58 protein-coding genes and 3 tRNA genes (2 of these 61 only partly in view) are annotated in these 55,542 nt (G+C 62.6%); 43 read left to right on the top strand and 18 right to left on the bottom strand.

What is annotated here, in order from left to right; all coding sequences use genetic code 11:
* Positions 1–322 carry the 5' portion of a hypothetical protein gene (locus ACO06J_RS07055; RefSeq protein ID WP_421759998.1) on the bottom strand. Its footprint begins 164 nt before the window's first position, so the window shows 322 of its 486 coding nt (coding positions 1–322); it begins with the start codon at positions 320–322; its stop codon lies beyond the left edge, outside the window.
* 245 nt (positions 323–567) lie between these two features.
* Here ACO06J_RS07055 and ACO06J_RS07050 point away from each other — a divergent pair, with 245 nt between their 5' ends.
* Together ACO06J_RS07050 and ACO06J_RS07045 are read left to right on the top strand one after the other, a co-directional pair.
* A complete protein-coding gene (locus ACO06J_RS07050; protein ID WP_421759997.1) occupies positions 568–1,071 on the top strand; it encodes a DUF1993 domain-containing protein in 504 nt (167 codons plus the stop codon).
* Between the two features lie 133 nt (positions 1,072–1,204).
* Positions 1,205–3,133 (top strand): alpha-amylase family protein, encoded by a 1,929-nt coding sequence (locus tag ACO06J_RS07045; protein WP_421759996.1) that lies wholly within the window; start codon positions 1,205–1,207, stop codon positions 3,131–3,133.
* 4 nt (positions 3,134–3,137) lie between these two features.
* Here ACO06J_RS07045 and ACO06J_RS07040 read toward each other — a convergent pair whose 3' ends face one another.
* Complete coding sequence (locus ACO06J_RS07040; protein WP_421759995.1) at positions 3,138–3,791, bottom strand: sulfite oxidase-like oxidoreductase; 654 nt, start codon at positions 3,789–3,791, stop codon at positions 3,138–3,140.
* Between the two features lie 149 nt (positions 3,792–3,940).
* Between ACO06J_RS07040 and ACO06J_RS07035 the strand changes: the two genes are divergently transcribed.
* Positions 3,941–4,564, top strand: coding sequence for a DUF2076 domain-containing protein (locus tag ACO06J_RS07035; RefSeq protein ID WP_421759994.1), 624 nt, complete (start codon positions 3,941–3,943; stop codon positions 4,562–4,564).
* Positions 4,565–4,570: 6 nt separating this feature from the next.
* Here the strand turns inward: ACO06J_RS07035 and ACO06J_RS07030 are convergent, their stop codons facing one another.
* Complete coding sequence (locus tag ACO06J_RS07030; protein WP_421759993.1) at positions 4,571–5,074, bottom strand: cell wall hydrolase; 504 nt, start codon at positions 5,072–5,074, stop codon at positions 4,571–4,573.
* Between the two features lie 96 nt (positions 5,075–5,170).
* Positions 5,171–5,500 carry a hypothetical protein gene (locus ACO06J_RS07025; RefSeq protein WP_421759992.1) on the bottom strand — a complete coding sequence of 110 codons (330 nt, stop codon included), beginning with the start codon at positions 5,498–5,500 and terminating at the stop codon, positions 5,171–5,173.
* 172 nt (positions 5,501–5,672) lie between these two features.
* Between ACO06J_RS07025 and ACO06J_RS07020 the strand changes: the two genes are divergently transcribed.
* Positions 5,673–5,981, top strand: coding sequence for a hypothetical protein (locus ACO06J_RS07020; protein ID WP_421759991.1), 309 nt, complete (start codon positions 5,673–5,675; stop codon positions 5,979–5,981).
* Here the strand turns inward: ACO06J_RS07020 and ACO06J_RS07015 are convergent, their stop codons facing one another.
* Positions 5,982–6,617: a 5'-methylthioadenosine/S-adenosylhomocysteine nucleosidase gene (locus tag ACO06J_RS07015; protein WP_421759990.1), complete on the bottom strand. Its 636-nt coding sequence runs from the start codon at positions 6,615–6,617 to the stop codon at positions 5,982–5,984.
* A 120-nt stretch (positions 6,618–6,737) separates the two neighbouring features.
* On the opposite strand from ACO06J_RS07015, the gene ACO06J_RS07010 reads away from it, so the two are divergent.
* The 7 genes from ACO06J_RS07010 to ACO06J_RS06980 all read left to right on the top strand — a co-directional run bounded on the left by ACO06J_RS07010 (position 6,738) and on the right by ACO06J_RS06980 (position 15,679).
* On the top strand, positions 6,738–8,039 hold the full coding sequence (locus tag ACO06J_RS07010; RefSeq protein WP_421759989.1) for an acetylornithine deacetylase/succinyl-diaminopimelate desuccinylase family protein: 1,302 nt from the start codon (positions 6,738–6,740) through the stop codon (positions 8,037–8,039).
* A gap of 141 nt (positions 8,040–8,180) precedes the next feature.
* Entirely contained in the window at positions 8,181–9,671 is a 1,491-nt protein-coding gene (locus tag ACO06J_RS07005; protein WP_421759988.1) for an ABC transporter substrate-binding protein, read from the top strand.
* 196 nt (positions 9,672–9,867) lie between these two features.
* Positions 9,868–10,815: an ABC transporter permease gene (locus ACO06J_RS07000; RefSeq protein ID WP_421759987.1), complete on the top strand. Its 948-nt coding sequence runs from the start codon at positions 9,868–9,870 to the stop codon at positions 10,813–10,815.
* Positions 10,812–11,678 (top strand): ABC transporter permease, encoded by an 867-nt coding sequence (locus ACO06J_RS06995; RefSeq protein WP_421759986.1) that lies wholly within the window; start codon positions 10,812–10,814, stop codon positions 11,676–11,678. Before ACO06J_RS07000 ends, ACO06J_RS06995 begins: the two co-directional genes overlap by 4 nt.
* Positions 11,678–13,300 (top strand): ABC transporter ATP-binding protein, encoded by a 1,623-nt coding sequence (locus ACO06J_RS06990; protein ID WP_421759985.1) that lies wholly within the window; start codon positions 11,678–11,680, stop codon positions 13,298–13,300. Before ACO06J_RS06995 ends, ACO06J_RS06990 begins: the two co-directional genes overlap by 1 nt.
* A gap of 33 nt (positions 13,301–13,333) precedes the next feature.
* Complete coding sequence (locus ACO06J_RS06985) at positions 13,334–14,788, top strand: aldehyde dehydrogenase family protein (protein WP_421759984.1); 1,455 nt, start codon at positions 13,334–13,336, stop codon at positions 14,786–14,788.
* A 150-nt stretch (positions 14,789–14,938) separates the two neighbouring features.
* Positions 14,939–15,679: an SDR family oxidoreductase gene (locus ACO06J_RS06980; protein ID WP_421759983.1), complete on the top strand. Its 741-nt coding sequence runs from the start codon at positions 14,939–14,941 to the stop codon at positions 15,677–15,679.
* Here ACO06J_RS06980 and ACO06J_RS06975 read toward each other — a convergent pair.
* Positions 15,676–16,452, bottom strand: a complete 777-nt coding sequence (locus ACO06J_RS06975; protein WP_421759982.1) for an alpha/beta fold hydrolase — start codon at positions 16,450–16,452, stop codon at positions 15,676–15,678. The two genes, ACO06J_RS06980 and ACO06J_RS06975, sit on opposite strands and share 4 nt — an antisense overlap.
* A gap of 122 nt (positions 16,453–16,574) precedes the next feature.
* Between ACO06J_RS06975 and ACO06J_RS06970 the strand changes: the two genes are divergently transcribed.
* Positions 16,575–17,870, top strand: a complete 1,296-nt coding sequence (locus tag ACO06J_RS06970) for a tetratricopeptide repeat protein (RefSeq protein ID WP_421759981.1) — start codon at positions 16,575–16,577, stop codon at positions 17,868–17,870.
* 19 nt (positions 17,871–17,889) lie between these two features.
* On the top strand, positions 17,890–18,891 hold the full coding sequence (locus tag ACO06J_RS06965; protein WP_421759980.1) for a P1 family peptidase: 1,002 nt from the start codon (positions 17,890–17,892) through the stop codon (positions 18,889–18,891).
* Here ACO06J_RS06965 and ACO06J_RS06960 read toward each other — a convergent pair.
* Complete coding sequence (locus tag ACO06J_RS06960) at positions 18,888–19,358, bottom strand: L-2-amino-thiazoline-4-carboxylic acid hydrolase (RefSeq protein ID WP_421759979.1); 471 nt, start codon at positions 19,356–19,358, stop codon at positions 18,888–18,890. The two genes, ACO06J_RS06965 and ACO06J_RS06960, sit on opposite strands and share 4 nt — an antisense overlap.
* A 152-nt stretch (positions 19,359–19,510) precedes the next feature.
* Between ACO06J_RS06960 and ACO06J_RS06955 the strand changes: the two genes are divergently transcribed.
* From ACO06J_RS06955 to ACO06J_RS06940, 4 genes are all read left to right on the top strand, one after another.
* Positions 19,511–19,972, top strand: a complete 462-nt coding sequence (locus tag ACO06J_RS06955) for a YaiI/YqxD family protein (RefSeq protein ID WP_421759978.1) — start codon at positions 19,511–19,513, stop codon at positions 19,970–19,972.
* Between the two features lie 106 nt (positions 19,973–20,078).
* On the top strand, positions 20,079–20,366 hold the full coding sequence (locus ACO06J_RS06950) for a hypothetical protein (RefSeq protein ID WP_421759977.1): 288 nt from the start codon (positions 20,079–20,081) through the stop codon (positions 20,364–20,366).
* 62 nt (positions 20,367–20,428) lie between these two features.
* Entirely contained in the window at positions 20,429–21,676 is a 1,248-nt protein-coding gene (locus ACO06J_RS06945) for an NAD(P)/FAD-dependent oxidoreductase (RefSeq protein WP_421759976.1), read from the top strand.
* A 64-nt stretch (positions 21,677–21,740) separates the two neighbouring features.
* Positions 21,741–22,409: a spermidine synthase gene (locus tag ACO06J_RS06940; RefSeq protein WP_421759975.1), complete on the top strand. Its 669-nt coding sequence runs from the start codon at positions 21,741–21,743 to the stop codon at positions 22,407–22,409.
* A gap of 100 nt (positions 22,410–22,509) precedes the next feature.
* Here the strand turns inward: ACO06J_RS06940 and glnA are convergent, their stop codons facing one another.
* Positions 22,510–23,919 carry a type I glutamate--ammonia ligase gene (gene glnA, locus ACO06J_RS06935; RefSeq protein ID WP_421759974.1) on the bottom strand — a complete coding sequence of 470 codons (1,410 nt, stop codon included), beginning with the start codon at positions 23,917–23,919 and terminating at the stop codon, positions 22,510–22,512.
* A gap of 63 nt (positions 23,920–23,982) precedes the next feature.
* Positions 23,983–24,321, bottom strand: a complete 339-nt coding sequence (locus ACO06J_RS06930) for a P-II family nitrogen regulator (RefSeq protein ID WP_046136017.1) — start codon at positions 24,319–24,321, stop codon at positions 23,983–23,985.
* A gap of 371 nt (positions 24,322–24,692) precedes the next feature.
* Here ACO06J_RS06930 and ACO06J_RS06925 point away from each other — a divergent pair.
* The 5 genes from ACO06J_RS06925 (at position 24,693) to ACO06J_RS06905 (ending at position 29,502) form a co-directional block, all read left to right on the top strand.
* Positions 24,693–24,777, top strand: a tRNA-Leu gene (locus tag ACO06J_RS06925).
* A 61-nt stretch (positions 24,778–24,838) separates the two neighbouring features.
* Complete coding sequence (gene tig, locus ACO06J_RS06920) at positions 24,839–26,218, top strand: trigger factor (protein WP_421759973.1); 1,380 nt, start codon at positions 24,839–24,841, stop codon at positions 26,216–26,218.
* Positions 26,219–26,316: 98 nt separating this feature from the next.
* On the top strand, positions 26,317–26,688 hold the full coding sequence (locus ACO06J_RS06915; protein ID WP_421759972.1) for a hypothetical protein: 372 nt from the start codon (positions 26,317–26,319) through the stop codon (positions 26,686–26,688).
* Positions 26,685–28,160: an NAD(P)H-hydrate dehydratase gene (locus ACO06J_RS06910; protein WP_421759971.1), complete on the top strand. Its 1,476-nt coding sequence runs from the start codon at positions 26,685–26,687 to the stop codon at positions 28,158–28,160. The genes ACO06J_RS06915 and ACO06J_RS06910 overlap by 4 nt, the downstream gene beginning before the upstream one ends.
* 94 nt (positions 28,161–28,254) lie before the next feature.
* Positions 28,255–29,502 carry an acyltransferase family protein gene (locus tag ACO06J_RS06905; RefSeq protein WP_421759970.1) on the top strand — a complete coding sequence of 416 codons (1,248 nt, stop codon included), beginning with the start codon at positions 28,255–28,257 and terminating at the stop codon, positions 29,500–29,502.
* Here the strand turns inward: ACO06J_RS06905 and ACO06J_RS06900 are convergent.
* Positions 29,471–29,920 carry a hypothetical protein gene (locus tag ACO06J_RS06900; protein WP_421759969.1) on the bottom strand — a complete coding sequence of 150 codons (450 nt, stop codon included), beginning with the start codon at positions 29,918–29,920 and terminating at the stop codon, positions 29,471–29,473. The two genes, ACO06J_RS06905 and ACO06J_RS06900, sit on opposite strands and share 32 nt — an antisense overlap.
* On the bottom strand, positions 29,914–31,149 hold the full coding sequence (locus tag ACO06J_RS06895) for a cytochrome P450 (protein ID WP_421759968.1): 1,236 nt from the start codon (positions 31,147–31,149) through the stop codon (positions 29,914–29,916). The genes ACO06J_RS06900 and ACO06J_RS06895 overlap by 7 nt, the downstream gene beginning before the upstream one ends.
* A gap of 152 nt (positions 31,150–31,301) precedes the next feature.
* Between ACO06J_RS06895 and ACO06J_RS06890 the strand changes: the two genes are divergently transcribed.
* The 8 genes from ACO06J_RS06890 to ACO06J_RS06855 all read left to right on the top strand — a co-directional run bounded on the left by ACO06J_RS06890 (position 31,302) and on the right by ACO06J_RS06855 (position 37,729).
* Positions 31,302–31,532 carry a hypothetical protein gene (locus tag ACO06J_RS06890; RefSeq protein ID WP_421759967.1) on the top strand — a complete coding sequence of 77 codons (231 nt, stop codon included), beginning with the start codon at positions 31,302–31,304 and terminating at the stop codon, positions 31,530–31,532.
* Between the two features lie 52 nt (positions 31,533–31,584).
* A complete protein-coding gene (relB, locus tag ACO06J_RS06885) occupies positions 31,585–31,815 on the top strand; it encodes a type II toxin-antitoxin system RelB family antitoxin (protein ID WP_421759966.1) in 231 nt (76 codons plus the stop codon).
* Positions 31,799–32,068 carry a type II toxin-antitoxin system RelE family toxin gene (locus tag ACO06J_RS06880; RefSeq protein WP_421759965.1) on the top strand — a complete coding sequence of 90 codons (270 nt, stop codon included), beginning with the start codon at positions 31,799–31,801 and terminating at the stop codon, positions 32,066–32,068. Before relB ends, ACO06J_RS06880 begins: the two co-directional genes overlap by 17 nt.
* Positions 32,069–32,236: 168 nt before the next feature.
* Positions 32,237–32,860, top strand: coding sequence for an ATP-dependent Clp protease proteolytic subunit (locus ACO06J_RS06875; RefSeq protein ID WP_421759964.1), 624 nt, complete (start codon positions 32,237–32,239; stop codon positions 32,858–32,860).
* A 170-nt stretch (positions 32,861–33,030) separates the two neighbouring features.
* Entirely contained in the window at positions 33,031–34,311 is a 1,281-nt protein-coding gene (gene clpX / locus ACO06J_RS06870; protein ID WP_421759963.1) for an ATP-dependent Clp protease ATP-binding subunit ClpX, read from the top strand.
* 71 nt (positions 34,312–34,382) lie between these two features.
* On the top strand, positions 34,383–35,363 hold the full coding sequence (locus tag ACO06J_RS06865; RefSeq protein ID WP_421759962.1) for a small ribosomal subunit Rsm22 family protein: 981 nt from the start codon (positions 34,383–34,385) through the stop codon (positions 35,361–35,363).
* A 75-nt stretch (positions 35,364–35,438) separates the two neighbouring features.
* Complete coding sequence (gene cysK / locus ACO06J_RS06860; RefSeq protein ID WP_421759961.1) at positions 35,439–36,473, top strand: cysteine synthase A; 1,035 nt, start codon at positions 35,439–35,441, stop codon at positions 36,471–36,473.
* A gap of 50 nt (positions 36,474–36,523) precedes the next feature.
* Positions 36,524–37,729 (top strand): ubiquitin-like protein, encoded by a 1,206-nt coding sequence (locus ACO06J_RS06855; RefSeq protein ID WP_421759960.1) that lies wholly within the window; start codon positions 36,524–36,526, stop codon positions 37,727–37,729.
* A 26-nt stretch (positions 37,730–37,755) separates the two neighbouring features.
* On the opposite strand, the gene ACO06J_RS06850 is transcribed toward ACO06J_RS06855, so the two are convergent.
* Positions 37,756–38,844 carry a citrate synthase/methylcitrate synthase gene (locus tag ACO06J_RS06850; RefSeq protein ID WP_421759959.1) on the bottom strand — a complete coding sequence of 363 codons (1,089 nt, stop codon included), beginning with the start codon at positions 38,842–38,844 and terminating at the stop codon, positions 37,756–37,758.
* A gap of 89 nt (positions 38,845–38,933) precedes the next feature.
* Here ACO06J_RS06850 and ACO06J_RS06845 point away from each other — a divergent pair, with 89 nt between their 5' ends.
* Positions 38,934–40,070: a citrate synthase gene (locus ACO06J_RS06845; protein WP_421759958.1), complete on the top strand. Its 1,137-nt coding sequence runs from the start codon at positions 38,934–38,936 to the stop codon at positions 40,068–40,070.
* On the opposite strand, the gene ACO06J_RS06840 is transcribed toward ACO06J_RS06845, so the two are convergent.
* A complete protein-coding gene (locus ACO06J_RS06840; RefSeq protein WP_421759957.1) occupies positions 40,057–40,731 on the bottom strand; it encodes a DUF2306 domain-containing protein in 675 nt (224 codons plus the stop codon). The genes ACO06J_RS06845 and ACO06J_RS06840 overlap by 14 nt on opposite strands.
* Positions 40,728–41,675: a hypothetical protein gene (locus ACO06J_RS06835; RefSeq protein WP_421759956.1), complete on the bottom strand. Its 948-nt coding sequence runs from the start codon at positions 41,673–41,675 to the stop codon at positions 40,728–40,730. Before ACO06J_RS06835 ends, ACO06J_RS06840 begins: the two co-directional genes overlap by 4 nt.
* 269 nt (positions 41,676–41,944) lie before the next feature.
* Here ACO06J_RS06835 and lon point away from each other — a divergent pair, with 269 nt between their 5' ends.
* Positions 41,945–44,380, top strand: coding sequence for an endopeptidase La (gene lon, locus ACO06J_RS06830; RefSeq protein ID WP_421759955.1), 2,436 nt, complete (start codon positions 41,945–41,947; stop codon positions 44,378–44,380).
* 152 nt (positions 44,381–44,532) lie between these two features.
* Entirely contained in the window at positions 44,533–45,696 is a 1,164-nt protein-coding gene (locus ACO06J_RS06825) for an alpha-D-ribose 1-methylphosphonate 5-triphosphate diphosphatase (protein WP_421759954.1), read from the top strand.
* Between the two features lie 97 nt (positions 45,697–45,793).
* On the opposite strand, the gene ACO06J_RS06820 is transcribed toward ACO06J_RS06825, so the two are convergent.
* Positions 45,794–46,444, bottom strand: coding sequence for a TetR/AcrR family transcriptional regulator C-terminal domain-containing protein (locus ACO06J_RS06820; protein ID WP_421759953.1), 651 nt, complete (start codon positions 46,442–46,444; stop codon positions 45,794–45,796).
* Positions 46,445–46,529: 85 nt separating this feature from the next.
* Here ACO06J_RS06820 and tet (ACO06J_RS06815) point away from each other — a divergent pair, with 85 nt between their 5' ends.
* From tet (ACO06J_RS06815) to ACO06J_RS06790, 6 genes are all read left to right on the top strand, one after another.
* Positions 46,530–47,714, top strand: a complete 1,185-nt coding sequence (gene tet / locus ACO06J_RS06815; RefSeq protein ID WP_421759952.1) for a Tet(A)/Tet(B)/Tet(C) family tetracycline efflux MFS transporter — start codon at positions 46,530–46,532, stop codon at positions 47,712–47,714.
* Positions 47,715–47,872: 158 nt separating this feature from the next.
* On the top strand, positions 47,873–49,081 hold the full coding sequence (gene tet / locus ACO06J_RS06810) for a Tet(A)/Tet(B)/Tet(C) family tetracycline efflux MFS transporter (RefSeq protein WP_421759951.1): 1,209 nt from the start codon (positions 47,873–47,875) through the stop codon (positions 49,079–49,081).
* 145 nt (positions 49,082–49,226) lie between these two features.
* Complete coding sequence (locus ACO06J_RS06805; protein ID WP_421759950.1) at positions 49,227–49,502, top strand: HU family DNA-binding protein; 276 nt, start codon at positions 49,227–49,229, stop codon at positions 49,500–49,502.
* A 167-nt stretch (positions 49,503–49,669) separates the two neighbouring features.
* A tRNA-Val gene (locus tag ACO06J_RS06800) sits at positions 49,670–49,744 on the top strand.
* 254 nt (positions 49,745–49,998) lie between these two features.
* Positions 49,999–50,075: transfer RNA gene (locus ACO06J_RS06795), tRNA-Asp, on the top strand.
* 100 nt (positions 50,076–50,175) lie between these two features.
* On the top strand, positions 50,176–50,496 hold the full coding sequence (locus ACO06J_RS06790; RefSeq protein WP_421762460.1) for a L,D-transpeptidase: 321 nt from the start codon (positions 50,176–50,178) through the stop codon (positions 50,494–50,496).
* A gap of 11 nt (positions 50,497–50,507) precedes the next feature.
* Here the strand turns inward: ACO06J_RS06790 and ACO06J_RS06785 are convergent, their stop codons facing one another.
* The 3 genes from ACO06J_RS06785 to ACO06J_RS06775 are packed head-to-tail and all read right to left on the bottom strand — an operon-like array spanning position 50,508 to position 53,087.
* Complete coding sequence (locus tag ACO06J_RS06785; protein WP_421759949.1) at positions 50,508–50,846, bottom strand: lipid-A-disaccharide synthase N-terminal domain-containing protein; 339 nt, start codon at positions 50,844–50,846, stop codon at positions 50,508–50,510.
* A complete protein-coding gene (locus tag ACO06J_RS06780; RefSeq protein ID WP_421759948.1) occupies positions 50,843–51,607 on the bottom strand; it encodes a glycosyltransferase family 2 protein in 765 nt (254 codons plus the stop codon). Before ACO06J_RS06780 ends, ACO06J_RS06785 begins: the two co-directional genes overlap by 4 nt.
* 37 nt (positions 51,608–51,644) lie before the next feature.
* Positions 51,645–53,087 (bottom strand): ArnT family glycosyltransferase, encoded by a 1,443-nt coding sequence (locus tag ACO06J_RS06775; RefSeq protein ID WP_421759947.1) that lies wholly within the window; start codon positions 53,085–53,087, stop codon positions 51,645–51,647.
* 378 nt (positions 53,088–53,465) lie between these two features.
* On the opposite strand from ACO06J_RS06775, the gene ACO06J_RS06770 reads away from it, so the two are divergent.
* The 4 genes from ACO06J_RS06770 to ACO06J_RS06755 all read left to right on the top strand — a co-directional run.
* Positions 53,466–53,981: an outer membrane protein gene (locus ACO06J_RS06770; protein WP_421759946.1), complete on the top strand. Its 516-nt coding sequence runs from the start codon at positions 53,466–53,468 to the stop codon at positions 53,979–53,981.
* 265 nt (positions 53,982–54,246) lie between these two features.
* On the top strand, positions 54,247–54,774 hold the full coding sequence (locus tag ACO06J_RS06765; RefSeq protein WP_421759945.1) for an outer membrane protein: 528 nt from the start codon (positions 54,247–54,249) through the stop codon (positions 54,772–54,774).
* Between the two features lie 280 nt (positions 54,775–55,054).
* Positions 55,055–55,420 carry an NADH-quinone oxidoreductase subunit A gene (locus ACO06J_RS06760; protein ID WP_421759944.1) on the top strand — a complete coding sequence of 122 codons (366 nt, stop codon included), beginning with the start codon at positions 55,055–55,057 and terminating at the stop codon, positions 55,418–55,420.
* Positions 55,411–55,542, top strand: partial view of a NuoB/complex I 20 kDa subunit family protein gene (locus ACO06J_RS06755; RefSeq protein ID WP_421759943.1) — the start only. It continues 450 nt past the right edge of the window; 132 of the gene's 582 nt are visible here — the first part of the coding sequence; the start codon lies at positions 55,411–55,413; its stop codon lies off the right edge, out of view. The genes ACO06J_RS06760 and ACO06J_RS06755 overlap by 10 nt, the downstream gene beginning before the upstream one ends.

The following is a 55,542-nucleotide window of genomic DNA, read 5'->3' as shown; positions in this document are numbered from 1 at the left end:
AGTCCTTGCCCTTGTTGCAGTCTGCCCGCCGCAGTTTGATCGAAACGTCGCGCCCGCTTACCGACCAGTTCAGCCTGCCGTCGCACTTCAGTCCGTCGCGGCCACGCACTTTGTATGTGCTATCTGCCTTGAGACAAAAGCTCATTCGGTAGGGGCCATAAAGGTCCTGAGCGATGGAATAACATCCCCTTACGATGGCGCCCTCCGGCTTCCCGGGCACCACAACGCGGGCCTCCGGCATTTCAGCGAAGGCTGAAGAGACCGCAAAGGCAACAAACAACAGCGCCACCAGACAGCGCTTTCCGAATTCCACAAACCGCATCTGACTTTCCTCCCGCAGTATTCAGCAATCTCGGACCGATATTGGGCCGGTCACAGTGAAACGCCAGAACCACTTCTGGTCAACTGCGCCGGCCGCCCCGCCATCCCCATCAATTCGGATAGACAATAGACTGCGGCAAGCCAGCGCGCTTTATGCGCCGCGGTAGGGCGTCGACAACCTGTGACGCAGGCTCTATATCGTCGCCTGCCGATGGGTCGTTTGGGCCCGGAGTCAGAGGGAAATCGATGTCACTGTCCATGTATGCGCTCACCGTCCCGGTGTTCACGCGTTATCTCACCAATCTCGACGCAGTGCTGGCCAAGGCCGAGGCGAATGCCGCCGAACGCAAGATCAAGCCGGAGGTGCTTCCTGCATCGCGGCTGGCGCCCGATATGCTGCCGCTGAGCTTCCAGGTGCAGTCGACGACCGACCGCATGAAGCTGCTGCTGGCCCGCCTGAGCGGTCGCGAGGCGCCGGCCTGGGAAGACACTGAAACGACGATCGAGCAACTGCGCGCCCGTGTGAAGAAGGCGCTGGACTACGTGGCGACCTTCACGCCGGCCGAACTCGATGGCAGCGAAACCAAGACTCTGAGTTTGCGCCAGCGCGGCCAGGAAGTTCAGGTTCCGGCGTTCAGCCACACATTCGAGAACGCCGTTCCCCAGATTTTCTTCCACCTCACGGCCGCCTACGCGATCCTGCGTCACAACGGCGTGCCGATCGGCAAGGGCGACTTTACCGGCGCCTGATCCGGATCACGTCTTTTTTGCGGGGCGCCTGCGGCGATTGCCGCGGGCGCCCTGTGACGTTTTAGTCGCCGGCTAGGGCACTGGCGGCAATAGCATCCCGTGCTAGAGTTTGGACATGCCGGGGAGGGTATCGATGCAGACACTGCTGGAGAGCGCACTCGATGTTGCGCTGGGCGAGCTTGGCGGCGCCTCGAAATCGGATCGCAATACCTTTGATCTGAGGTTCCGCCGCAGTTTTGCCGACCTATATGCGCCTTTGCAGGTGCTCTACGGCCATCTTCCTGAATTTGAGGCGGTGATGCTGGCGCTCGCTCGGCGCCTTGCTGCGGCCTGGGCCAACCGCGGCGACGCACTGAAGCTGAACGACCTGAGGCGCGACCTCGAGCCGGACTGGTTCCTGCGCCCCGACATGGTCGGGTATGTGTTCTACCTCGATCGCTTCAATGCCGACCTAAAGGGCGTGCTCGACAAACTCGACTACCTCGAAGACCTCGGCGTCACCTACGTTCACTTTATGCCCTGCCTGATGCCGCGCCCCGGCGACAGTGACGGCGGCTATTCGGTGATGGACTACCGCCAGATTGACCCACGCTTTGGCACCATGGCGGATATGGAAACCGTAACGGCAGCGTTACGCGAACGCGGCATCAGCGTTTGCATCGACCTGGTGCTGAACCACACGGCCAAGGAGCATGAGTGGGCAAAGAAGGCCCGCGCAGGCGATCGGAAGCATCAGGCCTTCTACTGGATGTTCGACGACCGCACGCAGCCCGACATCTATGAGCGGAGCCTGCTGGAAATCTTCCCCGAACACGCGCCGGGCAACTTTACCTGGTACGAAGATGCCCAAAAGTGGGTGTGGACGACGTTCAACGAGCACCAGTGGGATCTCAACTGGTCTAACCCGGAGGTGATGCTCGAGATCATCGACATAATGCTGTTTCTCGCCAATCAGGGCGTTGAGGCGGTGCGGCTCGATGCGGTGGCCTTCATGTGGAAGCGGCCGGGCACGCAGTGTCAGAACGAGCCGGAAGTGCACCAGATCCTCCATGCGCTCCGCGCAGCGAGCCGCATTGCGGCGCCAGCGCTGATCCACAAGGAAGAGGCGATCGTCTCCCCCAAGCAGCTGATCCCCTATCTCGGAGTCGGCGAGCACACCGGCAAGGAAGGCAATCTCGCCTACCACAACTCGTTGATGGTGCAGTTCTGGTCAGCGCTCGCCACGCGGAGCACATCCCTGATGACCAGGGTGATGGGCACGCACTTTCCCTCGCGCTTCGTCAACGCAACCTGGGGCACGTACCTGCGCTGCCATGACGATATCGGCTGGGCCATCACCGACGAGGATGCCGGCGCGCTCGGCATGGACGGCAGCCGGCACCGTAGCTTTCTCGCCGACTTCTACGAAGGCCACTTTCCCGGCAGTTTTGCGCGGGGCGGGGCGTTCCAATCGAACCCTGCAACCGGCGACCGGCGCACCAATGGTTCCTGCGCATCGCTGTGCGGGCTGGAGACGGCGCTTGAGGCCGGAGACGCCAACGCTGTCTCCAATGCCATCCAGCGCATACTGATGGGGCACGCGCTGATCGCCAGCTTCGGCGGGGTGCCGTTGCTCTACATGGGCGACGAACTCGGGATGACGAACGACCAGAGCTACCTTGCCGACCCGCATCTAAGCCACGACAGCCGCTGGATGCACCGGCCGAAGATGGACTGGGAGCGGGCCCAACACCGGCATGACCAGACCACGGTCGAAGGCCAAATCTACTCGGGCATCAGCCGAATCCTGGCGCGGCGCAAGGCCACTCTGCAGCTGCATGCGGACAATCCGACCGAGATCCTCGATGCTGGCATCGACGGCGTCTTCGCCTTCCGCCGCGTCAGCCCAACGGGAAACCTGGTGGGCCTGTTCAACTTCACCGAGAACTGGCTGCCTGTGAGCCGCGCGTGGGTCGCGGCAAACGGGGTGGCGGAATTCTGGGACCACCTCAGCGAGGCTAAGGTGGAGACGCCGGGCGACGTGGTGGCACTGCCGCCCTATGCGCGGGCGTGGATGAGCTGAAGCCTCAGCTGTAGCGCTCTTCGGTCCATGGATCGGCGTGGTTATGGTAGCCGCGCACTTCCCAGAAGCCACGATGGTCCTTGTCGACGAACTCGATCCGCCGCAACCATTTCGGGCTTTTCCAGAAATAGAGGTGCGGCACCACGAGGCGCACCGGGCCGCCGTGGTCGAGCGTCAATGGCTCGCCCTCCCAGCTGTGGACGATCATCGCGTCGGCACTGGCGAAGTCCTCGAGCGCCATATTGGTGGTGTAGCCATCGTTGGAGGTGAACAGGACGAACCTGGCTTCGGGTTTCACCCCGACCACATCCATCAACTGGTGGGTGGTCACGCCATCCCAGCGGTTGTCGTAACGCGACCAACTGGTGACGCAGTGGATGTCCGTCACCTTGCGCGTTTGCGGCTGCGCCATCAGGTCGGTGAAGGACCAGGCCTGAGGGTTGTCCACCAGCCCGGCGATATCCATCCGCCAGACTTCCTTGGGCACTTTGGGGGTCTGCCCCAGATCGAGCACCGGCCAGTTTTTCACCAGGTGCTGGCCCGGCGGCAGGCGCGCGTCCTCGGGTCGCGACTGCTGGCCGGTGAGGAACTTGCCTAGCTCCGCCCAGCGCGACTTGGTCTTGGTGAGCTTGGAATCTTCTGGGATATCGTCGGACATGCTGACCTCTTTCGCTTTGCCCTGAGCTTGTCTCCGCCATCGCCCAAGTCAATGCACAAATCCGCATGGTCCGATTTTCCCAGCGCTTGGCATTGTTAGGCACCCGGCTGGTCCCCATCTCTGTCCTAGCCAAACGATGGAGGCCGAACATGCTGAGCCCTGAAGATCGCAATGCCATTGAAGGTCTGTTTTCCCGCCTCGCCGAGGCGGAGCGCCGCGCTCCGCAGAGGGATGCCGAAGCTGAGGCGCTGATCAATCGCGAGCTGGTCCGCCAACCAGCAGCGCCGTACTACCTCGCGCAGACCGTGGTGGTGCAGCAGCAGGCGCTGGAGCAGGCGGAGCAGCGGATTGCCAAGCTTGAGCGGCAGCTGGCCGAGCGCGAACGTGGCGGCATGTTTGGGGGCCTGTTCGACGACGGCCGCGGTCGTCAGAACCGCTATGATGACCGGCAGGTGCAGGCCAACACGCAGCGCAATCGCGGCCCGTGGGATCGCGACGAATCCTACGGACGTGGGCAGGGCGGCGGCGGCTTCCTCGCCGGTGCCGCGCAGACGGCGCTCGGCGTTGCCGGTGGCGTGATGCTGGGCAACATGATCGGCTCGATGTTCGGCGCTGGGGCGGCTCATGCCGCGACACCTGACAACAGCCAGTCCGACAACAGCTCCGATGCGGGGCAGGACAACCAGCAGGATTCGCAACAGGACAGCGACTTTGGCCAGGGCGATGCCGGCTTTGGCGGCGATGACGGCTTCGATATCGGCGGTGACTTCTAGCCGGGCCTAGTTGAGAAAAGCCAAAGCCGCGAATGGGTTGTTGGTGAACGTTCCGGCCTTGCGCTTCTCGTAAAACGAGTTCCCGCCCGCCTCGAGCACGTAGTACATGTTGTCGTAGGGGAACTTGTACCCGGCCGTGTGGAAGTGCTTGACGTTCTTGCTGAGCGACGGATGCCGGGCGCCGCGCAATACGTGATCGGCGACGCTGTAAGCGAGCGCCGCTGACCGCTTCTCAGTCATCTTTTTCCACATTACGCCCGGTGCGAACTGGTTTTGCTGGCCCACCACTCCGCAGACGCTGTGGGGATATTTTGGGTCAGCGAGGCGGTTCATCACCACCGTGCCGACGGCAAGCATGCCTTCTTCGCTGGAGCGGTTGGATTCAAAGTACATCGCCCGCGCCAGGCAATCGCGCGAGGAGAGGTTCCCGAAGCCGGAAAAGATCGAGCAGCCGCCTAAAAGCGTTGCCATCAGGGACGCTGCGAGGAGCAGCCTGAGGGAATTCGTCACCGGTGACTCCAGAACACAAAACAACTAGGGAGCCGGGCCGACGCTGCCCGATCTCCCTAAAATAGCGGTTCCAGAGTTAAGAAGGCGTTTGCGATATCAGCGGCGTCGAGACTTGCCGCTGCTCATGATCAGGGTGGCGAGGCAGGCGAGGCCCGCCACGGCGACGACGGCGGGAAACGGGTCCTTGCCAACTGCGCGGCCGGCCTTGCTTGCCTGGCGGCCGAGCACCCGCGCTGCCACGGCGCCTCCATGCCAGGCGGTGTCGGCGAGGCCATGTGCGAGATGGCTCACATCGCGCCCGGCGCCCGAAGCAAGGTGGCGCATGTTGCTTGAAATGTGGGCGACTTCACGCGAGAGGCTGGCGAGCTGCCCGTTCAGCTGATGCTGGTAGGTGCTGATGTCGAAAGGGGAATGGCGGCGGGACATTTGAGCGCTCCGTGTCTTTTCAGCAGCCTAACGGTCGGGCGAGGCGCGAAGTTCCCCGAGCTTGGCAAAACAGAGTGCGACAATCGGGTGCCCCAAAAACTTTGGGGCCACACTTTCATTCCGCACTTTCAGCCCCCATGTCGGTCCGAGCAACAACGGGAGGCGATGACGCATGGCGGAAAAGGAACAGGCACGGCTCAACAGGCAGTTTGACCGCATCGGGCGCGCCGTGCCGGCCTCGAGCGGTTTTCTCGAATGGGCCAGGCGTCCGTCGTCGCGGCTGCTCCGCATTCCGCTTGGCATCCTGCTCGTCCTGGGCGGGATCTTCAGCTTCCTGCCGGTCCTCGGCGTCTGGATGCTTCCGCTTGGGCTGTTCCTCTTGGCACTCGACCTGCCCTTCCTCCAGGGCCCGCTGAACCGCGTGACGCTGTGGGCGCAGCGCAAGTGGACGAACTGGCGCCGCAAACGCCGCGACAAATAGCTATTCGAGCGTCCCCGCGGATACCGCTGCTTCGAGCAGATCAACGGCGTGGGCGAGTTTTTCGTCGATGATGTGGAGGTACTGCGTCCAATCCTCGATCTGGCGCAGATCTTCGTCGCCATCCGAAATGCCGCGCAGCGCGATCAGCGGCAGTTGGAAGCGCTGGCAGGCGCGCAGCACCGCATAGGTCTCCATATCTACCATTTCGGCGCCAGCGCTTCGATAGGCCTTGCCTGAGACGATGTTGGCCCCGGTCGAAAGCGTCGCCTTCTCGATCCCCGGAACGAACGGGCCGAGCGGCAGCACGGCAGGAAGATGGAGGAACGGCGTCACTCCGGGCTCGAAGCCAAGCGGCGAGGCGTCCATGTCGCGATAGCGCACGGAGGTGGCCTGGTAGATGCCCGTCTGCTCCAGCACCGCTGACCCTGCCGATCCTAGCGAGACAACGATGGCAGGCATCTGCGCCGCCGCAGACAGCTGACTCAGCCGCTGCGTCACCGCGATGGCGGCTTCCACCGGCCCGACGCCCGTCATCAGCGGAGTGATGCGAGACCTGAGATGCGGGCCATACTCATTGGCGACTGCCATGACATAGAGAATCTCGGGAGCGCCGGGGGTGCGGTTTGCGAAGGGCATGGTGATCCGGGATTTGGGTCGGCCGGCGAGGGGTAAGCGGAAGCGGCTGCGTTCGCAAGTCGCAGGATGACCAACCAGTGGCGCATTGACAGGACCTTTCAAGGACCACAGGCTGAGGGGATGACCACCTCCGACCTACATGCCCGGCTCTGTGCCGAAATTGACGCGCGCCGCGATGACCTGATCGCGCTGACCCAGGATTTGATCCGCATTCCCACGGTCAATCCGCCCGGAAACAACTATCGCGAGATCTGCGAGTACCTCGCCAAGCGCTTGAGCAAATCCGGTTATGCCGTTGAACTGATTCGCGCCGAGGGCATGATTGGCGACAGCGACAAGTACCCGCGCTGGAACATCGTCGCCCGCCGCGAGGGCGGTCGGCCGGGCGAGACCGTCCACTTCAACTCGCATCACGACGTGGTGGAGACCGGCAGCGGCTGGACCTTTGATCCCTTTGGCGGCAAGCTCAAAGACGGCAAGATCTATGGCCGCGGCACCTGCGACATGAAGGGCGGCCTTGCGGCCTCAATCATCGCCGCCGAGGTCTTCGGCGACCTCGTGCGGGAGTTTGCCGGCGCAATTGAAATCTCGGGCACGGCGGACGAGGAAACCGGCGGCTTCGGCGGCGTCGCGTACCTCGCGGGCAAGGGCTACTTCTCGCCCGAGCGGGTGCAGCACGTCATCATCCCCGAGCCGCTCAACAAGGACCGTATCTGCCTCGGTCACCGCGGCGTCTGGTGGGCCGAGATCGAAACGCACGGGCGCATCGCCCATGGCTCAATGCCGTTCCTCGGCGACAGCGCCATCCGCCATATGGCGGCGCTTCTGCGCGAGTTTGAGGACACGCTCTACCCTGCGTTGGCGAACAAGCATACGGCGATGCCCGTGGTGCCGCCCGGCGCGCGCCAATCGACCATGAACATCAACTCGATCCATGGCGGACAACCGGAGCCCGAAGATGGGTTTACCGGCTTTCCCGCGCCGGTCGTGGCGCACTCGGCCCGCATCATCATCGACCGGCGGTACCTGATCGAGGAGAGCCCGGTGGCGGTGCGGCAGGAGGTGATCGACCTGCTCGAAAAGCTGAAGCGCGAGCGGGCAGGGTTCTCCTACGAGATCAAGGACCTCTGGACCATCTCGCCGACCATGACAGAAAAGGACGCGCCGATCGTGCGTTCGGTCGCCAAAGCGATCCACGAAGTCCTCGGGTTGGCGCCCGAATATGTGGTTTCGCCCGGCACTTACGACCAGAAACACATCGACCGCATCGGGCTGTTGAAGAACTGTATCGCCTATGGGCCGGGCATCCTCGATCTCGCACACCAGCCCGACGAGTATGTCGGGGTGGATGACATGTTGGACTCGGCAAAGGTGATGGCGCTGACGCTATCCGACCTGCTCGGGCCAGATCGCGCGGAGTGAGCTTTGGCACTGGAACGCGATTCTACCAAAGCGCCTCGAATGGCGAAAAACACGTCACGCAACCGGTTCACCTTGCGGCAGAACCGTCCTAGGATGACTGCAAGGCCGTAGGGAATGCGGCCGCCAACAGAAGGGTATATCATGCGCAAATCACTGGTTGTGCTGGCACTTGCCGGCGCTCTGGCTATGACCACCGCCTTGACGCCGGCGTTCGCGCAGGCGCGCACCGATGTGAAGGTTGGCCTTGTGCTCGAGCCACCAAGCCTTGATCCCACGGCCGAGGCCGCCGCGGCGACCGATGAGGTTGTGTACGCCAACATCTTCGAGGGCCTGACCCGTATCCTGTCGGACGGCAGTGTCGTTCCCGACCTCGCCAAGTCCTGGGACATTTCCGAGGACGGGCTGACCTATACGTTCCATCTGGTCGAAGGCGCCAAGTTCCACGACGGCACCGACTTTAGCGCCGATGACGTCAAGTTCTCGCTCGACCGCATCAATGCCGAAGGCTCGCTGAACGCCCAGAAGGCGCTCTACACGTCGATCGCTTCGGTGGAAGTGGTTGACCCGGCGACCGTCAAGGTGACGCTGAAGCAGCCCGACGGCAACTTGATCTACAACCTCGCCTGGGGCGATGCGGTGATCGTTGCGCCCGAGAGCGCCGACAACAATAAGACCAACCCGATCGGTACTGGCCCGTTCGTGTTCAAGGATCGTGTCGAGGGTGATCACATCACCATCGAAAAGAACCAGAGCTACTGGGGCACCCCGGCCAAGCTCGAAAGCGCCACCTTCCGCTTCATCGGCGACCCGACAGCTGCCTACGCAGCGCTGCAGGCCGGCGACGTCGACAGCTTCCCGAACTACCCCGCGCCCGAGACCGTGTCGCAGTTCGCCAGCGACCCGCGCTTCCATGTCGTGGTGGGCTCGACCGAAGGCGAGACCGTGCTTTCGATGAACAACGCCAAGCCGCCGCTGGACAACGTCAAGGTGCGTGAGGCGATTGCCCATGCGATCGACCGCAAGGCGATCATCGATGGCGCCATGTTCGGCTACGGCCAGCCGATCGGCACCTTCTTCCCGCCGTCCAATAAGGACTATGTGGACCTGACCGCGCAGTCGAACTACGACCCCGAAAAGTCGAAGGCTCTGCTGGCTGAAGCCGGGATCACTGACCTGACGCTGAGCCTCAAGCTCCCGCCGGTGGATGGCTATGCCCGAAAGGGCGGTGAAATCATCGCGCAGCAGCTGGCCGCCGTTGGCATCAAGACAGAAGTCACCAACGTCGAGTGGGCGCAGTGGCTGAGCGAAGTGTTCACCGACAAGAACTACGACCTCTCGATCGTCTCGCACACCGAGCCCAACGATATCGGGATCTTTGCGCGGCCGGACTACTACTTCCAGTACAAGAACGCTGATTTCGACAAGATCATCGCGGATCTCGCGGTGGCTTCTGATCCGGCAAAGCGCTCCGAACTGCTGAAGGCCGCGCAGAAGAACCTCGCGGACAATTATGCCGCTGGCTTCCTGTTCGAGCTCGCCAAGGTTGGCGTCGAAAACGCCAAGCTCAAGGGCATGTGGGAAAACGCGCCGACCCAGGCGACCGACCTCACCGCCGTCTACTGGGAACAGTAAGGTTCAGGAGGCGGGCGCAAGCCCGCCTCCAACTTGTTATCTTGACCACCACACGTCCACCATTCATCGCTGTCATCCCTGCGAAAGCAGGGACCCACGTCTCCGCCGGCGCAGGTATGGAGTTGGGTCCCTGCTTTCGCAGGGATGACATCGGGTGTTGGTTGGTAAGCGCGTGCCGAACAGGGGCGGGGATCTGATGCCCAGCTTCATTCTCGGACGCATCCTATCGCTGGTGCTCAGCCTGATCGCGGCGAGTATTGTCATCTTCCTAGTGCTTGAAGTCGTGCCTGGAGACCCGGCGCAGTTCATGCTGGGGCTGAATGCGACGCCCGAGGCGGCCGACGCGTTGCGCAAGTCGCTCGGCATCGATGGTCCGCTGCTGCAGCGCTATTTCACCTGGGTATTTGGCCTGCTGCACGGCGATTTCGGCATCAGCTACACCTACAAGGTGCCAGTGGCACAACTGATCGGTGACCGCATCTGGATCTCGCTTCCGCTCGCCATTTACGCGCTGGCGCTATCGACACTGATCGCCTTTCCGGCCGGTATAATCGCCGCCGTGCGCCGCAACTCGGCAGCCGACGTCGGCATCATGGGCGCAACGCAACTCGGCGTCGCCATCCCTAATTTCTGGTTCGCCATGCTCCTGGTGCTGGTCTTTGCGATCACGCTGCACTGGTTCACGGCCGGCGGCTTTCCGGGCTGGCAGGACCCGTTCCAGGCCATGAAGGCATTGACACTACCGGCGATTGCCCTCGCTCTGCCGCAAGCATCGATCCTCGCGCGAGTCATGCGCTCGTCGCTGCTTGATACACTCGACGAGGACTATATCCGCTCGGCTCGCGCCAAGGGCCTGAGCCGGGGCCAGACGCTCTGGCGGCATGCGCTGCGCAATGCGCTGATCCCGGTGCTGACCATCATCGGGCTGCAGTTTTCCTTTCTGCTGGCGGGCGCCATCATCATCGAGAACGTATTCTTCCTCCCGGGCCTCGGCCGTCTGGTATTCCAGGGAATCACCTCGCGCGACCTGATCGTCGTCAAATCGGTGGTGATGCTGCTGGTGTTTGCGGTGATCCTCGTCACCTTCCTCGTCGACATCACCTACGCGATCGTCGACCCCAGGCTGCGGCGGGTGGCGCGATGACGACCATTGCCGCACCGGCTCGTACTGACAGCCTGTTCAGGGCCGCGCTGCGCTCGCCCAACCTGTTGATTGGCGGGACCATCACGCTGATCTTCGTGACGCTCGCACTGCTCTCTTTCGTCTGGACGCCTTACGACTTCGTCGCCCAGAACATCCCCAACAAGCTCAAGCCCCCAACCGCAGAGCATTGGCTGGGGACCGACCATTTCGGCCGCGACGTGTTCTCGATGCTGATGGTCGGCGCCCGCACGTCGATTGCGGTCGCGTTCATCGCGGTCACCGTCGCCATGGTGATCGGCGTGCCGCTCGGACTGTTCGCGGCCGCCAAGCGCGGCACGGTGATCGACGACATCGTCATGCGCGGCAACGACCTGATCTTTGCCTTCCCGGCGCTGCTGATCGCCATCCTGATCACGGCGGTGTTCGGCCCCGGGGCCGTCAACGCCATCATCGCGGTCGGTCTGTTCAACATGCCGGTGTTCGCACGTCTCGCGCGGGCCGGGGCGTTGAGCCTGTGGCAGCGCGAATTCATCCTCGCGGCCCGTGTTGCCGGAAAAGGGCCGGCCAGGATCTCGCTAGAGCACATCCTCCCCAACATCCTCAACACCCTGGTGGTGCAGGCCACCATCCAGTTCGCGCTTGGCATCCTTGCCGAAGCCGCACTGGCCTATGTCGGGTTGGGCGTGCAGCCACCGACGCCGAGCTGGGGCAAGATGCTGGCCGACAGCCAGACGCTGATCGCCATCGCCCCGCACGTGGCGCTCGCTCCTGGCCTCACCATCGTGCTGATGGTTCTGGGCGTGAACTTGCTGGGCGACGGGCTGCGTGACCTGTTCGACCCACGCCTGCGGCGGGTGCGCTGATGGCTCTGCTCGAGGTCAAGGATCTGGTGCTGACGATCGGCGCGACCGAGATTCTGAAAGATATCGACCTGTCCGTCGATGCTGGCGAAATTCTCGGTGTGATCGGCGAGTCCGGTTCGGGCAAGTCGATGACTGCGCTGTCGATCATGCAGCTTCTGCCCACCGGCTCGGCGACCCGTGGTTCGATCCGTCTCGACGGCACTGAGGTGTTGAACCTTCCCGACGCCGAGATGCGGAAGATCCGCGGCGGTATTGCGGGCATGGTGTTCCAGGAGCCGATGACGGCGCTGAACCCGGTCAAGACCATCGGCGAGCAGGTGGCGGAAACTGCCCTGGTGCACGGCCGCATGTCTCGGCGCGAGGCCATGGACATTGCGCGGCAGACACTGGAGCGCGTCGAACTCCCGGCCGACCGTTTTCCGCTCGATCGCTTCCCGCACGAGTTGAGCGGCGGGCAGCGCCAGCGTGTGGTGATCGCCATGGCCATCGCCATGCGGCCCAAGCTGCTGATTGCCGATGAGCCGACGACGGCGCTCGACGTGACGACGCAGGCGCAGATCTTGAAGCTCTTGAGAAAACTCGTCGATGAAGACGGCATGGGGCTGATCTTCATCACCCATGACCTCGGTGTCGTCGCGGGGCTCGCGGACAAGGTTGCAATCATGCGCCACGGCGAGGTGGTGGAAGCAGGGCCGACGGTGTCCCTCTTCCGCAATCTCCAACATCCCTATTCGCGAGCGTTGTTCGAGGCCTCGTCGCATGTGCCGCCGCGCGTACCGCCTGCGGTCAGTGGCGGGACGCCGGTGCTGGCGGTCGACAAGGTGATCCGCGAGTACCCGCTGCCACGGCGGGGGCTGTTTGGCCCCAAGCGGGCCAACCGCGCCGTCAACGGCGTCAGCCTCCGCATCGAGCGCGGCGAAAATGTCGGGCTGGTGGGAGAGAGCGGCTGCGGGAAATCCACGCTTGCCCGCGCGATCATGGCTCTGGAGCCGGTACAGGGCGGCAGCATCGTCATTGGCGGCGAGCCGATCGATCCGCGCAACGGCGCCAGCTTTGCAACACGGCGGCATCTGCAGGTGGTCTTCCAGGACCCCTATGGCAGCTTCAACCCGCGCCACCGCGTTGACCGGCTGGTGACCGAGCCGTTCCACCTCCTCGGCGCTGCGGCACCTCAGGGAGCGGAGCGTGACAAGCGTATCGCACGGGCACTCGAAGAAGTGGGACTAACCTCTGCCGATGCGAACAAGTACATCCACGAGTTCTCAGGCGGCCAGCGCCAGCGTGTCGCCATTGCGCGGGCGCTGATCATCGAGCCGAGCCTGATTATTCTCGATGAGGCAGTGTCAGCGCTTGATGTGTCGATCCGGGCTCAAATCCTCGACCTGCTATCCGACCTCTCGGACCGTCTGCAGCTTTCCTACCTGTTCATCTCGCATGACCTGTCGGTGGTGCGGTCGATCACCGACCGGGTGCTGGTGATGCGGCGCGGCGAGATCGTCGAGTCGGGGCCGACGGAAGAGGTATTCCGCAATCCGCAGCACGCCTATACCAAGGAACTGATTGCGGCGACGCCAAACCTCGAACGGGCCCTCGCGGCGCGCGAAGCCGGGCTGGCCGACTAGGAGCGTGGTTGCCCACGCGTGAAAGTATCGACCATGACTGACCTCAACCTCTTCTTCGACCCCAAAAAGTGCTTCATCGGCGGGCGCTGGGTGACGCCGTTGAGCGGCGCCTACCTGCCGATCGAGAATCCCTCGACTGGCCAAATGATCGGCGAGATTGCGCGCGGGTCAGCGGCCGATATAGATGCGGCGGTTGCAGCGGCGCAAGCCGCACTGGCGGGGGAATGGGGGCGAACGCCTGCTGCAGAGCGCGGGCGCATCCTTACGCGCATCGGCCGGAAGGTGCTGGAGCGGGTCGATGACCTCGCGCGCATCGAGGCCATGGATGTGGGCAAACCGCTGAAGCAGGCGCGAGCCGATGCGCTGGCGCTGGCCCGCTACCTCGAATTCTATGGCGGCGCCTGCGACAAGATCCACGGCGAGACCATCCCCTATCTCGAGGGCTACACGGTCTACACGCTACGCGAGCCGCACGGGGTGACCGCGCACATCATCCCCTGGAACTACCCCATGCAGATCATCGGCCGCTCGGTGACGGGCGCGCTGGCCATGGGGAACGCCGCGGTACTGAAGCCTGCAGAGGAGGCCTGCCTCACCGCTATCGCCTTTGCAAAGATCGCCGAAGAGGCAGGGCTGCCGTCCGGGGCGCTGAATGTCGTACCAGGGCTGGGGGAAGAAGCTGGCGCCGCGCTGACTGCTCACCCCGGCGTCAACCACATCTCGTTTACAGGCTCTGTCGGTGTCGGGCGCATGATCCAGCATGCCGCGGCGGAAAACGTCGTGCCGGTGACGCTGGAGCTGGGTGGCAAGTCACCGCAGCTGGTGTTTGCGGATGCCGATCTCGACCGTGCGCTGCCGTTCCTCGTCAATGCCGGCATCCAGAATGCCGGGCAGACCTGCTCGGCCAGTTCGCGCATCCTGGTGCAGCGCTCTATCCATGACGAACTGCTCGCGCGCATGACCGAACGCTATAAGGCGCTGAAGGTCGGCCCGGCACTGTCCGATCTCGATCTGGGGCCGCTCGTCTCCGAGCGACAGAAAGAGATCGTTGGCGAGTTCCTCAGCGATTTGGGCGGAGCCGAGATTGCCGGGCAGGGGACCATTGTCGGCGAAGCGCCGGGCGGCGGGCACTATCTGGCGCCGTCGCTGCTGTCTGGCGTGTCCCCAGACAACCGGCTGGCGCAGGACGAAATCTTCGGGCCGGTGCAGGTGGTGATCCCGTTCGAGGATGAGGCGGAGGCCGTGGCCATCGCCAATGGCACCGACTACGGCCTCGTTGCAGGCGTCTGGACTCGCGATGGCGGACGACAGATGCGCATGGCCAAAGCGATCAAGACCGGTCAGGTCTTCCTCAACAACTATGGCGCCGGCGGCGGCGTCGAGCTGCCCTTCGGCGGTGTCGGCAAATCCGGCCACGGCCGCGAAAAGGGCTTTGAGGCGCTCTATGGGTTTTCAGTGTTGAAGACCGTGGCGGCGTGGCACGGGTAGAACGGTGACCACAAACCCCTCACCCGTCTCGGCCGTTGGCCGATCCACCCTCTCCCCGACGGGGAGAGGAATCCCGGCCGCGAGGTCGGCGTACTATTCTTCTCCCCGTCGGGGAGAAGGTGGCGCGAAGCGCCGGATGAGGGGTTACTCATGAGACTATCAGGCAAGACGGCCATCGTGACCGGCGGGGCATCGGGGTTTGGCGCAGGGATTGTGCGGAAATTCGCGGCCGAGGGCGCGCGGGTGCTCATCGCCGATATCAACCTCGAGGGTGCCGAGGCGCTGGCACGCGAACTGGGGCAGAAGGCCGGCCGCGTCGACGTCAGCAAGGATGCGAGCGTCAATGAGATGGCCGCCGCAGCCATCATGGCGTTCGGCAAGGTCGATATCCTCGTCAACAATGCCGGCGTCTCCCACATGCCCGCACCGCTCGATGAAATCTCCGAAGCCGATTTCGACAGGGTGTTCAACGTGAACATGAAGTCGGTCTACCTCACCGCCCGGCACCTGGTGCCGCACTTCAAGGCGCGCCGCACCGGTGTGATCCTCAACATCGCCTCGACGGCGGCCGTGAGCCCCCGTCCGCGGCTGAGCTGGTACAATGCCAGTAAGGGCTGGATGGTGACGGCAACCAAGTCGATGGCCGTCGAACTCGCCCCGCTCGGCATCCGCGTCAACGCCATCAACCCGGTGGCGGGTGAAACGCCGCTGCTGAAGACGTTCATGGGCGAGGACACACCCGAAATCCGCGCCAAGTTCCTCGCGACCATTCCGCTTGGGCGGTTTTCGACACCTGAGGACATGGGTAATGCTGCCTGCTTCCTCTGTTCCGATGAGGCCTCAATGATCACCGGCGTCGCGATGGAGGTTGACGGCGGGCGAGTGATTTAGCTGAGGAACGCGGTGATTGCGTCCGCCACAGCCCGCGGCTGCTCCCAGTGGATGGAGTGGGCCGCGTTGGGTATGACCACCAGCCGATGGCCGGGGATTTCGGCATGTCCGGCCGCCACGGCCGACGGCGGCGCGAGCAGGTCGCCGTCGCCGGTGATGGCTAGAACCGGGCACTTGATGGTTGCGAGGTTCGCTTGCATGGGCCGGTTCATTGCTGCGACCTGACGTGCGAAATCGCCGGGTGATTGCCGATACGGGTAGGCGGTGGAGGCCTCGGCGGCTGCCGCAACATTGGCCGGATCGGCAAAGAACGGCGGGGAGAATAACCAAGGATAGAGCAGCCGGAAGAAATCCTGAGGCGGCACGGTGAAGTAGAGCCGTGACAGGTCCTGGAACAGCGCCTTGCTGCGGGCATCGATGAGACCTGAGCCCATGGTCACGAGCCGCTTGACCTTGTCGGGGTGGAGCGCTGCGAGCCAGAGCCCGAGAAAGCCGCCGAGCGAGTGGCCAACCACATCCACGGCGCCAAGGCCGAGATGGTCTATCAGCGCGGCGCAATCCTCGACCATGTCAGCATGCGTCAATGGCCCCTCGACCTTGGTCCGGCCCGAGCCGCGGTTATCGATGAGAATCAGCCTCCGGCCCTGAAGCAGAGGCAGCAGCGGCCCCCAACTCGCGCCGTCACTGGCCGTTCCGGCGATCAGCAGCAAAGGCGGTCCGTCGCCCAAAATCTCGAAATGAACGCTGGCACCGTGATGATCGAACTGCGGCATATCGGACCCTGAAATGGATTTGCTCGCCTGCCGCGTGGACAGCCGCGCCGGGCGGCTTATAGTCGATGGCATTGGCAAGACGGTATATTTCAACCATGGCACAGGACGCGCTCGGAAATGAAGTGAGCAGCGCTTCGAGCGCGACGCTTCAGGGGATAGACGACTTCGTCACCGGTTTTCTCAGCTACGAGAAAAAGGCCAGCAACGTTATTGCGGCTGCGGACGCCGATCCGGAATCAGTAGCAGCCAATGTCTACGCCGGGTTCATCTGGATGTTCCTGGAGGCGGAGAGCGCCGGGCAGATGGCGGCCCGCTATCTGGCGCGAGCCAATTCCGCGGCCTCAGCCGCCAATGCCCGCGAGCGTATGCTGATGGCGCAGCTCGAACGATGGATCGCCGGTGATGTCCCGGCCGTACAGGCGATCGGCGACGAGATCATCACGCAGTTTCCGCGCGACCTTGCTTCAATGAAGCTCCACCAGTATTTCAGCTTCAATCGCGGCGATGCGAAGAGCATGTTGCGGGTCGCCAAAGCGGTCGAGTCCGAGAATGCGGACAATCCCCACCTCCACGGCATGCTGGCCTTCGCCTACGAGCAGTCGCACGATCTGGGCGCTGCCGAGGGCGCGGCGCGCCAAGCGCTCAAGCTCAAGACCAAGGAGCCGTGGGCCCAACACGCCCTGGCGCATGTCATGCTGGGGACCGGACGGGTGGCCGAGGGCGTCGCGTTCCTCGGCGAGGCGCAGAAGACCTGGGTCGACCTCAACTCGTTCATGTACACCCACAACTGGTGGCACAAGGCGCTTTTCCATATCAGCCAGGGCGACAACCAGGCGGTGTTCGATGCCTATGACCAGCACGTCTGGGGGATCGAACCCGACTATTCGCAGGACCAAGTTGGCGCCGTGTCACTGCTCGCCCGCATGGAAGTGGCGGGGATGGATGTCGGCAATCGCTGGGAGGACGTAGCGCGGCATATGCAGGTGCGCGCCCGCGACACCGTGCAGCCGTTCCTGACGCTCCAATACCTTTATGGCCTCGCCCGCGCCGAACGGGCCGAGGCGGTCCAGCTGATGCAGGCAGTCGAAGAGAAGGCCGCGTCATCGACTGCCTTTGATCGCGTGGTCTGGCAGGAGGTGGCGTTGCCGGGTGCGCGGGGCGTTTTGGCGCATGCGCGTGCCGACTATGCGAACGCGGCAAAGTATCTGAGCGTCGCCAACCCCCGCATGACCGAAATCGGCGGCAGCCACGCGCAGCGCGACCTGTTCGGCCAGTTGCTGCTTGATGCCCACCTCAAGCTCGGCAATTGGCAGATCGCCCAGCAGATGCTGGAGATGCGCCGAACCTGGGATCCCGATGGGGTGCCGGTGAACAAGGCACTGGTGCTGGTCAACGAACGGCTGCACACACCCGCCTGACAACAACAAGGAGAGCCGGATGCAACCCGGACCGCGCAATCTTATCACCGATGTCGAAGGCCTCTTTGTCGGCAATGCGGAAGATCATCACATCAAGACCGGCACCACCGTGCTGGTCGCCGACCGTCCGTTCCGGGCGTCCGTGGATGTGATGGGCGGCTCGCCCGGGGCGCGGGAGACGGACCTCTTGGCGCCGGACAAACTGGTGGAAGATATCGATGCGCTGGTGCTCTCGGGCGGCTCCGCCTTCGGGCTCGATGCCGCCTCGGGCGTTGCCGATGAACTGAGAAAACGCGGACGTGGCTTCCGCATCGAGCATGTCACCGTGCCGATCGTACCAGGCGCGATTGTCTTCGACCTGCTCAACCAGGGCGACAAGAACTGGGATGAAAACCCCTATCGCGGGCTTGGCCTGCAGGCGCTTCAGAATGCCGGTCCCGAGTTTGCCCTCGGCACCGCCGGAGCAGGTGTCGGAGCACTGACCGCCAACCTGAAGGGCGGGCTCGGCTCCGCCTCATTGGTTGTCGGCGGTTATACGGTCGGCGCTCTGGTCGTCGCCAACCCCACCGGCAGCGTTACCATGGGGGACACCGAGCACTTCTGGGCGGCGCCCTTCGAGGTCGGCGACGAGTATGGCGCGCGAGGCCCGCTCACTCGCGCGATGGCATTTGGCGAAACCGCACGCTCCAAGCGGGACTGGGTGGGCGCGATCACCAACACCACGATCGCTATTGTTGCGACGGACGCTGACCTCACCAAGAGCCAGCTGAAGCGCCTCGCCGTCGCCGCTCAGGACGGCATGGCGCGCGCAACGAGCCCGGCGCACACTCAGGTCGATGGCGATCTGATCTTTTCGGTCTCGACAGGCAGCAAGCCCATCGTCGATCCGGTGCTGAACATTCTGCAATTGGGACACGCGGCCGCAGTGTGCCTAAGCCGCGCCATGGCCCGCGCGATTTACCTCGCTACCCCGGCGCCCAACGACATGCTGCCAACCTGGCAGGAGAAATGGGGACGTTAAGACTTGCCCGCGTCCTCAGCCTTGGCCTTCACGTGGTAGCAGAAATCACACTGCCCATCGCCGTTCATGCAGGTCTTGCTGCGCTCGAGCCGTAGCCCGAGTTCATCGGCCATGGCGAAATCGCCATTGCAAATCAGCAACTCGCCGAGGTCGCGCGCGCCAATCTGCTCCATGAACTCGGCATAGTCGCAGTGCGTCACCTGGGTGCGCAGCAGCGTGTCGGTCTGCTCCAGCGTCTCGAACTCATAGCGCACCCCCTTGCCGAACCCCGCGAACTCGGCAGCGAGAGTGGGGATATCGAGCAGCGAGCCGCGTTGGGCGACAATGGCACGATTGGCCGTGTCGAGCGCCTCGCGCACCAACTGATGCGCTCGGGCTTTTCCCAGTTCCGCTTCCATAGCCCGCACTAGCGGGATCTGCGCCTGGACGGCTGCGGTGATGCGCTGGAAGGGGGTCTGATCGGCCATGATCGCTCCTTGTGTAACGCATTCTGCCAACAAAGTTTTGCTGTTGGAAGCCGCTGCCGCACGCAGACACAAGATGCATCGTCGCACTTGCGGTTGGCGGGGGCAGGGACTATTCCGCTCCCAATTGCTGCCGCGCCGGATGGAGCTCGTTTTTGGCTGATCCCCAGGTCCTCGTCGACGCTGATGCCTGCCCGGTCAAGGACGAGGTGCTGCGCGTAGCCGGCCGGCATGGGCTGGTGGTGACCTTTGTCGCCAATTTCGGCTTGCGACCGTCACGGGACCCGATGATCCGCACCGTAATGGTGCCGCAAGGCGCAGACGTCGCGGATGACTGGATCGTGGAGCACGCCAACGCGGGCGATCTGGTGATCACGTCCGACATCCCGCTGGCAGGACGCGCCCTTAAGAAGGGTGCCCATGTGTTGGGACCGACTGGAAAGCCGTTCACTGAGCACTCGATCGGCATGGCGCTCGCCATGCGGGAACTGAACCAGCACCTGCGAGAGACCGGCGAAAGCAATGGCTACAACGCCAGCTATTCATCCAAGGACCGCGCCAACTTCCTCCACGAGTTCGACGCGCTGATTCATCGCACCAAGCGCGGCGGCGCTTAGCTGGCCTTTCCCATGCAACGCCGGGTTGTTCACGAGTACGTGTGCAGTCAGTAGCCGTTAATCGACATCATCGAAGTTGCTGCGCTGGGATGAGCGGAGGTCCGCAGTGCAGATCGTCAACGGCTACGTGTGTGCGACGAGTTGCGATGTCGCTGCGGCCAAGACCGGTCATGATCCCAAGAATCCGCACGATGATCCGGTGAAGGCAGCGGCCCTTGCCGAGCAAAAGGCCCTCGCCAGCGGCAAGCCGGTAGAGGCATCGGCAACCGCCTCTTCTGACGTTTCAGCGTTCTCAGAGGATAGCGTACTCTTTGGCGGCAGCCTCGGCGGGCGCAACCCCGTGGGAAATTCTGCGCCCGCGACAACAAATTCTCTGATTGACCTGTTGGTCTAGCTTCGCGCCAGCGCTGCGCACGTCTAAAGTGGTGGCCCAATTGATTTCAGGACCTGACCATATTGCAGGCGGATAGCATCGTTTTAGGCGCCGGAATTGTCGGCGTGAGTGTTGCGGTGCATCTCCAGATGCGCGGGCGTTCGGTTCTACTGTTGGACCGCCGCGGGGCTGGCGAGGAGACCTCGTTCGGCAATGCCGGCCTGATCCAGAGCGAAGGCGTCATGCCGCACGGCTTCCCACAGGGGCTCGGCGCACTCCTCAGGTATGCCCGTAACGACCGCATCGACATGCACTACCATCTGACAGCGCTGCCACGGATCGCTCCGTTCCTCGCGCGTTACTGGTGGCATTCCCGACTTGATGCTTATCGCTCCATAGGCAGGGCTTATGCCCCCCTGATCGCGACATCGATCGACGAACACGCGGACCTGATCCGGCGCGCCGGCGCCGAGGCGCTCATCGAGAAAGCCGGCTGGTACCGGGCCTTCCGCACCGATGCGGAACTGGAGGCGGCCACGGCGGAAGCCGAGTGGGTGCAGCGCGAGTTTGGTGTTCGCCATGCGCGGCTGGACCGCACCGAGATGATCGGGCGCGAACCGGGCCTTGCCCCGGTGTTTGCTGGCGCGCTGCACTGGACCGACCCGTGGAGCATCCGTGATCCCGGAGCCCTGGTGGTCGCCTACCGCCGGCTGTTCGAGTCGCTGGGTGGCACCGTGATCACCGGCGACGCGATGCAGCTCTCTGCGGGCACGACGGGCTGGCGACTGCCTGTGTCAGGCGGCACGCTTGAGGCACGCGAGGCTGTGATTGCGCTCGGTCCCTGGGCCGGAGACCTTACACAGCGGCTGGGCTACCGGCTGCCGCTTGGCGTCAAGCGCGGCTATCACATGCATTTTGCCCAGCCCGAGGACGCGCCACTCCGCCATTGGGTACTGGATGCCGAACGCGGCTACATGCTTGCCCCGGTGGAACGCGGCATCAGGCTGACCAGTGGCGCCGAGTTCGCCCTTCGCGACGCACCCTCGACCCCCATCCAGATCGATCGAGCCGAGGTGGCGGCGCGCGAACTGTTCCCCGCGCTCGGCGCCCGAAGTGACCCGGCCCCCTGGCGCGGTGCGCGACCCTGCACCCCTGACATGATGCCCATCATTGGCGCAGCGCCCAACCACGAAAAACTCTGGTTCGCGTTCGGTCACGCCCATCACGGCATGACGCTCGGCCCATCGACCGGCAGGCTGATCGCCGAGATGGTCACCGGCGAGACGCCGTTCATCGACGCCAGCGCCTATTCGCCGGCCCGGTTCGGTTGAAACGCCCCGCACTAGGCTCCACGCCGGATGCGCTGTAAAGCACTGCTGAAACAAGGAGTGCGCCGTGCTGCCATGGGTAGAACTGGGCCGGGCGAGGGTGCCCGGCGGCGACGAGTTCCGGCTGATGCAGCGCGGCGACGAGTTCACCATTTTTGCCGGGACGATCGGATTGATGGGCAGCCGGCAGTCTGGCTCAGAAGAGGTGATGGCCAATGTTGCCGCTGAGCGTATCGGTGGGCGCCCCAAGGCGCGCCTGCTGATCGGCGGGCTCGGCATGGGCTTTACGCTGCGCGCGGCGCTCGCCGCCTTCCGCCCAGATGCGGAAATCGTCGTCGCAGAACTGGTGCCCGAGATCGTGACCTGGGCGCGGGGACCGCTCGCAGGCCTCCACGGCGCGAGCCTGGATGATCCTCGACTTACTCTCAAAGTGGGGGATGTGGGCAACGTCATGGCCGCTGACGCCTCGAGGTTCGACGCCATCCTGCTCGACGTCGATAACGGCCCGGAAGGTCTTTCCCGGCCCGGGAACGACCGGCTCTATTCAGCAGGCGGCATCGGGGCAGCCAAATCCGCGCTAAGGCCCGGAGGGATGCTCGCCATCTGGTCGGTGGCACAAGACCCGAAATTCACCAAGCGCCTCAGCCAATCCGGCATGAAGGTCGAGGAATTGAAAGCCCGCGCCCATGGCGGCAGGGGCGCCCGGCACGTCATCTGGGTGGCGACGAAGGGGTAGGGTGAGTTCTCTCACTCCCCGCTCCATGGTTCTCTGCGCACCATAAACAGAAAGGGCCCCTCGGGGCCCTTTCCAATATCGCAGTGATGCAATCCGGCGATCAGGCCGAGTAGTACATTTCGTACTCGACCGGGTGCGGGGTGTGCTCGAACTTGATGACTTCCGTCATCTTCAGCTCGATATAGGCATCGATCTGGTCGTTCTCGAACACGCCACCGGCGAGCAGGTAGTCGCGATCCTTGTCGAGGTTCTCGAGCGCTTCACGGAGCGAGCCGCAAACGGTCGGGATCAGCTTCAGCTCTTCCTTGGGCAGCTCGTACAGATCCTTGTCCATCGGCTCGCCGGGGTGGATCTTGTTCTTGATGCCGTCGAGGCCAGCCATCAGCATGGCGGCAAAGCCGAGATACGGGTTCGCCAGCGGATCGGGGAAGCGGACTTCGACGCGCTTGGACTTCGGCGAAATGCCGTGCGGGATACGGCAGGAGGCCGAGCGGTTACGCGCCGAATAGGCGAGCAGCACGGGGGCCTCAAAGCCGGGGACCAGGCGCTTGTAGGAGTTCGTGGTCGGGTTGGTGAACGCGTTGATCGACTTGGCATGCTTAATGATGCCGCCGATGTAGTAGAGCGCGTCCATCGACAGGCCGGCATACTGGTCACCAGCGAAGAGCGGCTTGCCGTCCTTCCAGATCGACTGATGGCAGTGCATGCCCGAACCATTGTCGCCATAAACCGGCTTGGGCATGAAGGTCACGGTCTTGCCGTAGGCCTGTGCCACCTGCTGGATCACATACTTGTAGATCTGCACCGAGTCGGCTGCCTTGATGATCGGGCAGAACTTGATGCCGAGTTCGTGCTGGGCGGAAGCCACTTCGTGGTGGTGCTTTTCGATCGGCACACCCATAGCGCCCATGGCAGCCAGCATCTCGCCGCGCATGTCCTGAGCGGTATCAAGCGGCGGAACCGGGAAGTAGCCCTTCTTCAGAGCGATGTGGTGGCCGTTATTGCCCGACTCGTACTCGGTGTCGTTGTTGGTCGGCAGTTCGGTCGAGTCGACCGAGAAGCCCACCTTGTAGGTGGTGTTCGAGTAGCGCACGTCGTCGAAGATGAAGAATTCGGGCTCGGGGCCAAAATAGACCGAGTCGCCGATACCCAGCGTCTTCACATACGCCTCGGCCTTCTTGGCCGTGGTGCGGGGATCGCGCGAGTAGGGCTGGTAGGTCAGGGGCTCGAGGATGTCGCAGTTCATCACCAGCGTCGAAGCGCCGAAGAACGGGTCCATGTAAGCCGAATCCGGATCGGGCATCAGCACCATGTCGGACTCGTTGATGGCCTTCCAGCCAGCGATCGAGGAACCGTCGAACATGGTCCCTTCCTCGAAGATGTCCTCATCGATCATGGTCTGGTCGAATGTGACGTGCTGCAGCTTGCCGCGCATATCGGTAAATCGCAGGTCGACGTACTTGATATCCTCGTCTTTGATGCGCTTGAGGATGTCTGCTCCAGTGGTCATTCAGTTCCCCTGTAAAGGTAATTGCGTTTGTTAGGCGGGCTAGGCGATCTCGAGGGGAGGACCCTAGAGCGCGTCGTCGCCGAATTCGCCGGTGCGGATGCGGATCGCCTGTTCAATCGAGTAGACGAAAATCTTGCCGTCGCCGATGCGTCCAGTTTGCGCAGCGTTGCGGATCGCCTCGATGGCCTTTTCAGCGAGATCGTCGGGGCAAACCACCTCGACCTTCACCTTGGGCAGGAAATCCACGACATACTCCGCGCCACGATAGAGCTCGGTATGCCCCTTTTGACGGCCAAAACCCTTGGCCTCGGTGACGGTGATGCCCTGCAGACCAACTTCCTGCAGCGCTTCCTTCACTTCGTCGAGCTTGAAGGGCTTTACGATAGCCTCGATCTTTTTCATTCAGGCCTCCACTTTAGCACCGGTTAGGTGCCGCCAGTGTGTATGCAGGGGCCGTGCCACGCCGTCCAAACCGTCTTAACGTCCGTATTATCGGGTAGTTGATGGCGATACTTCGCGTAGTACGAGAGAGTGCCGGAGCAGCCAATGCGCAATTCGTGAGCGAACTGCTGAAAGAATAGGCATTCTGAGAGCGTGCGGGCGCACTCCCGTATTTCCAATGCCGCGAGATACGGCAGCGCCTTGGCGACCGGCTGGCGATCCTGGCACTTTGCATCCCTAAATTGGCGGCGAGCAAACTAAGCCGACATCGCCCTTTGACCTTGCAGCAAACTTGCCATATATGCACGCCCACCCGGCCGATGGGGCACCTTGCGGGTGTGGCGGAACTGGTAGACGCACTGGATTTAGGTTCCAGCGCCGCAAGGCGTGGAGGTTCGAGCCCTCTCACCCGCACCAGGCTCGCCACACAAGCGCGAACTTCGGCCATCTTTTGAGCTTTTGACAACGGGATACCCCAATGCAGGTCACAGAAACCCTCAACGAGGGCCTCAAGCGCAAACTCTCCGTGGTCATCCCGGCGAGCGATCTCAACGAACGGCTGGATGTGCGGCTGGACGAGATCAAGGGCCAGGCAAATATCAAGGGCTTCCGCCCCGGCAAGGTACCGATGACCTATCTCAAGAAGGTCTATGGCCGTTCCGCGATGTCGGAAGTAATGAGCGACGCGATCAACGCGACCGTTGCCAAGACCCTGGACGAGCGCGCTGAACGCGCTGCCAGCCAGCCCAAGGTTGACCTGCCGGAAGACCAGGGCACGATCAACAAGGTGCTTGACGGCCAGTCCGACCTCTCGTTCGAAGTCAGCTACGAAGTGCTGCCGCCGGTTGAACTGATGGATTTCAAGGGCATTTCCGTCGACAAGCCGGTCGTCGAGATCGTCGAGACTGAAGTCGATGCAGAAGTGCAGCGCGTTTTCGCGCAGCAGCGCGGCTACGAGGACAAGGGTGACGAAGGCGTTGTCGAAAACGGCGACCGTCTCGGCCTGAGCTTCAAGGGCACGATCAAGGGCGAAGCGTTCCCCGGCGGTTCCGCCGACCACGCGCACCTCACGGTCGGCTCGGGCGAGTTCATCCCGGGCTTCGAAGAGCAGCTGATTGGCATGAAGAAGGGCGAGACCAAGACCGTCAAGGTCACGTTCCCCAAGGACTATGCTCAGGAAGATCTGCAGGGCAAGAAGGCTGACTTCGAGGTAACGATCCTCCATGTCGATGGCCCCAAGGCCGGCGAGCTCAACGACGAGTTTGCCCAGAAGCTTGGCCTCGAGAACGTTCCGGCACTGCGTGACGCAGTGAAGGAGCAGATGCGTACGGCGCTCGACCAGATGAGCCGCCAGGCCATCAAGCGCCAGATTCTTGACCATCTCGACGACGGCCACAAGTTCGTGGTTCCTGAACAGCTGGTTGAGGCAGAGTTCAACACCATCTGGCAGCGCGTCCAGCATGAAGTTGAGAGCCATGGCCGGTCTTTCGAAGACGAAGGCACGACCGAAGAGGCCGCTCGCGAGCAGTATCGCAAGATCGCCGAGCGCCGCGTCCGTCTGGGTCTGGTCGTTGCCGAGATTGGCAACCAGAACAAGGTCGAAGTGACCGAGGACGAGCATCAGCAGGCGCTGATCACCGAAGTCCGCCGCTTCCCGGGCCAGGAACAGCAGGTGTACGACTACTACCGCAAGAACCCGCAGGCCCTCGCCGGCCTTCGCGCTCCGGTGTTCGAGAACAAGGTTGTCGACTTCGTGGTCGAACTGGCCAAGAAGACTGACAAGCCGATGACCCGCGCCGAACTGGCCAAGCTGATCGCCTCGGAAGACGACGAAGTTCCGGAAGAGCACCACCACTAAGCACTGGTGCCGAAACAAGACTATGAGGCCGTCCTCCGGGGCGGCCTTTTTGTTTGAGCGCACGCGGGGTAGAGTCCTCGTCGACAAGGGAGACTATGATGAGTTCGGATCCGGACAGGGCGGAGGTACTGGCGCGGCTTCATGCCCGTGGTTCCTTCCTCAAGGAGTTCGGCATCGCGCTCAGCCTCTGCTACGCCCTGATTGCCGTCTGGGGACTGATCCAGTTTCAGCAGGTCCTGCAGCTTTGGTGGACCCTGGCGCTGTTCTTTTTCGCCATCATCGGGCCGTTCGTCGGCATGTTCGTTGCGCCCTGGGCACCCATTGCGGTCGCAGTTGCTGTCGTTGCGATCGGTGCAATCGCGCGGACCGGACTTGATGGCCGCCTGCGCATCGCGCTCTACATGGTTGCCGTCGTCGGCTGGTTCGTCGCTGGAACAGCGGCGTTCTCGATATATGCGGGGCCCCGATGACAGCTCCCTCCGAACTTCTGACTCCTATCGAGATGGGGCGCGCCGACGGGCTAGCAATTGCCTCCGGCGTGCCGTCGTTCAAGCTGATGGACGCGGCCGGCGCGGCAGTGGCCGAGGTGGCAGCGGAGCGCTATCCGCAGGGTGAGGTGCTCGTCCTCTGTGGGCCGGGCAACAACGGCGGCGATGGCTTCGTCGCGGCAAAGAAGCTGCGCGACGCTGGCCGCAAGGTGCGGGTTGCCTTGTATGGCACTCGCGAAAAGCTCAAGGGCGACGCGGCGTTCTTCGCCGATCTCTGGGATGGCCCGGTCGAGGTCGCACGGCCTGAAAGCCTCGCGGGCACCGCGCTGATTATCGACGCGCTGCTGGGCGCCGGACTCGATCGTGAGGTCGAAGGCGAACTGGCGGTTCTCATTGCCGCGATCAATGCTGCTGGCGTGCCCGTAGTCGCCGTTGACGTGCCGAGTGGGCTCGACGGCGCGACCGGACAGGTGCGAGGCGTGGCGGTACAGGCTGACACCTCCGTGACGTTCTTCCGGCTCAAGCCGGGACACTTGCTGCAGCCTGGTAGGGACCTCTGCGGTGAGGTGGAGCTGCGCCAGATCGGCATTCCCGATGCGGTGCTCCGCGAGATCGCCGCGCGGCTTGCGGTGAACGGACCGACGCTCTGGCAGGTCCCGGCGTTGGCTGCGGCAGGGCATAAGTTCACTCGCGGCCACGCCGTGGTGATGTCCGGCGGACCACTGCAGACCGGCGCCAGCCGGATGACGGCGATGGCTGCTCTGCGCAGCGGGGCAGGGCTGGTAACGCTGGTCGGCTCGCATCCCGCACTGCTGGTGCAGGCCAACCATGTGACGGCAATCATGCTGAAACCAGTGGACGGCGCTGCGGGCCTTTCGCTGCTGATCGAACAGCACAAGGTGCGCGCCTTCGTTATCGGCCCCGCAGCCGGCGTCGGCGACGCGACCAAGGCGAATGTCCTGGCAGTGCTGGCAAGCGGCGCCGCTGCAGTGCTCGATGCCGATGCACTGACAAGCTTCAAGGACGCCCCCGAGGTCCTGTTCGCCGCGATAAAAGCAAAGCACGAGCGCCCGGTTGTGATGACCCCGCACGAAGGCGAGTTCGAACGGTTGTTCGGTCATCTCAACGGCGGCAAAGTCGAGCGGGCTCGCTCAGCAGCGCAAGTGTCGGGTGCCGTGCTGGTGCTCAAGGGCAGCGACACGGTTGTGGCGGCTCCAGAAGGTCAGGCGGTGATCAACGCCAACGCGCCGCCAACGCTCGGCACAGCGGGCTCCGGTGATGTTCTGGCAGGTATCGTTGCTGGGCTGCTGGCGCAGGGCATGGCGGGTTTCGACGCCGCCTGCGCCGGGGTCTGGATTCACGGCGAGGCCGGCAACGTCTGGGGCAAGCCTGGGCTGATTGCAGAGGATTTGCCGGAGCTGGTGCCGCTGGTTCTGGCCGGGTTGCAAACCTGAAGCGCCCTCCGACTTGCTGCCACTACCGCACGTGGATAGAGCGGCTGTGTGACCACGATTAAATGGTTGATTCCAAGAGAAAACTGCCTCGCTCGTGTCAGAAGTTATCAGCAAATCAAGTAAGCATGTCCCCTTGGAGGCGGCGCGTGGCATCGCGGCACTATTCGTTGTGTTGCATCACTTCTTCCTGGCGTTTGCGCCGAATTTTACGGGTGTGCTACAAGCCGACCGGGTCGAAAAATCGATCGTCGGTGAGTGGTATTTCGCCGTCTTTAACGGCAGCGCAGCAGTCTACTTTTTCTTCGTGCTGTCGGGCTATGTGCTGTCCATCAGTTACCTGAACAGTCGAAACAGTGTCGTGCTGGCCGCAGGCATCCTGAAACGAGTACCTCGACTGGCCCTTCCGGTTGTGTTGTCGCTCGTGCTGACAGTGGCGCTCTGGAAAGGAAACCTGCTGTTCTACTCGGAAACATCGGCAATAACCGGGTCCGCGTGGCTTGCGTCTGCAGGATTTGGCCTCATGCCCGCCGGCCTGCAGCCCAGCTATCTCGACGCCGTGCGGCAAGGGCTAACGACGTTCTTTACCGGCGAGAGATACTACAACTCCAGCATCTGGACGATGTACTACGAGTTCTTTGGCAGCATATTTGTTTTCGCCCTCATTCCCATGTTCGGCTCCCTGCAGACGTCGCGATCCTACTTGATCGTCGCTGCATTTATTGGAACGCTGGCGCTCTTTGTGTTTCCGAACCTGATCCCATTTCTGGTTGGTATGTCGCTGTGCGTTGTGTCCCACAAGGGCAGGCTTAGGGTACCGGGATATGCCGGCTTTGTTATGTTGGGTATAGGGCTGTACCTGCTCGGGTTCGTCGAGAGCATCAAGTACTACGCCTGGCTGTCACCGGTAGAATGGATATGGGGCGGGGCCGGCCACTCTGCGCTGCTTCTCAACACGCTTGGCTCTGCGCTCATTGTCACCGCCCTGGTAGGGGGGCCCTCAGTGTCGAGAGCGCTGGGGGGACGGATCGGGCTGTTGCTGGGGCGTTTGAGCTTCCCGATCTACCTGGTTCATGTGCCCATCATTCTGAGCTTTTCGTGCTTTGCGTTGGTGAGGTCGCTTGAGAGCGGACTCGTCGGGTGGACAGCTCTCAACGTCACCCTCGCGGCCACGTTCGTCGTCGTCTTGCTGGCCGCGCTACCGCTGGCGGTCGTTGATGCGGTGTGGGTACGCATGCTGGGATGGGCCACTGTATTGCTGCTCGGAAAAGGACCACGCCTCTCGACTTCCAGTGTCGCGGTTGATCCAGACGTTAGTTCGAATACGCCGTCCCGTTCCAGCTAAGCACCAGCTTGATGTCCGAATTTGTGAACACCAGATCCGTCCAGCCGCTGGCATTCTTGCCGGCAACCGCCCACTGCGAAGGCTCCCCATTGATGAAAGCGCCGGTGTCGATGGGCAGTTCCGACCAGTGCCCGGTGTCCCGGTCGAGCAGGTACAGCCGCGGGATGCAGCCGGCGGTGCCGCAGAAGTAGCTGGCATCGGCGAAGGCAAGGATGTCACGCGTGCCATCGCCATCAAGATCAACGAGTCCCACCGAAACGAGTTCATCATCGTGCAAAGGCTCGCCGCGCTCCTGGCCCATCAGGGTGCGCGCGATGTTGACGGCGGGACCGGTTGTCGAAAACTCGATCGGCTCGGCGGCCGCAGCTGGTGCGGCGAGGAGGAGCGCGGCGAGGGCGAGGGCAGGGCGGATTACCATTGGACGTCCAGTCGTTCGAGGCCGTGGAAGTGGTAGATGTTCTTGTATTGCGGCGCGTTGGCGAGCTTAAGGCCGGGCAGGCGATCGAACAGCGTCTTCATCGCCACCTGCATTTCAATGCGCGCCAGCGGGGCACCGATGCAGAAGTGGATGCCGGCGCCGAAGCTCACATTCTGGCCATCTGTGCGGGCAGGATCGAAGCGGTTGGCGTGCGCAAAGCGCGATGGATCGCGGTTGGCCGCCGCCAGCAGCAGCCCGATGGTTTCGCCCTGCTTGAAGCTCAAGCCGTTCTCCAGAGTAACGTCCTGCAGCGCGTAGCGGGTGAACATATGCAGAGGTGCGTCATAGCGAATGGCCTCCTCGACGGTGGCCTCGGTCGCCGTGTCGTCGGCAAACAGCGCTTCGGGGGCAAGCCCGCTTTCGAGGATGGCCTTCACGCCATTGCCGGTGGTGTGGACCGTCGCCTCGTGGCCGGCGTTGAGGAGCAGGATCGCGGTCGAGATCACCTCTTCGTCGGTGAGCTTTTCGCCATCGACTTCGGCGGTCAGCATGTGCGTCAGCAGGTCTTCGCGCGGCTGCGCGCGGCGCTGTGCGATGACGGTACGGATATAGTCCATGAACTCGATAGAGGCCTGGTTCGCGTCGAGTTCGGTCTCGTAGGTCACGCCATACATGTACATGGCGACCATGCGGTTTGACCAATCGACCAGTTGCATCGCCATCTCGGCCGGCAGGCCCAGCATCTCGGCAATGACGATCGCAGGTACCGGGGCGGCGAACGAACGCAGCAGTTCTACTCCGCCATCCGCCTCAAACCCGTCGATGAGCTCATGGGCGAGGCGCTCGATACGGGGGCGAAGCTGCTCGACATGGCGCGAGACAAACGCGCGGTTGACCAGCATGCGCAGCCGGGTATGCGTGGGCGGCTCAAGGGTGAGGAGGGAGTACTTTTCGGTCTGGTCGAACGCGGCCGTATGAGCCTTGGGTGGCGCCATCCCCAGCTCTTCGCGGTTCATCAGGTGCAGGATCTGTCGGCCAAACCGCTTGTCGCGCAGCAGCGCGTTCACGTCCTTGAAGCCCGCAAAGCACCAGTGCCCATAGTTCTCCCAGAAGAAGGCGGGCGCGCTGGCATGGACGGCGTCGTAAAAGCTGTAGGGGTCGCGATAGAACGCGACATCGCGCGGAGCAGCGGTGGCGCGACGGTCGGCAAGGCTAAAGGGCTGTGTCAAAACGGGCGAACCTGAGAGAGTGTAATTGTCCCCATGCTATACGGGAGCCGCGCGAAAGGTGAAGTGCACTGTGCGGAAACACCTTGCCGCCACGAAAAAACCGGCTAGTGCATTGCGCAGATCAGACGACACCCAATTCTGGAGTTGCCCCTTTGAGTGAACTCACCCTGAGCGCTGCCATCGAGAACATCTATGCCTCGCTGAAAGCCAACAACGAGGACCTCGACGCCCACATCGCCGCCTTGAAGGTCGCCATGGCTGCCGAGGGCGCCAAAGAGGCCGTGTTCGACGCCACCAAGCTTGCCCAGAACAACCGCCAGGGCCGCAAGCTCATGCAGTCCTATTTCAAGAAGCGCGGAGTTGCGGTCACTTTCGCGGCGTAAACTTGCCAGCTCGGCCCCCTAGGTATACATGTATACCCAATTGGAGTGCGCTATGAAGCAGACGGCCGTGAGATTGCCGGACGAAACCTACGAACGGCTGCAAGCCATGGCTGAGAAGACCGGCCGTACGGCGACATTCTACATTCGCGAGGCGATCGAGGCCCACCTTGAGGACCTCGAAGATGTCTACATGGCTGATGCCGTTCTGGCGCGGCGCGAGCAGGGCGACGCTCGCACTGTGAATCTAGACGAACTGGATAGCGCGCTTGGCCTGGACGGTTGAGCTCGACCAGGCCGCAGTCAAGCAGCTGAAAAAGCTCGGCAAGGCGGAAGCATCTCGGATTCGCAACTTCCTTCGCGATCGTCTGGCAGTGATCGACGACCCACGATCCGTCGGAAAGCCTCTGCAGGGTTCGAAATTTGGCGAACTCTGGCGTTACCGGGTCGGCGGCTATCGAGTCGTCTGCCAAATAATCGACCAGCGCCTGGTGGTTCTGGTGGTTGGCATCGGGCATCGCAGCGAGATCTATCGCTAAGCCCCCTAACCATAAGGGCAGGTTCCCCTGGAGCCTGGGGTTGCGGCATGTTTGGCACTATTGCGGCACGCCGCATCGGCGCCTATGTGTCGGTTTACCGCGCGTTAAGCGAACATCCCTGCAATCGGCCGCAGCGCTGATTCTTTTTACGCCAAAGGGGCAATCTCAATGAGAGATCCGGTCGAGACTTATATGAACCTTGTGCCGATGGTGGTCGAACAGACCAACCGCGGCGAACGCGCCTACGACATCTTCTCGCGCCTCCTCAAGGAGCGCATCATTTTCGTGACGGGCGTGGTCGAGGACAGCATGGCGTCGCTGATCACGGCGCAGCTGCTGTTCCTCGAAAGCGAGAACCCCAAAAAGGAAATCAACCTCTACATCAACTCGCCCGGCGGCGTGGTGACGGCAGGACTGTCGATCTACGACACCATGCAGTTCATTCGCCCACCGGTGGCAACGCTGGTGATGGGGCAGGCCGCCTCGATGGGCTCGCTTCTGCTCGCCGCCGGCGCCGCCGGAATGCGCGGCTCGCTGCCGAACTCGCGAATCATGGTCCATCAGCCCTCTGGCGGCTTCCAGGGTCAGGTCACCGACATCATGATCCATGCCCGTGAGGTCGAAGGTCTGAAGCGCCGGCTGAACCAGATTTATGAGAAGCACACTGGCCGCAGCTACGACGAAGTCGAAATGGCGCTGGAGCGCGACCGGTTCCTGTCGCCCGAAGAAGCCAAGGATTTCGGGCTTATCGACCAGGTGTTCGAGAAGCGTGCGGCACCGGACGCTGAGTAAGGGTACGGCCGTTAAGGCTGTTCCGATCGACAACGCGAGTGTGACACTCGTGTGATTGCGTGGGTCCGGGCTGGCCGATAAGGTCAACCCGGATACATTTTCTTTAGGTTCCCCGCGTTAGCGTGTTGCAAGGCGCGGGATAGGGAGCCCGATCTCCCGGGAGTGACAGGATGTCCAAGGACACGACCAGCGGCGAATCCTCCAAGAACACGCTTTACTGCTCCTTCTGCGGCAAGTCGCAGCATGAGGTCAGGAAGCTGATCGCGGGACCGACCGTTTTCATCTGTGATGAATGTGTCGAGCTGTGCATGGACATCATCCGCGAGGAAAACAAAACCTCGATGGTGAAGTCTTCTGATGGCGTGCCGACCCCGGCCGACATCTGCAAGGTGCTCGACGACTATGTCATCGGCCAGTTCCGCGCCAAGCGCGTGCTGAGCGTGGCGGTGCACAACCACTACAAGCGCCTGCACCACGCGACCAAGAACCAGGACATCGAACTTTCGAAGTCCAACATTCTGCTGATCGGCCCGACCGGTACAGGGAAGACGCTGCTGGCGCAGACGCTGGCGCGTATTCTCGATGTGCCGTTCACGATGGCTGATGCGACGACGCTCACGGAAGCCGGTTACGTCGGCGAGGACGTCGAGAACATCATTTTGAAGTTGCTGCAGTCGGCCGACTACAATGTCGAAAAGGCGCAGCGCGGCATCGTCTATATCGACGAAGTCGACAAGATCAGCCGCAAGTCTGACAACCCGTCGATTACCCGCGACGTTTCGGGCGAAGGCGTGCAGCAGGCACTGCTCAAGATCATGGAAGGTACCGTGGCCTCGGTGCCGCCGCAGGGCGGGCGCAAGCATCCGCAGCAGGAGTTCCTGCAGGTTGATACGACCAACATCCTGTTCATCTGCGGTGGCGCCTTCGCCGGACTCGAAAAGCTGATCTCAGCGCGTTCCGAAGGTTCGGGCATCGGCTTTGCGGCCGTCGTCAAGGATCCCAAGGACCGTCGCGTCGGCGATCTGCTGAAGGATGTGCAGCCCGAAGATCTGGTCAAGTTCGGCCTGATCCCGGAATTCATCGGCCGTCTGCCGGTGCTGGCAACGCTCACTGATCTCGACGAACCCGCCCTGATCCAGATCCTCACTGAGCCCAAGAATGCTCTGGTGCGTCAGTACCAGCGGCTGTTCTCGATGGAAGAAGTCGAGCTGACGTTCCACGAGGATGCCCTCAAGGCCATCGCCAAGCATGCCATCGAGCGCAAGACTGGCGCCCGCGGCCTGCGGTCGATCATGGAAGGCATCCTGCTCGACACCATGTACGACCTGCCGTCGCTTGAAGGCGTGGAAGAAGTGGTGATCAGCGAGGACGTGGTGAACGGCAAGGACGTTCGTCCGCTCTACATCTATGCCGAACGTAAGAAGGAAGAGGCGCTGTCGACCAGCGCCTGAGGTCTTCGTAAGGTTCTTGCAAATTGGGGAGCGCGACATTCGCGCTCCCCAAAGTCATTTTGGGGGACGCCATGACAGTGACATTCCCGGCAGGTCTGGCCGATGCCGTCCGGCGCCTTGCGGTTGAAGAAGAGGGTGGTGAGCTCAAGCGCAGCTCAACCCGCATTTCCGATCACTACAGGGCCGAGGGCCGTTCAATAAACGTCGTCAGCCGCGGGACGGATGCCGTCGCGTATGCGCTCAGCCGAATGCCCGCGACATTCGCAGCCGTCGCAAGCGTTTTCGAAGAAGTTCGAGCCCGGGCACCGGGCTTCTCGCCAGACCGGCTGCTCGACATCGGGGCGGGGCCGGGCACCGCCACCTGGGCGGCTGCTGAGGTGTTTCCCGGGCTTCAGTCGGCCCGACTGGTTGACCGCAGCAGGGACTTTCTGCGTCTCGCACGGCAACTGGGGGCCACCGTTCCGCATCTCTCGTTGGAGTTCGACGAGGCAGATGCCCTGTTCTCGTCGCGTGCCAACGTGGCGGACGCCTCCGAGCGGTATGCAGCAGTCGCAGCCGCCTATCTGCTGACGGAGTTCGACGATGCGGGGGTGCTTCGCGTCGCCGAAGGCCTCTGGGCGCGTACGGCAGGTGTACTGGTCATCGTCGAGCCCGGCCGCCCGCGCGACTACCAGAGGCTCATGCAGGTGCGGGAGCGGCTGGTGAGCCTCGGCGGGGACGTGTTGGCGCCTTGCCCGCACAATGAACCCTGCCCACTCGTCGCCCCCGACTGGTGCCATTTCTCCCAGCGGCTGGCGCGCACCAAGGATCACATGCGTCTGAAGGGCGCCAGCCTTGGCTATGAAGACGAAAAGTTCAGCTATCTGGTCGTCGCGCGCGCCGGGATCGGCGCGGCAGCGTCCGGCCGGGTCATCAAGCCGACGGCCGAAAACAAGGTCTCTGTGACGCTGGAAGTTTGCGCCGACACCGGACTCGAGCAGCGCGTGGTGCCCAGCCGCGACAAGCCAGCCTTCAAGGCTGCGAAAAAGCTGGACTGGGGCGACGCCCTCTAGCTCTGGCGATCTCGGTTTTGCCTTTGTCGCGCTGACGGTTTACGCTGAACCATCAAATAGCCAAGAGGCGGCACAATGAAGTTCGACAGCATCCTGGGCACCATCGGCAACACTCCGGTGGTCAAGATCAACAAGCTCGCTCCCAAGCACGTGACCCTCTACGTCAAGGTCGAGGCGTTCAACCCGCTGGGCTCAGTCAAGGATCGCCTGGCACTTGGCGTGATTGAGGCCGCCGAGAAATCTGGCGCCCTGAAACCCGGCCAGACGGTGATCGAGGCTACCAGCGGCAACACCGGCATCGGGCTCGCCATGGTCTGCGCCGTCAAGGGCTATCCGCTGGTGCTGGTGATGGCCGAGAGCTTCTCGGTCGAGCGGCGGAAGCTCATGCGCTTCCTCGGCGCCAAGGTCATCCTCACCCCGGCGGCCGAGCGCGCCAATGGCATGGTGCGCAAAGCTGAAGAGCTGGCGGCAGCCAATGGCTGGTTCCAGACTCGCCAGTTCGAGAACGAAGCCAACCCCGATATGCACTCGCGCACCACCGCGCAGGAAATCCTCAAGGACTTCGCCGGCGAACGCCTCGACTACTGGGTCACCGGCTTCGGCACCGGCGGCACCATGACCGGCGTCGGGCGTGTGCTGCGCAAGGAACGCCCCGATACCAAGATCATCGTCACCGAGCCCGATGGCGCCCCGATGCTGGGAAGTGGCGAACCGCAACCCGCATCCGGCAGCCATCCCGCCTGGAAGCCGCATCCCTACCAGGGCTGGAGCCCGGACTTCATTCCCAAGATCACGGGCGAGGCCGTCAGTGAGGAGCTCATCGACCAGATCGTCCCTGTCGCTGGCCCCGAAGGAATGAAAGCCTCGATGCAACTGGCGCAGCAGGAAGGCATCTTCGTCGGCATCTCAGCCGGCGGGACTTTCGCTGCAGCACTGAAGGTCGCGGAGACGGCACCCGCGGGCTCCACCATCCTCTGCATGCTGCCCGATACCGGCGAGCGCTACCTCTCGACGCCTTTGTTTGCCGATGTGCCGGCCGAAATGACAGAGGCCGAGCTCGCTATCTCACTCTCTACGCCCGGTCAGCACCTGCCCCCGAAGGCAGCATAGGACGCAGTGACCCCGTCCATGTAACGATGTGCCTGTTGAGGGCACATCGTATGATTCGACTTCGCTTGCTGTTGGCGATTCTCGCTACTTTGATTGTCATGGCCAGCACCAGTGGGGCGATGGCTATGCAGATCTTTGTCAAGCCGCCCAGCGGCAAGACCATTGCGCTCGAGGTTGAACCGAACGACACGATCGACAACGTCAAAGCCAAGATACAGGACAAGGAAGGCATTCCCCCGAACCAGCAGCGCCTGATTTTTGCTGGGAACGAGCTCGAGGACGGGCGTACGCTGTCCGACTACAATATCCAGAAGGAATCCACGCTGTACGTATACGTGCGCGCCGATTCGGTTGCTTTTGTCGGTTCGTTTCTGCAGGCGCGGGGCACCCTTCTGCTGTCGACGCTTCCAGATGCCGGCGCGCGCCTCTCCCGCCTTGACGGGGTTGCTGACCCGCAACAGCATCTTGCATATGCCGGAGGCCCCGACCTCGTCCCAGCAGTTGGTGCGATTGAAGCGCTGGACCGACGGGGGGATACGACGCTGTTGCCATGGGTAGACCTGGACTTCGGGCGGTTTGCTTTCGACGACAATGAGGGCGGCTTCGGCACGCTGGCGGCCGGGCTTGATTATCGTCTGGCCACCGGTTTGCTGGTGGGCAGCTTCCTGCAGGTCGACCGGTTGGCGATGACGGGAACAGATGATGCCTACGCGTCCGGCCTCGGCTGGCTGACGGGGGGAGCCGTTACCGGCAGAGTTGGTGACAACCTGTATTTTGACATTCTCGCTGGCGCCGGCACCTCGCGCAACATGTTCAGCCCCGATGGCAGTTTCGAGGACGAGGTCGATGGCAGCCGATGGCTCATTGACGCCACAGTTGGTGCATCCTGGCAGGTAGACGCCTGGACCGTCTCACCCCGGCTGCGTACCGCCTATGTGGAGGAACGGACTGAGTTCTATGTGGACGGCAATGGCAATGACGTCGCAGCGCAGGTCGTCGGTACCGGCCGGATCTCGGCCGGCTCGGAGATCAGCTACGCTCTCGCGGACGATGGCAAGATAGCACTCACTATGGACGCCTTGGCAGACCATCGAGATGGCGGGCTGAGCAATATCCGTGGCCGGATTGCTGCCGACCTGCACCTCGGCGAGTCGGACAGCCTCGGCATCGCGCTGTCGCTCGCCTATGACGGCATCGGAACCGCCGACTACCAGACTATTGTGGGCCGCATAGGAATCTCCGCACCGCTGAACTGAGGCGAGGCGTGCCCGCCCCCAGACGCCTATGCAGCCAGAGGTGTCGGGCCAACGTAGCTTGATTTTGGACGGATGAGTTTGCCCGTAGTCGCCTGTTCCCGTGCATGGGCGATCCAGCCGCCGGTGCGCCCGATGGCAAACACCGAGGTGAACGTGTCTCGGGGAAAGCCCAGCGCCTCGAGCAGCAGAGCCGTATAGAACTCAACATTCGTCGCCAGCGGCCGATCCGGCTTGTGGCGCTTCAGCGCCTCAAGTGCGATCGATTCCACCTTCAGCGCTAGGCTCATACGCGTAACATCTGCATTACCGGTTGAACGCAGACGGTCGATCGCGCGGCTCAGTGCATCGGCGCGCGGATCGCGCACGCGGTAGATCCGATGGCCGAAGCCCATCAGCCGCTGCCCGCGCGCCAATTCCCCGGCGATCCACGGAGCGGCGTTCTCCACAGAGCCGACTGCATCCAGCATGTCGAGTACCGGCCCCGGCGCGCCGCCATGCAGCGGCCCCTTCAGCGCCCCAAGCGCCGCGACCACCGATGAGGCAAGACCTGCCTGAGTGGACGCGACAACCCGCGCGGTGAACGTCGAGGCATTGAGCCCATGGTCGGCGACCGTGACAAGGTAAGTGTCGAGTGCCGCGACCCGCTCAGCGTTGGCTGCTGCGTCCGCCAACATGGCGAGGATATCGGCGGCATGCGTCAGCCCCGGCGTCGGCGCCACGGGCGACTTGCCCTCCGTCATCCGGATCAGGGCCGGCACGATGACGCCCGGCGCAGCGACAAGCCGCAGTGCTGAGGCGAGGTCAGTACCATCCGGCAGGCGCGCCATCAGCGCACGCATGCCGTCATAATTAGGCAGGTCAGCGAGCGTCGGATCAAACGGCGTAAGTGCAGTGAACACCTCAGCACGAGCGGCAGCCAGCGCTGCGGTGAACTCAGTAGGTGCGGGCAGGGCGTCAAAGAACCCCTCGAACAGCAGGTGCAGCACGTCTTCGTAACGCCAGGATCCGGCGATGGCTTCAAGCGGCATCCCGCGGATCACCAGCCGTCCGGCAAGCCCATCAACATCGGAGAGCACCGTCTCCGCCGCAATCACGTCTTCCAGCCCACCAGCCATTTCAGCCACCTTCTCGTCGTTTGCAGCGGAAGATAGGTGCGTTATGATTGACGTCAATCTTGATGATATTGATCAATATGAGGCGCCCCATGTGGTTGACAGCCGCACAGGCTCTTGAGCGGCTCGGCACCAAACCTCAGTCGCTTTACGCCAGCGTCAGCCGCGGGCGGGTAGCGGCGAAGCCAGACCCAGCCGACAGCCGCAGAAGCCTCTATCGCGAGGAGGACATCGATCGGCTGGCGCATCGCGCCAGGGGCCGCGGCCGGACCGGGGCCGTTGCCGCCGAAGCGATGAACTGGGGCGAGCCGGTGCTCCCCTCAGCGATCTCCACCATGGCGGGCGGACGCCTCTTCTATCGCGGTCAGGACGCGGTCAAGCTAGCCGCGAAAGCTACGCTTGAGGATATCGCCAAGCTATTGTGGGCACTGCCGGGTGCTCCTCTACTGGAAGCCGAACGGTTACCGGTAAGTCCCTCCATGCACCGCCTCTTCAGCGCTCTGGCGGAACGCGCAGCAACCGATCCGCCAAGTCTCGGCCGCGGCCGTGTGTTGCTGCTGCGCGACGCAACCGGGTTGCTTTCCCTCGTGGCAAATCAGCTGACAAGTCCCGGTGACACACCCATTCATGTCCGGTTAGCCGCGCGCTGGGACCGACCGGCGGCTGCCGACAGCCTGCGGCGAGCGCTTGTGCTGCTGGCCGACCACGAACTGAACGTCTCCACCTTTGCGGCGCGGGTGACAGTCTCGGCCGGTGCTTCGCTGGCGGCTGGAATGTTGGCAGGCCTCTGTGCCTTGAGTGGCCCGCTCCACGGCGACGCTGCCGCGCCGATCATGGCGCTAGCGGCAGATGTCGCCGATGACAGCCAGGGCGCCGAACACGCGCTGCGGGAGTGGGTCGGTGAAGGCCGCACCATCCCAGGCTTTGGCCATCGCCTCTACCCCCGCGGCGACGTCCGAGCCAGCGCCCTCCTGGCCAATCTTGAGCTGCCCAAATCCTACAACACCTTCCGCAGCGCAGCCGAAAACCTCTCCGGGGAACTCCCCAATGTCGACTTCGCACTGGCTGCTTTAGCGTCCACCTACGGCCTGCCACGCGAAGCGCCACGAAGCTTATTTGCCCTGGCGCGCTCGGTGGGGTGGCTGGCGCATATGATCGAGCAGGTCACCAGTGGCACTCTGATCCGACCGCGAGCACACTATGTTGGACCGGCGGTCAGGCCGTCGTAGTGGGCTGTCTCAAGACCCTTGGCCGTCGCTGCCGCCATATCAGCCACTCGGCCACAGCGAGGTTCAATACCCACGCACCTCCCATGGCGAGGGCGAGGGGATCGGGCGCCAGCGGGCCGTAGATGGTGATCAGCGGCATCAGGATGAGTGCCTGTGATCCGGCGCCTTGGCCGATGGCATAGGCCCGCAGCATCCACGCCTCGTGCTGCGCAACCTTGCGTTGCCGGACGGCAAGATAACCAATGACGATCGATGCGGCCATGGCTGACCCGAAGAACAACCTGAAGCCGTGCAGCAGCCAGTTGTCGGGTGGCACGATCGCGTAAAAGTTGGCCATCCAGAGACCGGAAAGGGCAGCGACGAGGCCGAGACCGATCAACACGCGACCCGCACGCCGGTGCCAGACCATATGTTGCCGCCGAAATCCTCGAGAGAACTGCAAGGCCCCGACGACGCAATAGATCGCGACACTGAAAATGTGCAGCACCGCTGGAATCGGCGACGCAAAGAAGCGGACATTCTCCGGCGTCACCGCACCGCTGCCCAAGGAGACAAGGCGCACGATCCCGCCGGCGATCGGGATGAACGCCAGCGCAATCAGTGCCGCCGGAACGAGCCAGTCCGACGTGCGGGCCGGCGAAGATGCGCCCTGAGGGCTCATCTGGCCGCAACAGAGGCCAGGACGCCGCGCTCGGACCAGAGCGCATAGCCCAGCCACGCCATCGCAATTCCCATGGGCATTCCTGCCGCCATACGCTGGAGCGCGTGGGGCAGGAAAGCAGCCACCGGAGTTGCTACAGCAACCGCTGCGAGAAGGATTGCCGGCCAGCGCGGGAGAATTCCGGCGCGCACAGTGGCGATGCCCAGGGCCAGGTTGCCTATCACATAGAGCAACCCCAGCACTGCATAGGTCGGAACGAGCGCACCAATCTCCATGGTCCCCGGCATGCCGTTGACCACACCGAGATAAGTGTTGATGAACTCAGGCGCGACGCTCGCCAGCGGCGGCAGCACGAACAGCTCGACGAACACAAACCCGATCTGCAAACTCCAGGAGGCCATCACCATAGCGTAGCCGACAAGCCCTACCCAGCCGGTAGCATGTGCCTGACGCGCGTAGAGGCCGGTCACTCCAATCAGGAACAGAAAGCACATAACAAGCTTGAGCGTGATGATGACGGCCCAGAGCGGCGTCGTGACCGAAGCGAGCACATCGGGCGGATGGATCGGCTGGATGCCCGCAAAGATGACACCAGCGACAAGCGCGGCAAGGCCGCACCAACGGATAAGCTGTGGTGAAACGGGCAGGGTGGTGCCCTGCATCGGCGTGGTCACGGGCATCGGCGGCAGGTCCTTGCGAGGAATTGAACATGAGGCGGGACAGGGCAGGTGGTGTGCGCCGTTGTCTCGGCGATTGGCCGCGGACGGCACAACCAAGACATTCGGAACGACAAAGTCGCGCATGTTCAGAAGCGCCTGGGAGCAGCACTTGATTTTCGCCGCACGCAAGCGGCACTCCCCCAGTTCTTCGGCAGTTTGGACGGGTTCCACGTCAATAGATAGGGTCCACCGACGGCCTTTTCTACTGAAGTTCTGGTTGTGCATGCCGCATCGCCTGATCCACCTGCCACGCCCGCTCGTTCAACTCAGGAAGCGAGTTTCACCGGTGTTACTGATGCTCTGACGGCACATTGGCCACCCGTCGTTCACCCAAGCCTGTGATTTCGGGTAGGTTCACTTGCCCTTTGGGTCAGGAGCCCTATTTAATTGTCAGAATCGGGTTCGCGGCTCATCGTGAGAGTTAGCCTGATTGCTATACGGACGCGCTCCCAAGTCCTCCAAGTCTTCCAGCGCGTTCCAGGAAAGGACCTATTATGTCGGACGTTACCCCAGGCGGCGCGAGCTTTGATCGCGATCGGGTTTATCCCGTGCTGCCGTTGCGCGATATCGTCGTCTTTCCAGGCATGATCGTGCCGCTGTTTGTCGGCCGCGAGAAGTCGGTGAAGGCGCTCGAAGAGGTGATGCGGGACGACAAGCATATCCTCGTCGTCACCCAGAAGAATGCCCAGGACGATGATCCGGCGCCAGAAGAGATCTATGCCACCGGCACGATCGCTTCAGTGCTGCAGTTGCTGAAGCTCCCCGACGGTACCGTCAAGGTGCTGGTCGAAGGCCTGCGCCGCGCCAAGATCGACAAATACCTGCAGACGGTGGATTACTTCGAAGCCGAAGCGACCGCATTGCCTGAGCCCGAGGAAGACGGCACCGAACTCGAAGCGCTGGCCCGCTCGGCCCAGACCGAGTTCGAGAACTACGTCAAACTCAACAAGAAGATCTCTGCCGAGGTGGTCAACGCCGTCGGGCAGATCTCCAACCATTCCAAGCTTGCCGACACCATCGCCAGCCATCTGGTGATCAAGATCGAGCAAAAGGAAGATCTGCTGGCGACGATTGCAGTCGGCGAGCGCTTCCAGAAGATCCTTGGCCTGATGGAAGGCGAGATCGGCGTTCTGCAGGTGGAAAAGCGCATCCGCTCCCGCGTCAAGCGGCAGATGGAAAAGACCCAGCGCGAGTACTACCTCAACGAGCAGATGAAGGCGATTCAGCGCGAGCTGGGCGACGGCGAGGAGGGCAGCAACGAGCTGACCGAGCTCGAAGACAAGATCAAGAAGACCAAGCTTTCCAAGGAAGCCCGGTCCAAGGCCGACGCTGAGCTGAAAAAGCTCAAGACCATGAGCCCGATGTCCGCCGAAGCAACGGTCGTCCGCAACTATCTCGATTGGCTGCTCAGCTTGCCGTGGGGCAAAAAGAGCAAGGTCAAGCGCGACCTGGTCTACGCCGAAAAGGTGCTGGACGAGGACCACTATGGCCTCGAGAAGGTCAAGGAACGCATCCTTGAGTACCTCGCCGTGCAGAGCCGCACCGGCAAGCTCAAGGGACCGATCCTCTGCCTCGTCGGCCCTCCGGGTGTCGGCAAGACATCGCTGGGCAAGTCGATCGCCAAGGCCACCGGCCGCGAATTCATCCGCATGGCGCTTGGCGGCGTGCGCGATGAGGCTGAAATCCGTGGCCACCGCCGGACCTATATCGGCTCCATGCCGGGCAAGGTCATCCAGTCGCTGAAGAAGGCGGGCAAGAACAACCCGCTCTTCCTCCTCGATGAGATCGACAAGATGGGTCAGGACTTCCGTGGCGATCCGAGTTCAGCGCTGCTCGAAGTGCTGGATCCGGAGCAGAACCACACGTTCGCCGATCACTACCTGGAAGTCGATTTCGACCTCTCGGACGTGATGTTCGTCACCACCTCGAACACGCTGAACATCCCCGCGCCCCTGATGGACCGCATGGAGATCATCCGCCTCTCCGGCTACACCGAAGAGGAAAAGTTCGAGATCGCACGTCGCCACCTGATCCCGGAAACCCTCAAGGAAAATGGGCTTCAGGCCAAGGAATTCGTGCTCGATGACGATCACCTGATGCAGGTGGTGCGCAACTACACGCGTGAAGCCGGCGTCAGAAATCTCAAGCGCGAGATTTCCAAGCTGATGCGGAAGGCGGTGCGCGATATCCTCGTGCAGAAGTCCAAGCAGATCGTCATCGATGGCGCGCGGCTCGAGGAATATCTCGGCCCGCCGTTCTTCAGGAATGACAAACTCGACGCGGAGCCGCAGGTCGGCCTCGTAACGGGTCTGGCCTGGACGTCGGTGGGTGGCGAAACGCTGACCATCGAAGCGGTGATGACGCATGGCAAGGGCCGCATGACGGTGACCGGCAACCTCAAGGAGGTGATGAAGGAATCGATCTCCGCAGCGAACGGCTATGTCCGCTCGCGGGCGATCGAGCTCGGCATCAAGCCGCCGCTGTTCGACACGCGTGATATCCACGTGCACGTGCCGGAAGGCGCAACGCCCAAGGACGGCCCGTCGGCCGGCGTGGGTATGGCAACCGCAATCGTTTCGGTGATGACGGGCATTCCGGTGCGCCACGACGTGGCGATGACGGGTGAAGTGACGCTGCGCGGCCGGGTGCTGCCGATTGGCGGGCTCAAGGAAAAGCTCCTTGCAGCGCTCCGCACCGGCATCAAGACCGTGCTGATCCCCGAAGAGAACGTGCGCGATCTCAAGGAAATCCCCGAGATCGTCACCAAGGGGATGGAGATCATCCCGGTGAGCCGGATGGACGAGGTGCTGAGCCGCGCCCTGGTCCGGCAGCCCGAGCCGATCGAGTGGAAGTACGACGACGAAAAGGCCGCCGTCCCGGTTGTGGACCCCGCCGCCGACGCCGACGAAGCCACCGGCCTGCCGCACTGACCGCAGTTACCGCGCGAAATGACAACGGCGCTCCCTCGGGGGCGCCGTTTGCTTTTGCGAATCGCTCAAGTGATGTGGGTAGGGGCGTCGCAAATCCGTCACCCCGCCCCGCTAACGAGCGTCGTACACTAAACGGAATCGGGATAGCGGGGATGCTGGTGCGCAACGACAACACAACGGGAGTGGCCACTGCCCTCGTCAACGCGCGGATTGTGCTGCCCAACGACGTTGTGGTCGGCGATATCGCTATCGCCGATGGGGTGATTGCCGCCGGTGAGCACTCTGGTGCATCCGAGATTGATTTCGAGGGCGACTACCTCATCCCCGGGCTGGTCGACATCCACACCGACAACATCGAGCACCACTTCCAGCCCCGGCCGGGCGTGCGCTGGCCGTCACCGGTTGCGGCAGTGCTGGCCCATGACTGGCAGATGCTGGGAAGCGGCATCACCACAGTGCTCGATTCCCTGTCGCTGGGTGACTACGACACCGGCGGGGCGCGGACGGCCATGCTGAATGCTGCCATCGGCGGCATCAACACAGCGCGCGATGGCGGGCTGCTGAAGTCTGATCACTACTTCCACTTCCGCTGCGAACTCTCCGATCCCGGCCTGCTGCCGATCCTGGAAGCGCATGTCGACGACCCCTTCGTGCGGCTGCTCTCGATGATGGATCACACGCCAGGCCAGCGGCAGTGGCACGATATCGGGCTTTACCGCGCCTTCCGGCGCAAGAAGAACAATAACGTCTGGACCGATGAGGAATTCGCCGTCTACCTCGCCGAGCGTCGCGCCCACCAGGCGCAACTGGTACCGGAGGCACGTGAGCGCATCGTAGCGGCGGCGCAGCAACGCGGCATCCGGCTCGCCAGCCACGACGATACGACCCTCGCCGACGTTGAGCAGTCGCAGGATGACGGCATCTCGATCAGCGAGTTTCCCACGACAATGATTGCGGCCGAGCGCGCACGGCAACTGGGCCAACAGGTGGTGATGGGCTCGCCGAACGTCGTCCTCGGTGGCTCGCATTCGGGCAATGTCGGCGCGCTTGAACTGGCGGAAGCCGGGCTGCTCGATGTTCTGACCTCCGACTACGTGCCGGCGAGTCTCCTCCACGCCAGCTTCGTTCTGGCCGAACGGACCGGTAACCTGCCGGCTGCCATTGCGACTGTAACCTCTTCTCCTGCCGCGATGTCCGGCTTTGCCGATCGCGGCCGGATCGCGCCGGGGCTCCGGGCCGATCTGCTGCGGGTGCGGGTGGTTGACGGCCTCCCAGTCATCCGCGGCATCTGGGCCGCCGGCCAGCGCTACGCCTGAGTCCACTGTCGGGTGCGCACATGCGTGACGCGCCCGGTCTCTCCGGTAGGAACAAAGCCAAAGCGGAGGTATGGCGCTTCGGCCTCCTAGTGCGCCTTCAGTTGCGGCTCTTGCGTCCTTCAATGCTCGCTCGGATTCCAGCGACGATGTAGCCGAGCCCAGCTTCGAACGCCCGCTCGGTATTGATGGTGCCCTCGAGAGTCAGCGGCTCCAGCGCAGCGCTGAGCAGCGGGAAGGGCGCAATGTCATCGAGCGGACTGGTATCAGCCGCGGGTACTTCAGTGGCCTCGCGGGCGCGCTCACCCTGTTCTTCGAGCACGAAGCCGACCACGTAGCGCGCGATCGAGAGCGAAATATTGAACGCCTCCTCCGGAGAGAAGCCTTCCGCCACATAGAGCGTTAGCGCGGCTTCGGCGTCTGCGAATTGGTCGGTGGTCGGTCGCGTGCCGGAATTGATGCGGGCGCCGTCGCGCACCGAGAGCAGCGCCGTGCGAGCACTGCGGGCATAGGCAAGGGTGAAGTTCTGCCAGTTGTCCGTAGGCCGGGGCCGTCGGACGAGATGGTACCGCGCGAGGATCTCGGCATTCACGGCATCGAGAAGCACATTCTTGTTCTCGAAGTGCCAGTAGAGCGCCGGCTGCGCCACACCCAGCCGCGTCGCGAGCTTCCGAGTGGTCAACTGATCGATCCCCACTTCGTTCAGCAGGTCAATCGCGGCAGCGACGATCTGGTCTTTGGCGATGGCCATGATCTTTCCTCTTGACTTATCATTGATAAGCGACTTTATCGCCGATAAGCAACTTTATCAACGATAAGTGAATATGAGGTAAGCGATGAACAAGGCGCTCGTGGTCATTCTGGCAACAATCATCCTCGACGCCGTGGGCGCAGGGCTGATCTTTCCCATCCTCCCTGGATTGCTGAAAGAGGTGTCGCCCGACGGCGATATCTCCGTCCTCTACGGGGTGCTGCTGGCGGTTTATGCGGCCATGCAGTTCGTCTTTTCACCCGTGCTCGGCGCCCTGAGCGATCGCTATGGCCGTCGTCCGGTGATGCTGATTTCGATGGCCGGTGTGATGGTCGACTACCTGCTGATGGCCCTTACGCCCTGGGGTTGGGTGCTGGTTGTGGGCCGAACCATCGCGGGCATCACCAGCGCCAATATGGCGGTTGGGACCGCCTACATCACCGACATTACTCCTGAGGCGCAGCGAGCCCAGCGCTTCGGCCTGATGGGCGCCATGATGGGCATTGGCTTCATCATCGGGCCGGCCTTGGGCGGTCTGCTTGGGTCCTGGTGGCTGCGAGCCCCGTTCGCGGCAGCGGCCTTGCTCAATGGGCTCAACCTGCTTGTCGCACTCTTCGTCCTGCCGGAATCGCGCAAGGGGAGCGGCGAGAAGCTAAGCTGGAAGGCCCTCAATCCGGTCGCGCCCCTGCTCTGGCTGTGGGAGTTCAAGTCGCTTCTGCCGCTGGTTGTGGTGAGCGTGGTATTCGGACTGATCGCCGCCGTCCCCGGCACCATCTGGGTGCTTTACACGGCCGACCGTTTTGGCTGGGACATTTCTGCCATCGGCCTGTCGCTTTCAATCTTCGGAGTGGTGATGGCGGCCTCGCAGGCCTTGCTGACCGGCTTTTTCGCCAAGCATCTGGGCGACCTCGGCACGGTTATTCTGGGTGTCGCGTTCGATGTGGTGGCGTATCTGATCATGGGCTTTGCCGACCAGGGCTGGATTGGTTACGCGGTCACCCCGCTGTTTGCCTTGGGCGGCGTGGCGCAACCGGCTCTGCAGTCGCTGTTCACCAGCAAGGTCACTCCCGATAAGCAGGGCCAACTCGCCGGCGTGCTGACGAGCCTCGGAAGTCTCGCGGGCGTAGTTGGCCCCGTGCTGTGCACCGCGCTCTACTTTTCGACGCGCGACATCTGGCTCGGCACAGTATGGGTAGTCAGTGCGGTCCTTTACGTGCTGGCGTTGCCCCTATTTCTCTCCGTACGCAGTGGCAAGGCGGTTGCCGCCTGACGTGCCACGGAATGGGGGAAGGTGACAGCCCGCTTTTAGTGCTGGGTCCACGCAGCACCGCGTCCGCTGCCATCTAGCAGACTGTCGGTATTGCTCCAGAGCGATAGAACGAATATAGAACGCAACTCTCAAGAAGCCGGTGCAAAGGGAGGCCCGACTTGAACAAGGCTCTGATCATCATCCTGTCAACGGTGGCACTCGACGCCATCGGGATCGGATTGATCTTCCCGATTCTTCCAGCGCTGCTGCGAGAGGTTACTCATTCAGGGCAGGTGGATATCCTTTATGGGGTGATGCTCGCCATCTACGCGGCGATGCAGTTCCTGTTCTCACCAGCCCTGGGCATGCTGAGCGATCGGTTTGGCCGGCGGCCCGTTCTGCTGGTCTCGCTGGCGGGCGCTGCCATCGACTACCTGATCATGGCCTTCGCGCCGAGCCTGTGGCTGCTGGTGGCTGGCCGCGCCATCGCCGGCATCACTAGCGCCAACATGGCAGTGGCCACGGCCTACCTCACCGACATCACGCCCGAGGCCCAGCGCGCCCAGCGCTTCGGCCTGTTTCACGCCATGTTCGGCATCGGCTTCATCATCGGGCCGGTCCTTGGCGGCGTCCTGGGCGACTTCTGGGTGCGGGCGCCGTTTATCGCTGCGGCACTGCTCAACGGCATCAACTTCGCCTTGGCGCTGTTCGTGCTGCCCGAATCCCGCGCCGGGCAGCGCGGGCAGGGGTTCAAGCTCAGCCAGCTCAATCCCCTCGGCTCGATCGGCTGGGCGCTCGGCTTGAAACTGCTGCTGCCGATGATGGCGATCTTTCTGATCATGAACTTCGTCGGCAACATGTATGGCACCGTCTGGGTGCTGTTCAGCGAAGACGCCTTCAAGTGGAGCGCCTCGATGATCGGGCTCAGCTTCGCCGCCTTCGGCGTCTGTCACGCCGGAGCGCAGATCCTCCTGACCGGCCCCGTCGCCAAACTGGTTGGCGAGAGATGGGCACTGATCATCGGTTTTTCCGCCGAGGTGGTAGCCCTCGCTGCCATTGGCTTTGCCACGGATGGGTGGGTCATGTTCGCGGTCATGCCTTTGTTCGGTGTCGCCGGAGTTGGGATGCCCGCTCTGCAGTCGTTGATCACCGCCCAGGTCGATGCCGACAATCAGGGGCGGCTGCAGGGTGTCCTGGCGAGCCTCGTCAGCCTCTCGGCCATATTCGGGCCACTGTTCTTTTCGACCGTATATTTCGCCATGAAGGACATTTGGCCGGGTGCAATCTGGCTGGTGGGAATTGCCGTCTACGCCTTGGCTTTGCCGTTGATGGCGAGCCTGAGGACCACTCGTGCTGTCCATACCGTTGCAAACGAGCCGCAAAGTTGAGCCAAAATAGAGGGTTCATTAACAGGATTGACGCCCAAAACGAGCTGAAAGCCCCGGAAATCCTTGCGTTCTGGTCAGAATCGAAGAAGGGTCGCGGCGTTTTAGTTCGCCAGCAAAGGCGGGCATCCCACAGTGAGGAAACGCAATGTCTAACAAGAACGATCTCATCGGCGTAGTCGCCGACAAGGCGGGTCTGACCAAGGCCCAGGCCGGGGAGGCTGTCGACGCCGTATTCGACGCGATCACCGCGTCTCTGAAGGCCGGCGACGAAGTTCGCCTGGTCGGTTTCGGCACCTTTGCCGTTTCCGCGCGTAAGGCCAGCATTGGCCGCAATCCGGCCACTGGCGCCGAGATCAAGATTCCGGCCTCCAATCAGGCCAAGTTCAAGCCCGGCAAGGGCCTGAAGGACGCGATCAACTAAGATCACCAGTCCCGGTATTTCTCCGGTACCGATGCGTGGCCCCGTGCGTGATCGCCGGGGCCACTCGTCATTTGAGGCCAACTCACTGCAGCGCGCGTGCTGCGGGTTGACGACTGCGACTCGACGCCCTAGTTAGGGCCACTCAGCGGCGCGACAGCGTTGCGGCAGGGCGGTTAGCTCAGTGGTAGAGCATCTCGTTTACACCGAGAGGGTCGGCGGTTCGAGACCGTCACCGCCCACCAATTTTCACCTCAGTCCACGACACTCAGGCTAGCGCGATGCTGCGCGATCCAGACTCACCTGTGTGAGGGTGACTAGGGCACGAAGGTCCACGCGTAAGCCGTTCCAGAATCATTCGAATAGAGGCCTCTCCACTGTGGGAAAAGTGGCGGATTCTGGCACTTGTTGCAGGTCGCTCGACGGGACGTAGAATTGGCGCTTGACACTCCCCGGCACGCCCTCTAAACGGACGCCACGTTGCGCGGCTAAGCCGTCTGCGGGAGTAGCTCAGTTGGTTAGAGCGCCGGCCTGTCACGCCGGAGGTCGCGGGTTCGAGCCCCGTCTCTCGCGCCACCCTTCTTCTCAATATCGGTGAAGATTTTAAGGGTGGCGAGGTGCTGGTGTATCCAGCTTCACGCTCAAAACACTGCACACCTGATGTCGGCGAACTCTTCTGATTCATTTTGTTCGCGCTGGCCGTCCGTTCTCGCGACCAGTCCCGAGTCGCTTTCTGGAGCCAAATTGGCAGCCGCCGGATGCGGTGCGCGCGGATCATCCGGATCTGCCGGCCCTCGTTGCGGGCGGTAGCCCGCAAAACCCCCTTGGTAAGGCTGCGCTGACGCTCGCCGGCGGCCGCTATGCGATCCACGGCACCAACGCTCCCGAAAGCATTGGGGGCTTCGTCTCTTACGGCTGCATCCGCATGTTCAACGAGGACATCCTCGACCTGCTCGCCCGCGTCCGCGTCGGCACCCCGGTCGAAGTCACTCCCTGAACCAAACCCCGCTAGCGATCGGACTCGGGCCGCGAAGCTCCAGCGTCTGCTTCATGCTGAGTGTTACGGCGCATCAGCATGATATTGCGGGCATAGATGAAAACCCCAAACTGGCTGAGGATGATCACCGGATCCATCTTGTGGATACCATAAGCCAGCACAAGGCTGCCGCCGATGAGGCTGGAGTACCAGAAACTCGCCGGCATCGTGGATCGCCGGTTCTTCTCGCTGATCAGCCACTGGAATATCCAGCGCAGTGTGAACAACACCTGGCCGAACAGCCCCACCGCCAGCCAGATACCGTCGGTTGCGAGGATCGAGGTCCACCAGTTTTCGATAAACGTAGTCAAGCCGGCTGCTCCGATTGGTCTGCCGCCCCTGATGGCGGCGTGTTTGTAACATTGGTGACCTGGGCGGGCAGGCGCGTGCGCTCGCGGATCCAGCTGACGCCGAAAAGATCGTGGATGCCCAGAATAGCCCGCCCCAAATTGGTGTATTTGGATTGCCCGGCCAGCCGCGGTCGGTCATTCACTGGATGATAGGCCACCTGATGCCCATAGGTCTGGAACAACGCGGGCAGATAGCGGTGAAGCCCGCTGAAAAACGGCAGGTCCAGGAACGGATCGCGCCGGAAGACCTTCATCCCGCAGCCGGTATCGGGGCACCCATCTTTCAGCACCACATCGCGCAGCCAGTTGGCAAAGCGCGAGGCGAACCGCTTAGACCCCGTATCCTTCCGATTGGTGCGAATACCGCCTACCAAAGCCGTGGCGGGGCCAGCGCGCTCCAACAGCGCGGCAAGCGGCGCAATATCGGCCGGATCGTTCTGCCCGTCGCCATCCATCGTAGCGATAACTGCACTGGTTGCGGCGCGAATGCCGGTCCGAAGCGCGGAGCTCTGTCCGGAGCGCGTGCTGTGTGAAATAAGGCGCAGCGTCGGCCATGTCCGCATCATGTCCGTGACCTCGGCCACGGTGCCGTCGGTGCTGGCGTCGTCGACGACAATGACTTCGGCCAGAAGCTCCGGAGGGACAGCCGCATACGTTTCCGCGACGAGCCGGCCGATATTGCCGGCCTCATTGAGGGCCGGAACCACCACCGACAGTCTCATCTTGGCTACTCTCCATCAGCGCGAGCGCGAGCCCACTTCAGTTTCCGAGGAAACCCGAGAGTGCATATAGGAAAACTCTGCGCGTTGAAAACCGGCCAACCGGAATTTGGCGTTCGCCAAGCGCTTTCACATTTGAGAACTGGCCGGTGATGCGAGCAACATCCTCATTGCGGCTAACAAGGAGGGTCTGCATCTGCGATTGAGCGGTGAACGGCCGCGTCATTTCGAAATGGTTTGTGGGCACCTTGCCGTCCAGCCAGACATAGAGCGGCACCGTCATGTCACGCGCATAATAGAGCAGGGCGGCAGTGCTGGTTCGATCAGTCGTGAGCACCGAACCGTAGCTTCCCGCTTCAACTTCGGCGCGCACCTCAGCCGCGAGATCGCGGCTCCCCAGAACGCGGGCGAACGGGTCCAGTCCACCCGGCAGCACGAAATTGCCCGCTTGCCACGATCCAACCGCCACGAGCAGCGCAATTGCGAAATGTACGCCCGCCGATGCCCGTAGCCAGCCAATCCGGGCCGGGCTCACCAGACGGCTCACCACCAGCACGGTCGCGCTCACATAGGCCGTTATGGCCCAGTTCGCATTGGCGCCGGACAGCAGTCCCTGAACGACGAGGATGAGCACCACAGGCACCGAGAACGCCAGCAGCAGGATGTCCGTTTCGTCCAAACGTCGGGCCCGCTTTGCCGCGCCCATTGTCACCAGTAGCCAGGCGACAAACAGGACCGGCCCGAACACCGCCAGTTGGCTCGCAAAGAACTCGAGCGCGCGAACGGGGTGGAACAGCGTTCCGGTCCAGTTGGCATTGGACGCTGTGTGCGACAGCGTCGCAAAACCATGCGTGGCGTTCCAAACTACATTGGGGACCAGCAGCAATAGCGCGATCATCAGCGCGACCCAGAGGTGTGGTCGGCGCAGCAGCGCGCGTTGCGCCGGTACAGCCACAAAGAACAGCGCCGCGCAGAGGACGAAGTAGCCCATCGCATACTTGGCGTTCATCCCCAGCCCGATCGCCACCCCAAGGCCAATAGCGCTGCCCAGGCTTGGCCGCTCGCTGCGCAAAAGGTCAATGAAGCACAGCAGTGCCACCGACCAGGCCAGCAGCAGCGGCGCATCTGTGGAAATGACGCCTGAAAACAGCGACACCGCCGGCAGCGTCGCAAACGTGAACGCACACCATATGCCCACCTTGTGGTCAAACAGCCTGCGGCCGATGAAATACAGCACCACAGCACTGGCGAGGTTGGCGAGCATCGCCGGCAGCCGCACGCACGCCTCGCCGTCCCCGCAGATCGGCGTCGCGGCGGCGATCATCCAGGCGACCAGCGGCGGCTTCGAAAAATATCCGAATGCCGGCTCGAGGCTCCAGCTCCAGTATTGCGCCTCATCGACGAACAGCTCCGTGCCGTTGGTCAGCAGCGCCACGGCACGAAACAGTGCCAGCACCACAATCAGAAGGCCGAGTGCGCGCATGGTAATCCCGTATCGACAGCACAGAGGGCGAAGCCGCGACAGCCACCAAGAACCGCGCGGACGCTGGCGGTGTTGCATAAGCCGCCAGCCCTGGCAACCGCCGCTCATTCAAGTCAATGGAACTCACGAGGTCGAGACTCACTGGCGACAAAACCCGTAGCCAGGCGCTCACTCAAAACTGCGTGAGACCTCGGCAAAATCAAGCGAGATCAAGATGTTGACTTGCGGCAGCCACATTGTCGCCAAAGCATGTGGCTCATCTGCAACAAGCCCCGTCCAAACCGAACGCGGGTGGAACCGGGGCCGGGGATCATCGCTTGTAGCTGCAGTTCAACGCTCCTAACTCAAGCCCGTCTCTTCAGACTAAGGAATATGACTATGCGTAAACTCACGCTCGCTCTCATCGCCACCGTCGCCGCAGCAGGCCTCACTTCAGCAGCATCTGCAGCCGATCTGTTGATCGATCAGACTCCCACGCCGATCGTCGACAACAGTTATTCGGGCTTTGACTGGAACGGCGCTTACGCCGGTATCTCCCTCAGCGGCCAGACCGGTTCGATTTACGGCCTTGGTGCGGATCTGGGTGTCAATGCGCTCATCGACAACAACCTCTTGGTCGGCGCCGAAGGCAACGTGACCTGGCTGAACGACGACAGCTGGCAGGGCCAGGTGCACGGCAAGCTCGGCTTCGCTTCCGGCAACTTTGCCTTCTACGGCCTGCTAGGTGTCGGCTACAACACCGAGAGCGAGGCATACGCCCCGATCGGCGTCGGCGCCGAACTCGCTCTGACCGACAGCATGTCGCTCAAGGCCGAGTATCAGTACCAGTACGACTTCAACGACTCGTCTGAGGACGCAAGCGTCGCCAAGGTCGGCCTGAACTGGCACTTCTAGGTCGCCTGCGACTTTGGTCGCGCAATTCCGGGGCTCCGCATCAGCGGAGCCCCTTTTCGTTTCCCGCCGCCTGCGCCAAGACTTCCCTTCCGGCGCATTTGTATCAAATTGATACGATCTCGGGGTAAACGCCGCACCAGCAGGCAGATTCAATCATCCATTCTTAGCCGCGTTCTCCAATAGAGATGCACGCCCGGCTGTGCCTGCGGGCGCGGGGCAGGCACAATCCTCCTTAAGGTTACTGATCCTCCCAAGGAGATTTGGCATGACACTCTCTCGCACACTTATGATCGGCGCCGCACTGGCGCTTATGACCTCCAGCGCCGGGGCAGCCGATCTTCTCACCCAAGGCGCTGACCCGATCTACCAGAGCTCGTTGTTCAACTTCGAAGGCTTCTATGTCGGTGGCTCGCTTGGCTTCGGTTCGCTCCCGGTGTCGAACCGCGTCGGCACTGTCGGCGTCGTTGTCGGTACCAACTTCGCACTGACCGAAGGTATCCTGGCTGGCGTCGAATTCCAGGGCGACGCAGTCTGGAACAACTCGGGCTTCACCGGCCTCGACGGACTCTTCCTCGGCAAACTGGGCGGCTACATCACCGACGAAACGCTGATTTACGGCACCGGCGGCCTGGGCTGGGTCGACGATGAGTCGTCTTATGCACTTGGTCTGGGTATCGAACAGGCGCTCACCGACTCGATCAGCGTGCGCGGTGAGGGTATGGCGACCGGCGGTCTCGGCGGTGGATTTGACGGCGGCCAGCTCAAGGCCAGCGTCCTGTGGCATATGAACTGATCACCATCCGCGTCTAGTTGTCTCAGGCGGCGACCGGGAAACCGGCTCGCCGCCTGATCTTTTTATACAGCCACCAGCTCAAATGCTCTTTCCGGCGCTGCCAAGGTCCTCGTTCAGGACTATAAGCAGACAACGCAAGTCAGGTTTTGTTTCCCTTGAATCGAGGGAGGGCGTGGGGTAAGCCCAATCCCGACACATTCATGTCGTCTCCGAGGCCCAAAATTGCTTCAGGGACCGCATGAGACGGTCGCTAGACCGGCCATGGACCACAGGCTGCACAATGAACGAGTTGCTCAGCAACTACCTGCCGATCCTTATCTTTATCGGCCTTTCCGCCGTTATCGGTTTGGCCCTTCTCGTCGCCCCATTTATTGTCGCTTTCAAAAAGCCGGACCCCGAAAAGGTTTCGGCTTACGAGTGCGGCTTTGAGGCGTTCGATGATGCGCGCATGAAGTTCGACGTGAGGTTCTACCTCGTGTCGATCCTCTTCATCATTTTCGATCTCGAAGTGGCGTTCCTGTTCCCGTGGGCTGTGGCTTTCCACACCGTGGGCTGGTTCGGCTTCTGGTCGGTGATGATCTTCCTGAGCGTGCTGACCGTAGGCTTTGTATACGAATGGAAGAAGGGCGCGCTGGAATGGGATTGAGTCCGCAGAGCGGGACGTTGATCGCCCCGCAGCCCAAGGGTGTCATCGATCCGGCGACCAACAAGCCGATCGGGGCAAACGATCCATACTTCATGGAGATCAATAACGAGCTGGCCGATAAG

The organism is Devosia sp. (assembly GCF_965229025.1).
Taxonomy (GTDB): Bacteria; Pseudomonadota; Alphaproteobacteria; order Rhizobiales; family Devosiaceae; genus Devosia_A.
This window is presented reverse-complemented; position numbering and strand designations above follow the sequence as displayed.

Coding starts and splice junctions, on each gene's coding strand:
- ACO06J_RS06865 (WP_421759962.1), top strand. CDS start 34,383: ATGACAGTGACATTCCCGGCAGGTCTGGCCGATGCCGTCCGGCGCCTT.
- ACO06J_RS07015 (WP_421759990.1), bottom strand. CDS start 6,617: ATGCCCTTCGCAAACCGCACCCCCGGCGCTCCCGAGATTCTCTATGTC.
- relB (WP_421759966.1), top strand. CDS start 31,585: ATGAAGCAGACGGCCGTGAGATTGCCGGACGAAACCTACGAACGGCTG.
- ACO06J_RS06855 (WP_421759960.1), top strand. CDS start 36,524: ATGATTCGACTTCGCTTGCTGTTGGCGATTCTCGCTACTTTGATTGTC.
- ACO06J_RS06780 (WP_421759948.1), bottom strand. CDS start 51,607: ATGAGACTGTCGGTGGTGGTTCCGGCCCTCAATGAGGCCGGCAATATC.
- ACO06J_RS07025 (WP_421759992.1), bottom strand. CDS start 5,500: ATGTCCCGCCGCCATTCCCCTTTCGACATCAGCACCTACCAGCATCAG.
- clpX (WP_421759963.1), top strand. CDS start 33,031: ATGTCCAAGGACACGACCAGCGGCGAATCCTCCAAGAACACGCTTTAC.
- ACO06J_RS07010 (WP_421759989.1), top strand. CDS start 6,738: ATGACCACCTCCGACCTACATGCCCGGCTCTGTGCCGAAATTGACGCG.
- ACO06J_RS06960 (WP_421759979.1), bottom strand. CDS start 19,358: ATGGCCGATCAGACCCCCTTCCAGCGCATCACCGCAGCCGTCCAGGCG.
- cysK (WP_421759961.1), top strand. CDS start 35,439: ATGAAGTTCGACAGCATCCTGGGCACCATCGGCAACACTCCGGTGGTC.
- ACO06J_RS06965 (WP_421759980.1), top strand. CDS start 17,890: ATGCAACCCGGACCGCGCAATCTTATCACCGATGTCGAAGGCCTCTTT.
- tig (WP_421759973.1), top strand. CDS start 24,839: ATGCAGGTCACAGAAACCCTCAACGAGGGCCTCAAGCGCAAACTCTCC.
- ACO06J_RS06990 (WP_421759985.1), top strand. CDS start 11,678: ATGGCTCTGCTCGAGGTCAAGGATCTGGTGCTGACGATCGGCGCGACC.
- ACO06J_RS06980 (WP_421759983.1), top strand. CDS start 14,939: ATGAGACTATCAGGCAAGACGGCCATCGTGACCGGCGGGGCATCGGGG.
- tet (WP_421759952.1), top strand. CDS start 46,530: ATGAACAAGGCGCTCGTGGTCATTCTGGCAACAATCATCCTCGACGCC.
- ACO06J_RS06760 (WP_421759944.1), top strand. CDS start 55,055: ATGAACGAGTTGCTCAGCAACTACCTGCCGATCCTTATCTTTATCGGC.
- ACO06J_RS07005 (WP_421759988.1), top strand. CDS start 8,181: ATGCGCAAATCACTGGTTGTGCTGGCACTTGCCGGCGCTCTGGCTATG.
- lon (WP_421759955.1), top strand. CDS start 41,945: ATGTCGGACGTTACCCCAGGCGGCGCGAGCTTTGATCGCGATCGGGTT.
- ACO06J_RS06875 (WP_421759964.1), top strand. CDS start 32,237: ATGAGAGATCCGGTCGAGACTTATATGAACCTTGTGCCGATGGTGGTC.
- ACO06J_RS06765 (WP_421759945.1), top strand. CDS start 54,247: ATGACACTCTCTCGCACACTTATGATCGGCGCCGCACTGGCGCTTATG.
- glnA (WP_421759974.1), bottom strand. CDS start 23,919: ATGACCACTGGAGCAGACATCCTCAAGCGCATCAAAGACGAGGATATC.
- ACO06J_RS07050 (WP_421759997.1), top strand. CDS start 568: ATGTCACTGTCCATGTATGCGCTCACCGTCCCGGTGTTCACGCGTTAT.
- ACO06J_RS06775 (WP_421759947.1), bottom strand. CDS start 53,087: ATGCGCGCACTCGGCCTTCTGATTGTGGTGCTGGCACTGTTTCGTGCC.
- ACO06J_RS06820 (WP_421759953.1), bottom strand. CDS start 46,444: ATGGCCATCGCCAAAGACCAGATCGTCGCTGCCGCGATTGACCTGCTG.
- ACO06J_RS06825 (WP_421759954.1), top strand. CDS start 44,533: ATGCTGGTGCGCAACGACAACACAACGGGAGTGGCCACTGCCCTCGTC.
- ACO06J_RS07045 (WP_421759996.1), top strand. CDS start 1,205: ATGCAGACACTGCTGGAGAGCGCACTCGATGTTGCGCTGGGCGAGCTT.
- ACO06J_RS06910 (WP_421759971.1), top strand. CDS start 26,685: ATGACAGCTCCCTCCGAACTTCTGACTCCTATCGAGATGGGGCGCGCC.
- ACO06J_RS06995 (WP_421759986.1), top strand. CDS start 10,812: ATGACGACCATTGCCGCACCGGCTCGTACTGACAGCCTGTTCAGGGCC.
- ACO06J_RS07000 (WP_421759987.1), top strand. CDS start 9,868: ATGCCCAGCTTCATTCTCGGACGCATCCTATCGCTGGTGCTCAGCCTG.
- ACO06J_RS06845 (WP_421759958.1), top strand. CDS start 38,934: ATGTGGTTGACAGCCGCACAGGCTCTTGAGCGGCTCGGCACCAAACCT.
- ACO06J_RS06835 (WP_421759956.1), bottom strand. CDS start 41,675: ATGCACAACCAGAACTTCAGTAGAAAAGGCCGTCGGTGGACCCTATCT.
- ACO06J_RS07020 (WP_421759991.1), top strand. CDS start 5,673: ATGGCGGAAAAGGAACAGGCACGGCTCAACAGGCAGTTTGACCGCATC.
- ACO06J_RS06930 (WP_046136017.1), bottom strand. CDS start 24,321: ATGAAAAAGATCGAGGCTATCGTAAAGCCCTTCAAGCTCGACGAAGTG.
- ACO06J_RS06915 (WP_421759972.1), top strand. CDS start 26,317: ATGAGTTCGGATCCGGACAGGGCGGAGGTACTGGCGCGGCTTCATGCC.
- ACO06J_RS06850 (WP_421759959.1), bottom strand. CDS start 38,844: ATGGCTGGTGGGCTGGAAGACGTGATTGCGGCGGAGACGGTGCTCTCC.
- ACO06J_RS06770 (WP_421759946.1), top strand. CDS start 53,466: ATGCGTAAACTCACGCTCGCTCTCATCGCCACCGTCGCCGCAGCAGGC.
- ACO06J_RS06805 (WP_421759950.1), top strand. CDS start 49,227: ATGTCTAACAAGAACGATCTCATCGGCGTAGTCGCCGACAAGGCGGGT.
- ACO06J_RS07040 (WP_421759995.1), bottom strand. CDS start 3,791: ATGTCCGACGATATCCCAGAAGATTCCAAGCTCACCAAGACCAAGTCG.
- ACO06J_RS06840 (WP_421759957.1), bottom strand. CDS start 40,731: ATGAGCCCTCAGGGCGCATCTTCGCCGGCCCGCACGTCGGACTGGCTC.
- ACO06J_RS07035 (WP_421759994.1), top strand. CDS start 3,941: ATGCTGAGCCCTGAAGATCGCAATGCCATTGAAGGTCTGTTTTCCCGC.
- ACO06J_RS06900 (WP_421759969.1), bottom strand. CDS start 29,920: ATGGTAATCCGCCCTGCCCTCGCCCTCGCCGCGCTCCTCCTCGCCGCA.
- ACO06J_RS06985 (WP_421759984.1), top strand. CDS start 13,334: ATGACTGACCTCAACCTCTTCTTCGACCCCAAAAAGTGCTTCATCGGC.
- ACO06J_RS06975 (WP_421759982.1), bottom strand. CDS start 16,452: ATGCCGCAGTTCGATCATCACGGTGCCAGCGTTCATTTCGAGATTTTG.